Annotated in this window: 53 protein-coding genes (2 of these 53 cut by a window edge); 48 read left to right on the top strand and 5 right to left on the bottom strand. The window is 72.1% G+C overall.

Translation table 11 applies throughout. The features are described from left to right. From ACSJD1_RS16350 to ACSJD1_RS16390, 9 genes are all read left to right on the top strand, one after another. A protein-coding gene (locus ACSJD1_RS16350; protein WP_438856345.1) for a thymidylate synthase crosses the window boundary here: on the top strand, window positions 1-252 show its 3' portion. The gene continues 597 nt to the left of window position 1, outside the view; only the last 252 of its 849 coding nucleotides appear in the window; the start codon falls outside the window, past its left edge; it ends in the stop codon at window positions 250-252. Then, window positions 249-776, top strand: a complete 528-nt coding sequence (locus tag ACSJD1_RS16355; protein WP_438856346.1) for a dihydrofolate reductase — start codon at window positions 249-251, stop codon at window positions 774-776. Before ACSJD1_RS16350 ends, ACSJD1_RS16355 begins: the two co-directional genes overlap by 4 nt. A gap of 215 nt (window positions 777-991) precedes the next feature. Further along, entirely contained in the window at window positions 992-1,894 is a 903-nt protein-coding gene (locus tag ACSJD1_RS16360) for an endonuclease domain-containing protein (RefSeq protein ID WP_438856347.1), read from the top strand. Between the two features lie 137 nt (window positions 1,895-2,031). Beyond that, complete coding sequence (gene dapA, locus ACSJD1_RS16365; protein WP_438856348.1) at window positions 2,032-3,006, top strand: 4-hydroxy-tetrahydrodipicolinate synthase; 975 nt, start codon at window positions 2,032-2,034, stop codon at window positions 3,004-3,006. 126 nt (window positions 3,007-3,132) lie between these two features. Continuing rightward, window positions 3,133-4,809 (top strand): ribonuclease J, encoded by a 1,677-nt coding sequence (locus ACSJD1_RS16370; protein WP_438856349.1) that lies wholly within the window; start codon window positions 3,133-3,135, stop codon window positions 4,807-4,809. Between the two features lie 86 nt (window positions 4,810-4,895). Then, complete coding sequence (locus ACSJD1_RS16375) at window positions 4,896-5,387, top strand: GNAT family N-acetyltransferase (protein WP_438856350.1); 492 nt, start codon at window positions 4,896-4,898, stop codon at window positions 5,385-5,387. Between the two features lie 97 nt (window positions 5,388-5,484). Then, window positions 5,485-8,394 (top strand): FtsK/SpoIIIE family DNA translocase, encoded by a 2,910-nt coding sequence (locus ACSJD1_RS16380; RefSeq protein WP_438856351.1) that lies wholly within the window; start codon window positions 5,485-5,487, stop codon window positions 8,392-8,394. 20 nt (window positions 8,395-8,414) lie between these two features. Further along, window positions 8,415-9,017, top strand: a complete 603-nt coding sequence (gene pgsA, locus ACSJD1_RS16385; RefSeq protein ID WP_438856352.1) for a CDP-diacylglycerol--glycerol-3-phosphate 3-phosphatidyltransferase — start codon at window positions 8,415-8,417, stop codon at window positions 9,015-9,017. Window positions 9,018-9,054: 37 nt separating this feature from the next. Next, complete coding sequence (locus ACSJD1_RS16390) at window positions 9,055-9,573, top strand: CinA family protein (RefSeq protein WP_438856404.1); 519 nt, start codon at window positions 9,055-9,057, stop codon at window positions 9,571-9,573. A gap of 22 nt (window positions 9,574-9,595) precedes the next feature. On the opposite strand, the gene ACSJD1_RS16395 is transcribed toward ACSJD1_RS16390, so the two are convergent. Together ACSJD1_RS16395 and ACSJD1_RS16400 are read right to left on the bottom strand one after the other, a co-directional pair. Beyond that, window positions 9,596-10,285 (bottom strand): response regulator, encoded by a 690-nt coding sequence (locus ACSJD1_RS16395; RefSeq protein ID WP_438856353.1) that lies wholly within the window; start codon window positions 10,283-10,285, stop codon window positions 9,596-9,598. After that, complete coding sequence (locus tag ACSJD1_RS16400) at window positions 10,282-11,949, bottom strand: ATP-binding protein (protein ID WP_438856354.1); 1,668 nt, start codon at window positions 11,947-11,949, stop codon at window positions 10,282-10,284. The genes ACSJD1_RS16395 and ACSJD1_RS16400 overlap by 4 nt, the downstream gene beginning before the upstream one ends. 188 nt (window positions 11,950-12,137) lie before the next feature. Here ACSJD1_RS16400 and ACSJD1_RS16405 point away from each other — a divergent pair, with 188 nt between their 5' ends. From ACSJD1_RS16405 to dapF, 10 genes are all read left to right on the top strand, one after another. Then, window positions 12,138-13,205 (top strand): Bug family tripartite tricarboxylate transporter substrate binding protein, encoded by a 1,068-nt coding sequence (locus tag ACSJD1_RS16405; RefSeq protein WP_438856355.1) that lies wholly within the window; start codon window positions 12,138-12,140, stop codon window positions 13,203-13,205. Beyond that, a complete protein-coding gene (locus ACSJD1_RS16410; RefSeq protein WP_438856356.1) occupies window positions 13,202-13,795 on the top strand; it encodes a tripartite tricarboxylate transporter TctB family protein in 594 nt (197 codons plus the stop codon). Before ACSJD1_RS16405 ends, ACSJD1_RS16410 begins: the two co-directional genes overlap by 4 nt. Beyond that, the gene (locus ACSJD1_RS16415) at window positions 13,788-15,377 is read left to right on the top strand and encodes a tripartite tricarboxylate transporter permease (RefSeq protein WP_438856357.1); all 1,590 of its coding nucleotides are present in this window, start codon (window positions 13,788-13,790) and stop codon (window positions 15,375-15,377) included. The genes ACSJD1_RS16410 and ACSJD1_RS16415 overlap by 8 nt, the downstream gene beginning before the upstream one ends. 146 nt (window positions 15,378-15,523) lie before the next feature. Further along, a complete protein-coding gene (locus ACSJD1_RS16420) occupies window positions 15,524-15,838 on the top strand; it encodes a helix-turn-helix domain-containing protein (RefSeq protein ID WP_438856358.1) in 315 nt (104 codons plus the stop codon). Between the two features lie 62 nt (window positions 15,839-15,900). Continuing rightward, window positions 15,901-16,137, top strand: coding sequence for a DUF3046 domain-containing protein (locus ACSJD1_RS16425; RefSeq protein WP_438856359.1), 237 nt, complete (start codon window positions 15,901-15,903; stop codon window positions 16,135-16,137). A 279-nt stretch (window positions 16,138-16,416) separates the two neighbouring features. Beyond that, window positions 16,417-17,484 (top strand): recombinase RecA, encoded by a 1,068-nt coding sequence (gene recA / locus ACSJD1_RS16430; RefSeq protein WP_438856360.1) that lies wholly within the window; start codon window positions 16,417-16,419, stop codon window positions 17,482-17,484. 13 nt (window positions 17,485-17,497) lie between these two features. Then, window positions 17,498-18,268: a regulatory protein RecX gene (locus ACSJD1_RS16435; protein WP_438856361.1), complete on the top strand. Its 771-nt coding sequence runs from the start codon at window positions 17,498-17,500 to the stop codon at window positions 18,266-18,268. 22 nt (window positions 18,269-18,290) lie between these two features. Further along, window positions 18,291-19,898, top strand: coding sequence for a tRNA (N6-isopentenyl adenosine(37)-C2)-methylthiotransferase MiaB (gene miaB / locus ACSJD1_RS16440; RefSeq protein WP_438856362.1), 1,608 nt, complete (start codon window positions 18,291-18,293; stop codon window positions 19,896-19,898). A 1-nt stretch (window position 19,899) separates the two neighbouring features. After that, window positions 19,900-20,820 (top strand): tRNA (adenosine(37)-N6)-dimethylallyltransferase MiaA, encoded by a 921-nt coding sequence (gene miaA / locus ACSJD1_RS16445; RefSeq protein ID WP_438856363.1) that lies wholly within the window; start codon window positions 19,900-19,902, stop codon window positions 20,818-20,820. Window positions 20,821-20,848: 28 nt separating this feature from the next. Next, window positions 20,849-21,730 (top strand): diaminopimelate epimerase, encoded by an 882-nt coding sequence (dapF, locus tag ACSJD1_RS16450; protein WP_438856364.1) that lies wholly within the window; start codon window positions 20,849-20,851, stop codon window positions 21,728-21,730. Between the two features lie 28 nt (window positions 21,731-21,758). Here dapF and ACSJD1_RS16455 read toward each other — a convergent pair whose 3' ends face one another. Next, window positions 21,759-22,370, bottom strand: a complete 612-nt coding sequence (locus ACSJD1_RS16455) for a class I SAM-dependent methyltransferase (protein WP_438856365.1) — start codon at window positions 22,368-22,370, stop codon at window positions 21,759-21,761. Between the two features lie 43 nt (window positions 22,371-22,413). Here ACSJD1_RS16455 and hflX point away from each other — a divergent pair, with 43 nt between their 5' ends. The 3 genes from hflX (at window position 22,414) to metE (ending at window position 27,561) form a co-directional block, all read left to right on the top strand. Further along, entirely contained in the window at window positions 22,414-23,940 is a 1,527-nt protein-coding gene (gene hflX / locus ACSJD1_RS16460; protein ID WP_438856366.1) for a GTPase HflX, read from the top strand. 292 nt (window positions 23,941-24,232) lie between these two features. Continuing rightward, window positions 24,233-25,225 (top strand): methylenetetrahydrofolate reductase, encoded by a 993-nt coding sequence (locus ACSJD1_RS16465; protein WP_438856367.1) that lies wholly within the window; start codon window positions 24,233-24,235, stop codon window positions 25,223-25,225. Further along, entirely contained in the window at window positions 25,222-27,561 is a 2,340-nt protein-coding gene (gene metE / locus ACSJD1_RS16470) for a 5-methyltetrahydropteroyltriglutamate--homocysteine S-methyltransferase (RefSeq protein ID WP_438856368.1), read from the top strand. The genes ACSJD1_RS16465 and metE overlap by 4 nt, the downstream gene beginning before the upstream one ends. Before the next feature lie 187 nt (window positions 27,562-27,748). Here metE and lexA read toward each other — a convergent pair whose 3' ends face one another. After that, complete coding sequence (gene lexA / locus ACSJD1_RS16475; RefSeq protein ID WP_438856405.1) at window positions 27,749-28,423, bottom strand: transcriptional repressor LexA; 675 nt, start codon at window positions 28,421-28,423, stop codon at window positions 27,749-27,751. 271 nt (window positions 28,424-28,694) lie between these two features. Here lexA and ACSJD1_RS16480 point away from each other — a divergent pair, with 271 nt between their 5' ends. The 11 genes from ACSJD1_RS16480 (at window position 28,695) to ACSJD1_RS16530 (ending at window position 42,327) form a co-directional block, all read left to right on the top strand. Next, window positions 28,695-29,075, top strand: coding sequence for a LysM peptidoglycan-binding domain-containing protein (locus ACSJD1_RS16480; RefSeq protein ID WP_438856369.1), 381 nt, complete (start codon window positions 28,695-28,697; stop codon window positions 29,073-29,075). A gap of 219 nt (window positions 29,076-29,294) precedes the next feature. After that, entirely contained in the window at window positions 29,295-29,675 is a 381-nt protein-coding gene (locus ACSJD1_RS16485) for a hypothetical protein (protein WP_438856370.1), read from the top strand. A 229-nt stretch (window positions 29,676-29,904) separates the two neighbouring features. Continuing rightward, a complete protein-coding gene (locus ACSJD1_RS16490; RefSeq protein WP_438856371.1) occupies window positions 29,905-31,212 on the top strand; it encodes a Fic family protein in 1,308 nt (435 codons plus the stop codon). 35 nt (window positions 31,213-31,247) lie between these two features. Further along, window positions 31,248-32,342 (top strand): histidinol-phosphate transaminase, encoded by a 1,095-nt coding sequence (locus ACSJD1_RS16495; RefSeq protein WP_438856372.1) that lies wholly within the window; start codon window positions 31,248-31,250, stop codon window positions 32,340-32,342. A 44-nt stretch (window positions 32,343-32,386) separates the two neighbouring features. Further along, complete coding sequence (gene hisB, locus ACSJD1_RS16500; RefSeq protein WP_438856373.1) at window positions 32,387-33,001, top strand: imidazoleglycerol-phosphate dehydratase HisB; 615 nt, start codon at window positions 32,387-32,389, stop codon at window positions 32,999-33,001. Further along, the gene (hisH, locus tag ACSJD1_RS16505; RefSeq protein WP_438856374.1) at window positions 32,953-33,636 is read left to right on the top strand and encodes an imidazole glycerol phosphate synthase subunit HisH; all 684 of its coding nucleotides are present in this window, start codon (window positions 32,953-32,955) and stop codon (window positions 33,634-33,636) included. Before hisB ends, hisH begins: the two co-directional genes overlap by 49 nt. A gap of 113 nt (window positions 33,637-33,749) precedes the next feature. After that, the gene (gene priA / locus ACSJD1_RS16510; RefSeq protein WP_438856375.1) at window positions 33,750-34,496 is read left to right on the top strand and encodes a bifunctional 1-(5-phosphoribosyl)-5-((5-phosphoribosylamino)methylideneamino)imidazole-4-carboxamide isomerase/phosphoribosylanthranilate isomerase PriA; all 747 of its coding nucleotides are present in this window, start codon (window positions 33,750-33,752) and stop codon (window positions 34,494-34,496) included. Beyond that, entirely contained in the window at window positions 34,480-35,295 is an 816-nt protein-coding gene (locus ACSJD1_RS16515) for an SseB family protein (protein WP_438856376.1), read from the top strand. Before priA ends, ACSJD1_RS16515 begins: the two co-directional genes overlap by 17 nt. 116 nt (window positions 35,296-35,411) lie before the next feature. Further along, the gene (locus tag ACSJD1_RS16520) at window positions 35,412-36,842 is read left to right on the top strand and encodes a pyridoxal phosphate-dependent decarboxylase family protein (protein WP_438856377.1); all 1,431 of its coding nucleotides are present in this window, start codon (window positions 35,412-35,414) and stop codon (window positions 36,840-36,842) included. 60 nt (window positions 36,843-36,902) lie between these two features. Beyond that, window positions 36,903-41,549, top strand: a complete 4,647-nt coding sequence (locus tag ACSJD1_RS16525; RefSeq protein ID WP_438856378.1) for an ATP-dependent helicase — start codon at window positions 36,903-36,905, stop codon at window positions 41,547-41,549. Window position 41,550: 1 nt separating this feature from the next. Beyond that, on the top strand, window positions 41,551-42,327 hold the full coding sequence (locus ACSJD1_RS16530) for a DNA-formamidopyrimidine glycosylase family protein (RefSeq protein WP_438856379.1): 777 nt from the start codon (window positions 41,551-41,553) through the stop codon (window positions 42,325-42,327). Between the two features lie 40 nt (window positions 42,328-42,367). Here the strand turns inward: ACSJD1_RS16530 and ACSJD1_RS16535 are convergent, their stop codons facing one another. Then, window positions 42,368-42,775 (bottom strand): DUF1844 domain-containing protein, encoded by a 408-nt coding sequence (locus tag ACSJD1_RS16535; RefSeq protein ID WP_438856380.1) that lies wholly within the window; start codon window positions 42,773-42,775, stop codon window positions 42,368-42,370. A 267-nt stretch (window positions 42,776-43,042) separates the two neighbouring features. Here ACSJD1_RS16535 and infC point away from each other — a divergent pair, with 267 nt between their 5' ends. From infC to ACSJD1_RS16610, 15 genes are all read left to right on the top strand, one after another. After that, window positions 43,043-43,660: a translation initiation factor IF-3 gene (gene infC, locus ACSJD1_RS16540; RefSeq protein ID WP_438856406.1), complete on the top strand. Its 618-nt coding sequence runs from the start codon at window positions 43,043-43,045 to the stop codon at window positions 43,658-43,660. 56 nt (window positions 43,661-43,716) lie between these two features. Next, the gene (gene rpmI, locus ACSJD1_RS16545; RefSeq protein WP_067949205.1) at window positions 43,717-43,911 is read left to right on the top strand and encodes a 50S ribosomal protein L35; all 195 of its coding nucleotides are present in this window, start codon (window positions 43,717-43,719) and stop codon (window positions 43,909-43,911) included. A gap of 32 nt (window positions 43,912-43,943) precedes the next feature. Then, complete coding sequence (gene rplT, locus ACSJD1_RS16550; protein ID WP_129234085.1) at window positions 43,944-44,330, top strand: 50S ribosomal protein L20; 387 nt, start codon at window positions 43,944-43,946, stop codon at window positions 44,328-44,330. Window positions 44,331-44,527: 197 nt separating this feature from the next. Then, window positions 44,528-45,328, top strand: coding sequence for a TrmH family RNA methyltransferase (locus ACSJD1_RS16555; protein WP_438856381.1), 801 nt, complete (start codon window positions 44,528-44,530; stop codon window positions 45,326-45,328). Between the two features lie 69 nt (window positions 45,329-45,397). Continuing rightward, window positions 45,398-46,183, top strand: coding sequence for an amino acid ABC transporter ATP-binding protein (locus tag ACSJD1_RS16560; RefSeq protein WP_438856382.1), 786 nt, complete (start codon window positions 45,398-45,400; stop codon window positions 46,181-46,183). A 55-nt stretch (window positions 46,184-46,238) separates the two neighbouring features. Next, complete coding sequence (locus ACSJD1_RS16565; RefSeq protein ID WP_438856383.1) at window positions 46,239-47,114, top strand: glutamate ABC transporter substrate-binding protein; 876 nt, start codon at window positions 46,239-46,241, stop codon at window positions 47,112-47,114. Between the two features lie 82 nt (window positions 47,115-47,196). Then, window positions 47,197-47,844, top strand: a complete 648-nt coding sequence (locus ACSJD1_RS16570; RefSeq protein WP_438856384.1) for an amino acid ABC transporter permease — start codon at window positions 47,197-47,199, stop codon at window positions 47,842-47,844. Then, entirely contained in the window at window positions 47,841-48,755 is a 915-nt protein-coding gene (locus ACSJD1_RS16575; RefSeq protein ID WP_438856385.1) for an amino acid ABC transporter permease, read from the top strand. The genes ACSJD1_RS16570 and ACSJD1_RS16575 overlap by 4 nt, the downstream gene beginning before the upstream one ends. Before the next feature lie 61 nt (window positions 48,756-48,816). After that, a complete protein-coding gene (pheS, locus tag ACSJD1_RS16580; protein WP_438856386.1) occupies window positions 48,817-49,857 on the top strand; it encodes a phenylalanine--tRNA ligase subunit alpha in 1,041 nt (346 codons plus the stop codon). 3 nt (window positions 49,858-49,860) lie between these two features. Further along, a complete protein-coding gene (pheT, locus tag ACSJD1_RS16585) occupies window positions 49,861-52,386 on the top strand; it encodes a phenylalanine--tRNA ligase subunit beta (RefSeq protein WP_438856387.1) in 2,526 nt (841 codons plus the stop codon). Window positions 52,387-52,536: 150 nt separating this feature from the next. Further along, complete coding sequence (locus tag ACSJD1_RS16590) at window positions 52,537-52,950, top strand: DUF1801 domain-containing protein (protein ID WP_438856388.1); 414 nt, start codon at window positions 52,537-52,539, stop codon at window positions 52,948-52,950. A gap of 253 nt (window positions 52,951-53,203) precedes the next feature. After that, window positions 53,204-54,247 (top strand): N-acetyl-gamma-glutamyl-phosphate reductase, encoded by a 1,044-nt coding sequence (gene argC, locus ACSJD1_RS16595; RefSeq protein ID WP_438856389.1) that lies wholly within the window; start codon window positions 53,204-53,206, stop codon window positions 54,245-54,247. After that, window positions 54,244-55,401 (top strand): bifunctional glutamate N-acetyltransferase/amino-acid acetyltransferase ArgJ, encoded by a 1,158-nt coding sequence (argJ, locus tag ACSJD1_RS16600; protein WP_438856390.1) that lies wholly within the window; start codon window positions 54,244-54,246, stop codon window positions 55,399-55,401. The genes argC and argJ overlap by 4 nt, the downstream gene beginning before the upstream one ends. Before the next feature lie 16 nt (window positions 55,402-55,417). Continuing rightward, complete coding sequence (gene argB, locus ACSJD1_RS16605; RefSeq protein ID WP_438856407.1) at window positions 55,418-56,368, top strand: acetylglutamate kinase; 951 nt, start codon at window positions 55,418-55,420, stop codon at window positions 56,366-56,368. After that, a protein-coding gene (locus ACSJD1_RS16610; RefSeq protein ID WP_438856391.1) for an acetylornithine transaminase crosses the window boundary here: on the top strand, window positions 56,355-57,267 show its 5' portion. It continues 305 nt past the right edge of the window; the window shows 913 of its 1,218 coding nt (coding positions 1-913); it begins with the start codon at window positions 56,355-56,357; its stop codon lies beyond the right edge, outside the window. The genes argB and ACSJD1_RS16610 overlap by 14 nt, the downstream gene beginning before the upstream one ends.

Genomic DNA, 57,267 nt, shown 5'->3' on the forward strand with positions numbered 1-57,267 from the left:
GCGCTGCTCACGCACATGATCGCCCAGCAGGCCGGACTCGAGGTCGGCGACTTCGTGTGGACGGGCGGCGACTGCCACATCTACGACAACCACGTCGAGCAGGTGACCGAGCAGCTCTCCCGCGAGCCCTTCGCGTACCCGACCCTTCGCATCGGCCGTCGTCCCGCGTCGATCGACGACTACCGCTTCGAGGACTTCGAGGTCGTCGGCTACGAGCACCACCCCGCGATCCGCGCGGCCGTCGCCGTATGAGCGACGCGTTCGACGACGCTGCGGCCCCGCGGGTCGGCCTGATCTGGGCCGAGGCGCATGGGGGAGTGATCGGAGCCGCCGGCGACATGCCGTGGCACGTCCCGGAGGACCTCGCGCACTTCAAGCGGACCACGCACGGCGCTCCAGTCGTGATGGGTCGCCGCACCTGGGACTCGCTGCCGCCGCGGTTCCGCCCGCTGCCGGGGCGGGCGAACATCGTCGTCACCCGGCAGGCCGACTGGCACGCCGACGGCGCGGTGCGCGCGGCCTCCGTCGACGAGGCGCTCGGGCTCGCGGCATCCGACGCCGACGATCGCATCTGGGTGATCGGCGGGGCCGAGCTCTTCGCGCGCACCATCGACCTCGCCGACCGCCTCGTCGTCACCGAACTCGACCTCGACGTCGACGGCGACACCTTCGCGCCCGACCGGTCGGGGTGGCGGGTCGTCGCCGCCGATCCGGCCGACGGATGGCACGACTCGCGCTCCGGCACCCGCCACCGCTTCCTCACGCTCGAGCGCTGACCCTGGCGCGCCGCGCGCTCGCCCGCCGGCCATCCGCGCGGTTCACCGTGAAGGAGATTTCCCGCGACATGCTGCATCGAAGCGGCGCGTCCTCGGGAATCCCCTTCGGCGAGTACGGCTCGACCCATCCTCCACAGCCGCCGGTCGAGTGCTGGATCGCGTCGCGCCGCCGGCTCCACGCGCCCGGAGGACGCGTGAGGTCCAGGCTCGGGGTCGTGATCGAGTCCCACGTGCTGCACCGCGCATGCGCCGATCTCGGCGATGTCGCCCATGTTCGCGACGTTCTGCAGTCCGCCGACGCCACGCGGCGCGACCTCGATCGCGCCGTGGGTGCCGGCATGCTCGTCAGGCTCAGGCCGGGCTGGGTGGCCGTCCCGGAGGTCGAATCCTCGATCGCGACTGCCGTGCGGCACGGAGGCGCGCTCGGCTGCGTCTCGCGCCTCCAGCTCGAGGGGCTCTGGCTGCTACGCGATCATCCGCGAATGCATGTCGCCATGCGTCCGAACGGCCGGGCACGGTCGCATCCGGAATGCGCGTGCGTCGCGCATTGGAACGATGCTCCGCAGCGGGCCGGGCGGGTTTCGCTCGTCACGGCCCTGTCCCAGGCGCTCGGTTGCCTCGGGATCGAGGAGTTCTTCATCGCGCTCGAGTCCGCGATGCGCAAGCGGCGCATCACACGGGGTGGGCTCGCCTCACTCCGGTCGCCGCTCCCGCTCGATCGGCGTTGGCTGGCGGACTTCGCGCGGTGGAACGCCGACAGCGGGCTCGAGTCGCTCCTGCGTCTGAGACTCAGGGGCCTCGGGATCGACCTGGCGTCGCAGGTCGCCGTTCCGGGGGTCGGCACGGTCGACTTCGTGCTCGGCGATCGGCTCATCCTGGAGGTGGACGGGAAGGAGAACCACGACGGATCCGCGAAGCGCCACAAGGATCTCGTGCGCGACGCCGTCGCGGCCTCTCACGGCTTCGATACGCTCCGGTTCGACTACGCGATGGTGGTGCATGAGTGGGAGCTCGTCGAAGCCGCGATCCTCTCGAGGCTCGATCGCAGCCTGCATCTCATCCGCCACCGCCCGCCGGGCACCCCGCTCGTGCTGCAGGGTGAAGGAGATCGGCCGTGACTCGCCGTCCGCGTCCCGCGCGTCGAGCGAATCCTCCTTCGAGATGCACATGAACCGACGAGGCGCCTGAGCGGAGGCGACGGAGCATGCGTGACATGGGCCACCCCGGCGAGGCGCGAGCCGATAGCCTGTAAGGCGTGACTGCAGAGAACCCCTTCGGCCAGGTGCTCGTCGCGCTCGTCACGCCGATGACGGCGGACGGCGAGGTCGATTGGCCGGCGGTGGAGAAGCACATCGACGACGTCATCACCGCCGGGGCCGACGGCATCGTGGTCACGGGCACCACGGGCGAGACGTCGACGCTCACCGACCCCGAGAAGATCCGCCTCGTCGAGGTCGGCAAGGACGTCGCGGCGGGGCGCGCGAAGATCATCACGGGCGGCGGGTCGAACGAGACCGCCCACGCGATCGAGCTGTACAAGCACAGCGAGCAGGCCGGCGCCGACGGCATCATGATCGTCACGCCGTACTACAACAAGCCGACGCAGGCGGGCATCCTGACGCACTTCCGGCTCGTGGCCGACGCCACCGACCTGCCCGTCATCCTCTACGACATCCCGGGCCGCACGGGCGTGCCGATCAAGTACGAGACGATCCTGCGGCTCGCCAAGCACCCGAACATCCTCGCCATCAAGGACGCGAAGGGCGATTTCAGCGAGGTCAGCCGGGTGCTGAACCAGACCGACCTGATGTACTTCTCGGGCGACGACGCGAACGTGCTGCCGCACCTCTCGATCGGCGCGACGGGACTCATCGGCGTGACGGCGAACATCGCCCCCGCCCCGTACCGCACGATCGTCGACGCCGTGAACCGCGGCGACCTCAAGGCCGCGACCGCCGAGCACCAGCGGCTCGAGCCGCTCGTGCGGGCCGTCATGACGCACGTGCCAGGCACGGTCGCCGCGAAGTACATCCTGCACGGCCTCGGCCGCATCGGCAGTCCGCGCGTGCGCCTGCCGCTCGTCGGACCCGAGGAGTGGGAGGCCGCGCTCATCGAGGACGAGATCGACCTCGTGAAGGGCATCCCCGGCGTCGACTTCCGCAACTTCCGCCCCGACCGCAACGCCGCCGCCGGCGGCGCGCTGCCCAAGGTGGCCGGCACCACGCGCTGACTGGGGACGGATGCCGCGGGCCCGCGCGCTGCGCACCGACGAGGCATCCGACGGGCAACCCCCGACCGAGACATCCGCGACCACGAGGGTCGCACCGAACTGAACACCGCAACGTGAGGAGGGCACATGCCCGACGAGATCATCGACCCCGAGCCGCTCGAACCGGGAACGCTCCGCGTCATCCCCGTCGGCGGCCTCGGCGAGGTCGGCCGCAACATGACGCTCTTCGAGATCGACGGCAAGCTGCTGATCGTCGACTGCGGCGTGCTCTTCCCCGAGGAGCACCAGCCGGGCGTCGACCTGATCCTGCCCGACTTCGGCTTCCTTCGGGAGCGCCTCGACGACGTGGTCGCCGTCGTGCTCACGCATGGGCACGAGGACCACATCGGCGCCGTGCCGTACCTGCTGAAGCTGCGCGCCGACATCCCGCTCGTGGGCTCGCAGCTCACGCTCGCGCTCGTCGAGGCGAAGCTCAAGGAGCACCGCATCGCGCCGTACAGCCTCACCGTGAAGGAGGGGCAGACGGAGAAGCTCGGTCCGTTCGCCCTCGAGTTCGTCGCCGTGAACCACTCGATCCCCGACGCGCTGGCGGTCGCCATCCGCACCGATGCCGGCACCGTGCTCGCGACGGGCGACTTCAAGATGGACCAGCTCCCGCTCGACGGCCGCCTCACGGACCTCCGCGAGTTCGCGCGCCTCGGCCAGGAGGGCGTCGACCTCTTCCTCGTCGATTCGACGAACGCCGACGTGCCCGGCTTCACGCCGCTCGAGCGCGCCATCGGCCCGGTGCTCGACGAGGTCATCGCGCGCTCGCCGCGGCGGGTCATCGTGGCGAGCTTCTCGAGCCACGTGCACCGGGTCCAGCAGGTGCTGCACGCCGCGCACCAGAACGGGCGCCGCGTGGCACTCCTCGGTCGCAGCATGGTCCGCAACATGACCATCGCGGCCGACCTCGGCTACCTCGACGTCCCCGAGGGCGTGCTGGTGGACTTCAAGAAGGCCGGCGACATCCCCGACGACAAGATCGTGTACATGTCGACGGGTTCGCAGGGCGAACCGATGGCGGTGCTGAGCCGCATGGCCAACCGCGACCACCAGATCGAGATCGGCGAGGGCGACACGGTGATCCTCGCCTCGAGCCTGATCCCGGGCAACGAGAACGCGGTGTACCGCGTGATCGACGGGCTCACGAAGCTCGGCGCGAACGTCGTGCACAAGGGCAACGCGAAGGTCCACGTCTCCGGCCACGCGGCCGCCGGCGAGCTGCTCTACTGCTACAACATCCTGCAGCCGCGCAACGTCCTGCCGGTGCACGGCGAGTACCGCCACCTCGTGGCGAACGCGCGACTCGCGCAGGACACGGGCATTCCGGCCGACCGGACCTTCATCGCCGAGAACGGCACCGTGCTCGACCTGCGCGACGGCGAGGTCCGCATCGCCGGGCAGCTCGACCTCGGCTTCGTCTACGTCGACGGCTCGACCGTCGGCGAGATCACCGACGCCGACCTGAAGGACCGCCGGATCCTCGGCGAGGAGGGCTTCATCTCGATCATCGTCGTGGTCGACGCCTCGACGGGGCGCGTCATCGTCGGCCCCGAGATCCACGCGCGCGGCTTCGCCGAGGACGACGCGGTGTTCGAGGACGTCAAGCCGAAGATCGTGGCGGCCCTCGCCGATGCGGCGCACCACGGCGTGCGCGACCCGCACGCGCTCCAGCAGACCGTGCGCCGCACGGTCGGCGGCTGGGTGAACCGCCGCCTGCGCCGGCGCCCCATGCTCGTGCCGCTCGTCATCGAGGCGTAGGCCGCCCGAGGCCGGCCCGGCGACGGATGCCGCGGCATCCGTCGCCGGGAAACATCGCCGTAACAGGCGGCGCGTACGCTCCGGTCATGGCGGCCTTCACCATCAGGTCCGCGCTCCCCGCGGACGGCGGCTTCCTCGCCGACATGGTCGTCGAGGCGGCGAACTGGCGAGCGGGTGCGGTGCGCCCGCGCCCCGTGATCCTGGCCGATGCCACGCACGCCGCCTACGTCTCGGGGTGGCAGCGACCCGCCGACCGCGGCGTCGTGGCCGTCGACCCCGAGGGCCGTCCGGTCGGGGCCGCCTGGTACCGGCTGTTCGGTGCCGACCGACCGTCGATGGGGTTCGTCGCGACCGGCGTGCCGGAGCTCATCATCGGCGTCAAGCCGCTGTGGCGGGCGCAGGGTCTCGGGCGTGCGCTGCTGCGCGCGCTCACCGAGGACGCCCGCGCGGGCGGATACGCCCGGCTGGCCCTCTCGGTCGAGCACGGGAACTTCGCGCACGACCTGTACCGGTCGGAGGGCTTCTCGGTGATCGCATCGGCCCGGGGGCGCGACACGATGGTGCGTCGCCTGCGCTGACGCACGGCGGCGACCGGCCGTGGTCCGCCGCTCCGACTGCGCCGACACTCGATCGGCCTGCCGGGCCGCGTCGGCGGGGGGCCGTAACGTTGAGCGCATGGCTACGAGCACCAGGTCGAACGGTCGCGCCTCCGGCGCGTCCGGGCGCTCGTCGACCCGCAACGCGCCGACCAAGAAGCTCCCGGCGCAGCGGTCGTCGACGCGCGCGGCGCGCAGCGCACCCCAGAAGTCCGACGGTCCCGGGGTCCTCGTGCGCGCGTGGATGGGACTCGCCCACCTGACCGGCGGCGCGGCCCGTGCGCTCGGCCCCGAGACCCTCGCGAAGGAGGAGCGCCGCGACGGACTGCCCTTCTTCCTCGTCCTCCTCGCCGTGTCGGGTGCCATCGTCGAGTGGTTCTTCATCAACGACCCCGTCGCTCAGACCCTCGATGCCTACACGTTCGGCGGGCTGTTCGGTCGCGTGGCCTTCGCGCTTCCCGTCGTGATGCTCATGTTCGCCGTGTGGCTCTTCCGTCACCCGAGCTCGGTGCACGACAACACGCGCATCGGCATCGGGCTCGGCATGCTGCTCATCACCGTGTCGGGACTCTGCCACCTGTTCGGCGGGCAGCCGTCGCCGAGCGAGGGCATGCCCGTGCTCGCCGGCGCGGGCGGCATCCTCGGCTGGATGCTCGCGGAGCCCCTCATCCTCCTCATCACCGAGGTCGGTGCGGGCATCGTGCTGGTCCTCTTCGTGCTCCTGTCCCTCCTGATCCTGACCAAGACGCCGCCGAATAGGATCCCGCAACGGTTCCGCGAGCTGTACGCGTGGCTGTTCGGCGCGCCCGACGGCGGTGCGGACGACGCGCAGGCCGCGGCTGCCGCGGCGAAGGCCGAACCCAAGTCCAAGCGTCGTTCCAAGGCCGACCGGTCCGAGCAGGTCGAGCTCGACGGCATCGACGACGATGCGCCGTCCGGCGGGATGCTGCCGTGGTGGCGTCGCAATGCGTCCAACCGCGAGGAGGACCCCGAGTTCGCCGACGCGGGCGCCGACGGCATCACCGAGGTCTTCGGCGAGGGCTCGGCCGCCGGCAGCTTCGAGACGCCGCTCGAGGGCGTGCGCCCCGCCGATCCGTACGGCGCAGGCGTCATCGACGACCTCGAGCGCGCGGAGTCCGCGCTGCAGCGGTTCACGGGCGAGGTCGCCGCGAGCGGGACGGGACTCCGAGGCGACGATGCCGGGGCTACCGAGGTCATCGCCCCTGCCGGGGCGGCGGTCGGACCCGCCGCCGGGGGAGCGGCCGGCGACGCACCCGCGACGGCCGACCCAGCGGCATCCGTCCACGAGGCGGGCGAGGAGCTGCCCGATCGGCCCTACCACCTGCCCTCCTCGTCCACGCTCGCGGCGGGTGCGCCCGCGAAGACCCGTTCCGCGGTGAACGACGAGGTCGTCCGTCAGATCACCGGCGTGCTCGAGCAGTTCGGCGTCGACGCGAAGGTCACGGGCTTCTCGCGTGGCCCGACCGTGACGCAGTACGAGATCGAACTCGGGCCGGGTGTCAAGGTCGAACGCGTGACCGCGCTGTCGAAGAACCTCTCGTACGCCGTCGCGTCGAACGAGGTCCGCATCCTCTCGCCGATCCCCGGCAAGTCGGCGATCGGCGTCGAGATCCCGAACGCCGACCGTGAGACGGTCACGCTCGGCGACGTGCTCCGTTCGGGCGCCGCGGTGAATGCCAAGCACCCGATGACGATCGGCGTCGGCAAGGACGTCGGCGGCGGCTACGTCGTGGCGAACCTCGCGAAGATGCCCCACCTGCTCGTCGCGGGCTCGACGGGTTCCGGCAAGTCGAGCTTCGTGAACTCGATGATCACGAGCCTCCTGATGCGCGCCAAGCCCGCCGAGGTCCGGATGGTGCTCATCGACCCGAAGCGCGTCGAGCTCGCACCGTACGCGGGCGTGCCCCACCTCATCACGCCGATCATCACGAACCCGAAGAAGGCGGCCGAAGCGCTGCAGTGGGTCGTGAAGGAGATGGACATGCGGTACGACGACCTGGCGTCGTTCGGGTTCCGCCACATCGACGACTTCAACGCGGCGGTGGTCAACGACGAGATCAAGCTGCCCGCCGGCAGCGAGCGGAAGCTCAAGCCGTATCCGTACCTGCTCGTCGTCGTCGACGAGCTCGCCGATCTCATGATGGTCGCCCCGCGTGACGTCGAGGACTCCATCGTGCGCATCACGCAGCTCGCACGCGCGTCGGGCATCCACCTCGTGCTCGCCACCCAGCGCCCGTCGGTCGACGTCGTCACGGGTCTCATCAAGGCGAACGTGCCGTCGCGGCTCGCGTTCGCGGTCACGAGCGTCACGGACTCGCGCGTGATCCTCGACCAGCCCGGCGCCGACAAGCTCATCGGCCAGGGCGACGCGCTGTTCCTGCCGATGGGCGCGTCGAAGCCGATCCGCGTGCAGGGGGCCTGGGTCACCGAGACCGAGATCGACCGCGTAGTGAAGCACGTGACCCGGCAGGCCCGCCCCGAGTACCGGAAGGACGTCGAGGCGGCCGTCGAGAAGAAGGAGATCGACTCCGACATCGGCGACGACCTCGAACTGCTGCTCGCGGCCGCCGAGCTCGTGGTCTCCACGCAGTTCGGCTCGACGTCGATGCTGCAGCGCAAGCTCAGGGTCGGCTTCGCCAAGGCCGGCCGCCTCATGGACCTCCTCGAGTCGCGCGAGATCGTCGGCCCGTCCGAGGGCTCCAAGGCGCGCGACGTGCTCGTGACGCCCGAGCAGCTGCCCGGCGTGCTCGCGAAGCTGCGCGGCGAGGAGCCCGCGGCGCCTGCTGCACCAGCGGCCTCCGCGCCGGTCGCGCCCGCCCCGGCGGCCCCGGCGGCCTCGGCGCCGCCCGGATCCGCCGACGACGTCGACGATCGCTACGACGACCCCGTCGGCCGCATCCCCGAGGGCCTCGAGGAGGTCGAGGCCGACGGCGACGAGGACGCCTGGGGCCTCACCGGTCGCGACTGACCGACGGCTAGGCTGAGGCCATGACCGATGCCGTCAGCCGTGATCGCAGCTCGAACTGGAACCTGCCGAACGCGATCACGATCGTCCGGATCGTGTTGGCGCCGATCTTCTTCTGGCTGCTGCTCGCCGACGCGGGCGCCGACGGCCCGATGCGCTGGTGGGCGGCCGTGATCTTCATCGTGGCGATCTCGACCGACTGGGTCGACGGGCACCTCGCCCGCTCGCGCGGGCTCGTCACCGACCTCGGGAAGATCCTCGATCCGATCGCCGACAAGCTGCTCACGAGCGGTGCGCTCGTCTGCCTGTCGATCCTCGGCGAACTGTGGTGGTGGGTGACGATCCTCATCGTCGTCCGCGAGGTCGGCATCACGGTCTGGCGTCTCGTCGAGTTGCGACGGGGCACGGTCGTGCCGGCGTCCTCGGGCGGCAAGGCGAAGACGTTCGCGCAGGCGATCGCCATCTCGCTGTTCCTGACGCCGCTCTGGACGATCGTCGGCGACTGGATCCTCTGGGTGAACTGGGCGGCCATGGCGGTCGCGCTGGTGCTCACCGTCTGGTCGGGCCTGCTCTACGTGCGCGACGCGATCCGCCTCGCGCGCGAGCACCGCGCCGAGTCGGCGTGAGCGCCCGGCCCGGGGCGCCACGGTGAGCGACGAGCGGATGCCGCGGCCGGTCGATGCGACGACCGAGCAGGCCGCCGAACTCATCGGCGAGCTCACGCGACGCGGACTGCGCATCGCGGTGGCGGAGTCGCTCACGGGCGGCCTCGTGATCGCCGAGCTCACCCGCATCCCGGGCGCCTCGCTCGCGGTGAACGGCGGCATCGTCGCCTACGACACCGACGTGAAGCGATCGCTGCTCGGCGTGCCCGCCGACCTGCTCGACGCCGAGGGGGCCGTGCATCCCGAGGTCGCGCGGCGGATGGCCTCCGGCGTGCGGAGCGCGCTGGCGGTCGACGACCGCCCGGCCGACCTCGGCCTCGCGACCACGGGCGTCGCCGGACCCGACCCGCAGGACGGGAAGGCGGTCGGCACGGTCTACCTCGGCGTCGCGACGGCCGAGCGGACCGAGGCGATCGCGCTCGAACTCGGCGGTGCGGGCGGGCGCGACGCGATCCGCGCGGCGACCGTGCGGGCCGCGATCGACGCCGCGCTCGCCCGCGTGCGCGAGCCCGGCTGACCCGCATCCTCGCAGCACGGCATCAGCTCGGCGACATCCGGTACCGGTGCTCCGGGCGGCCGGCGCTGCCGTACCGCGGCGCGACCTCGGCGGCGCCGCTCGCCACGAGGTGCTCGAGGTAGCGTCGCGCGCTGACGCGCGACATCCCGAGCGACTCCGCGATCTCGGCGGCGGAGGCGTCGGTGCGGCATGCCGCGAGCCCCGTGGCAACCCGGTCGAGGCTGACCTGCGAGAGGCCCTTCGGCAGGGCGACCCGGCGCATCGTGCTCGTCGCCGCGCCGAGGATGCGGTCGACGCCGTGCTGGTCGAGCGCGCCCGCGGGAGCCGCACGGTCGGCGGCGATGCCGCGGCGGACGTCGTCGAGTCGCTCGACCAGCGTCGCACCGGAGAATGGCTTGACGAGGTAGTGCCGCACGCCGAGGAGCCGTGCCTGTCGCACGGTGTCGAGGTCGCGCGCCGCAGTCACCGCGATCACCTCGACCTCGTCGCCCGCTGCGCGCAGGCGACGCAGCAGGTCGAGACCGCCGAGGTCGGGCAGGTAGACGTCGAGGAGCACGAGCTGGGGGCGGTGCCGCTCGATCGCCTCGAGGGCGGCCGCACCGGTGTGCGCCTCGGCGACGACCGAGAAGCCGGGCTGCGCGTCGACGAACGCGCGGTTGACCTGGGCGACCGCGAAGTCGTCGTCGACGATGACGACACGGAGCTCGCTCATCGTCGCGCTTCCGTGGCGGTCGGAGAGGCGTCCGGCACGGTCGACCGCCCCGCCGACGTCGACGAGGGCGTCGCCGCGGCGCCCCACGGCAGTCGCACGACGAATCGCGCGCCGCCGGCGGGTGACGTGTCGACGGCCACGTCGCCACCGGCCCGCTCCGTGACCCGCTGGACGATCGTTAGCCCGATGCCGCGCCGTGCCTTGCCGGGGGCCGGCGCCTTGCCGCTGACGTCGGGCTCGAAGATCGAGGCGCGCCGCTCGGGTGGCACGCCCGGGCCGTCGTCGTCCACGCGGACCACGACCGTTCCCGGCTCGATGTCGTCTCGGATCGACAGTTCGATGCGTCCGCCCAGCACGCACGCCTCGATCGCGTTGTCGACGAGGTTGCCGAGAACCGTCGCGAGGTCGGTGCGCTCGCGCGCGTCGATGGTCGCGTCGAGGTGGGACTCGTCGTCGACGTCGAAGGCCAGCCCGAGCTCGCCCGCGCGCGAGCGCTTCGCGAGCACGAGCGCGGCGGTCTCGACGTCGGCGATGCCGTCATGGTCGCCGAGCGTCGAGAGCGCGCCGCCGCTGCCGACGCGCTGGATGAACGCGATGGCCGCGTCGACGTGGCCGAGCTCGAGCAGCCCGCTGACGACGTGGAGCTTGTTGGAGAACTCGTGCGACTGCGCGCGCAGGCCCTCGGCCAGTCCCTGCGCCCCCTCGAGCTCGCGAAGCGTGGTCTCGAGCTCGGTGCGGTCGCGGAGGATCGCGATCGAGCCGACCTCCCGGCCGTCGACGCCGACCCGGTCGCCGTGCACCAAGAGGACCCGCTCGCCCGAGAGCACGGGCGCCTCGCGGTCCTCGCCCGAGGCGATGAAGCTCGCGAGGTCGCGGTCGAGCACCTCCTCGATGGGCATGCCCAGCACCTGGTCGGGCGCCGCGACGTCGAGCAGGCGCGCGGCGGCGTCGTTCATCAGCACGATGCGACCGCGGTCGTCGACGGCGACGATGCCCTCGCGGATGCCGTGGAGCATCGCCTCGCGCGTCTCGAGCATGGCGCGGATCTCGTCGGGCTCGAGTCCGTAGATGCGGCGGCGGATGACGCGTCCGATCCAGGCCGATCCGACCACGCCGACGAGCGCCGCCACGGCGAGCGCACCCAGGAGGCCGCCGAGCCCTGCGAGGAAGTCGGCGCGAAGCTCGGACTCGAGGATGCCGACCGACACCTGGCCCATGACGTCGCCGTCGTCGTCGAAGATCGGCACCTTGACCCGCCACGATTCGCCGAGCGTCCCGGTCTGCGTGCCGACGTAGACCTCGCCCGACAGGGGGATCGCCGGGTCCGTGGACACGCGCTCCCCGATGCGGTCGGGATTCGGGTGGGAGTAGCGGATGCCGTCCTCGTTCGCGACGACGACGTACGTGACGTGCGAGGCATTGCGGATCACCTCGGCGACCGGCTGGATCGTCGCCGACGGGTCCGGATCGTCGAACGCGCCGCGGATGACGGGCAGCCCGGCGACCGACTGGGCCACCGCGATCATCCGGTCCTGGTAGCCCTCGCGCAGCTGCCGCTCCTGGATGAGCATCGCGGTCACGCCGGTGCCGACCACGGTCGTGAGCACGATCGCGACCTGCAGCAGCAGCAGCTGCATGCCCAGCGTCATCCTCGACCGGCTCATCCGTCCAGTGTGCCGCACGCGCACACGGCCATCGACGCCGGGGCGCTGACCAATACGACCGAATCGACCGCAACGACCAGTACGACCCGTACGACCGCAACGTTCCGCCCGGTCGCGCCGCCGCCCTACCGTCATCGGCACCGACGATCGTCGGCCCGGCGACGGCGTCGGGCACTCAAGGAGGAGCATTGCGATCACACAGCCGGCCGACCCCCTCGGCCACCTCTCACCGGATCCGTACCGCTGGGGCGCGCGCGGCGCTCACGGGCCTCGGCCTGACCGCACTGGTCGGGCTCGCCGGATGCAGCGCGAGCACCGCTGCCGCGGGCGGTGACGGGGCGGATGCCGCGGCATCCGTCGACTCGGTCAACCTCATCGCCCCGGCGGACCCGGGCGGCGGCTGGGACCAGACGGCCCGCGCCTTGGCGCAGGTCCTGACCGAGGAGGACCTCGTCGGCTCGGCGCCGGTCCAGAACATCGGCGGCGCGGGCGGCACGGTCGGCCTCGCGGCGCTCGCCAACGAGAAGGACCCGGCGACGCTCATGGTCACGGGACTCGTGATGGTCGGCGCGGTCGAGACGAACGCGTCGCCCGTGCGGATCGAGGACATGACGCCGATCGCGAAGCTCACCGAGGAGGCGCTCGTCCTCGTCGTGCCTGCGGCCTCACCGTACGAGACCGCCGACGAGCTCGTCGACGCGATCGTGGACGAGGGCGCGGCGATCTCCGTGACCGGCGGGTCCGCGGGCGGGGCCGACCACATCCTCGCGGGCATGCTCCTCACCGAGGCGGGCGTCGACCCGGCCGACATCCCGACGACGCTCAACTACATCCCGAACTCCGGCGGCGGCGAGGCGGTGACGATGCTGCTCGGCAACACGGTGCAGGCCGGCATCTCGGGCGTCGGCGAGTTCGCCGAGCAGATCGCGGCGGGGGAACTCCGCGCACTCGCGGTCTCGTCGGCCGAACCGGTCGACCTGCTGCCCGACACCCCGACGCTCGTCGAGGAGGGCTACGACGTGACCCTCACGAACTGGCGCGGGCTCATCGCACCGGGCGGTCTCGACGAGGCCGACGTCGAGGCGCTCCAGGCGCTCGTGACCGACCTGCACGACTCCGACGCGTGGACCGCCACGCTCGAGGAGAAGGGCTGGGCCGACGCGTTCCTCACCGGCGACGAGTTCACGCAGTTCCTCGACGGGAACATCGCCGAGGTGACGCAGACGCTCCAGACGATCGGCCTGGTCGCCCCGTGACCGAGTCCACCCCGGTTCCCCTCGGCGCCGTCGCGCCGGGGGGAACCCCCGATCCCGCCCGGGCTCGCCCCGGTCGTACCGGGCGCGCCGGCCGAGGGCTCGCGGGGGAGTACGCGTTCGCCGCCGTGAGCGCCGCACTCGGCGCCTACGCCATCGTCGGCGCCGGGTTCATCCGGGTGCCGCCGGGCTCGGCGAGCGTGCTCGGGCCCCGGGCCTTCCCGTACGCCGTCGGGGTCCTGCTCCTCGTGGCATCCGTCGCCGTCATCGTGCAGGTGGCTCGCGGGCGCCGCGGCGTGCCCGACGACGGCGAGGACGTCGACCCGGACGCCCCGACCGACTGGCTCACCGTCGCGAAGCTCGTCGCGATCTTCCTGTCGCAGCTCCTGCTCATCGAATGGGCGGGCTGGCCGATCGCCGTCGCGGTGGTGTTCGGCGGCGCGGCGATCGTGCTCGGCGCGACGCGCTGGTGGACGGCGCTCCTCGTCGGGCTCGGCCTCGGACTCGCCACGCAACTCGTCTTCGGCACCTGGCTCGGGCTGTCCCTGCCCGCAGGTCCGCTCCTCGACTGGATTCCGATCTTCCATGGATAACCTCACCGCACTGCTGGAGGGCTTCGCCACCGCGCTGCAGCCCCAGTACCTCCTCATCGCGCTCTTCGGCGTGTTCATCGGCACGGCCGTCGGCGTCCTGCCCGGCATCGGTCCGGCCATGACGGTCGCCCTGCTGCTGCCCCTCACGTACACGCTCGATCCGACCGGCGCGCTCATCCTGTTCGCGGGCATCTACTACGGCGGCATGTACGGCGGGTCGACGACCTCGATCCTGCTGAACACGCCCGGCGAGTCGGCCTCGATCGTCACGGCGCTCGAGGGCAACCGGATGGCGAAGGCCGGCCGGGGCGCGGCGGCCCTCGCGACGGCGGCGATCGGGTCCTTCGTCGCCGGCACCATCGCGACCGTCCTGCTGACCTTCCTCGCCCCGGGCATCGCGAAGCTCGCCGTCCAGCTCGGCCCGGCCGACTACTTCGCCCTCATCGTCGTCGCCTTCCTCACCGTCGGCGCGCTGCTCGGGTCGAGCATCCCGCGGGGCCTGGTCTCGCTCGGACTCGGCCTGCTGCTCGGACTCGTGGGCACCGAGGTGCTCTCGGGGCAGCAGCGCTACACGCTCGGCGTTCCCAGCCTCGCCGACGGCATCGACGTGGTGCTCATCGCGGTCGGCCTCTTCGCCCTCGGCGAGACGCTCTACGTCGCGTCGCGCCTCAGCCACGGTCCGGTCCGGATCATCCCGGTGGACCGCGGATGGCGCAGCTGGCTGACGCGCGACGACCTCCGCCGCTCGTGGAAGCCCTGGCTGCGTGGTACGGCGATCGGCTTCCCGATCGGCACCATCCCGGCGGGCGGGGCGGATGTCGCGACCTTCCTGTCGTACGCCACAGAGCGCCGGCTGGCGAAGGGGCCGGCCCGCGCCCAGTTCGGTCGCGGCGCGATCGAGGGCGTGGCCGGGCCCGAGTCGGCGAACAACGCGGCCGCGGCGGGCGTCCTGGTTCCCCTGCTCACCCTCGGCCTGCCGACCACGGCGACCGCCGCGATCATCATCTCGGCGTTCCAGTCGTACGGCATCCGACCCGGGCCGCTGCTCTTCGAGACCCAGTCCGGGCTCGTGTGGGCGCTCATCGCGAGCCTCTACATCGGCAACGTGCTGCTGCTGGTGCTCAACCTGCCGCTCGTGGGCATGTGGGTGAAGGTGCTGCGGATCCCGCGGCCGTACCTCTATGCGGGCATCCTCGCGTTCGCCGGGCTCGGCGCGTACGCACTGCACTTCAACGTGTTCGACACGCTCACGCTGCTGGTCGTCGGCATCGTCGGCTTCCTGATGCGCCGCTACGGGTACCCGGTCGCGCCGATGGTCGTCGGCGGCATCCTCGGTCCGATGGCCGAGGAGCAGCTGCGCAAGTCGATGGCGATCAGCCAGGGCGACCTCGCGTACCTCGTGCACAGCCCGTTCGCGATCGCCGCCTACGCGACGCTCGCGGCGATCGTCGTGACGGGCGTCTGGCTGAAACGGCGGAAGGCACGGCTCGAGGCGTCGCCGGCGCTCGTGCCGACGGGCGCGATCGCTGCGGTCGACGCAGTCGATGCCCCCGCCGACGCGGCCGGGCGCGACCGGGAATAGTCCACGTGAACACCCTGTTACAGGTGTCGGGTTCAGAGCAAAACACCAGTGACCACGGGTACGCTCGGTGAACGGGAAGAGGCGCTAGACTGACCTCCCCGCACCGGCCCCGGTCGGGGTCGCATGGTGAGACGAGGGAGGTTCCGATGGTTCTGGTTCGACAGGAGATCGGCGACGTGCTGAGGGACTTCCGCCTGCAGAAGGGCCGGACCCTCCGCCAGGTCGCCAGCAAGGCGAGCGTCGCGCTCGGCTACCTCAGCGAGGTGGAGCGCGGCCAGAAGGAGGCCTCGAGCGAGATCCTCGCGTCCGTCGCAGACGCGCTCGACACTCCCATCTCCGTGATCATGCACGAGGTCGGCGACCGCATCGCGGTGCTCGAGGGGCTCAACGCCCCGGCGGTGCCCGACAGCCTCCCCGACGAGCTGGTGGCGGAGTTCGACGCGGACATGATGGTCCGCTGATCCACAGATCCACTCGAACGGCCGGTCCTCGTGACCGGCCGTTCGCACGTTCCGGAGGCGAAGTGAAGCGAAGCGAGTTCGGGTTGGCGGTCGAGCAGGAGTTCGGACCCGGCTACGGGGACGTCGTCGTGAACGACCTCGTGCTCGTCGAGCTCGGCAATCGCACCGCGCGCGAGGCGCTCGCCGCGGGCCTCGCGCCGCGCGACGTGTGGTTCGCGTTGTGCGCGGCGACGGATGTCCCGGAGGAGCGCCGCCACGGCGTCGGCCGCCCCGAGCCGGGGGAGCGGCCGGCTCGATAGGGCGGCGCACTCCGTCGACCCACCTGCCCGAAGACGCGTTCGACACGCCGGCGCGCGCATCGAACATCCGTTCGGATGCTGCGTTAGGCTCCTCAACAGCAGGAGGGATGACGCGTCCATCCACAGCCGGGGCCTTCGGGCGACGGATGTCGGTGGCCGGCCATACGGTCGGAGGCGTCGGAACACACCGCAAACGCCTTGTCGCGAGACGTGCCGGGTCACGGCCTGGCACGCGGAACGACAGCCTAGAGGCAGCCGCCACCATCACAAGGAGCACCGATGCCATCACCCGCAGACCGCGAGAAGGCCCTCGAGACCGCACTCGCCCAGATCGACCGCCAGTTCGGCAAGGGGTCGGTGATGCGCCTCGGTAGCGAAGAGCGCGCGCCGGTCGAGATCATCCCCACCGGTTCCATCGCACTCGACGTCGCGCTCGGCGTCGGCGGGCTGCCGCGCGGGCGCATCATCGAGATCTACGGCCCCGAGTCGTCGGGCAAGACGACGCTCACGCTCCACGCGATCGCCAACGTGCAGCGTGCGGGCGGCATCGCCGCCTTCATCGACGCCGAGCACGCGCTCGACCCCGACTACGCGAAGAAGCTCGGCGTCGACATCGACTCGCTGCTCGTCTCGCAGCCCGACACGGGTGAGCAGGCGCTCGAGATCGCCGACATGCTGATCCGTTCGGGTTCGATCGACCTCGTCGTCATCGACTCCGTGGCCGCGCTCGTGCCGCGTGCCGAGATCGAGGGTGAGATGGGCGATTCGCACGTGGGTCTGCAGGCCCGACTCATGTCGCAGGCGCTGCGCAAGCTCACCGGTGGCCTCAACCAGACCAAGACGACGGCCATCTTCATCAACCAGCTCCGCGAGAAGATCGGCGTGTTCTTCGGCAGCCCCGAGACCACGGCGGGCGGCAAGGCGCTGAAGTTCTACGCGTCGGTGCGGCTCGACATCCGTCGCATCGAGACGCTGAAGGACGGGTCCGATGCGGTCGGCAACCGCACGCGCGTGAAGGTCGTGAAGAACAAGATGGCCCCGCCCTTCAAGCAGGCCGAGTTCGACATCCTCTACGGCGTGGGCATCTCCCGCGAGGGCAGCCTCATCGACTACGGCGTCGACCAGGGCATCGTGAAGAAGTCCGGCGCCTGGTACACGTACGACGGCGACCAGCTCGGCCAGGGCAAGGAGAACGCCCGCAACTTCCTCCTCCAGAACCCCGACATCGCCGCCGACATCGAGAAGAAGATCCTCTCGAAGCTCGGCATCGGGCAGGCCGGCGGTGCACCGGCCGCCGCGGCGCCGTCCAACGTCGAGTCGATCGCGACGAAGCGCAAGGGCGCCTGAGTCGGCGGTACCGATGACCGATCAGCGGAACGAGCGACTCGCCCCGGTCACGTACCTGCCGTGGGTGGCACCGTCGGAGGAATCCGACGGCGCCACCCGCGGTGGGGAGGGCATCGCGTCGGATGCGGCGGAGTCGTCGTCGGCGCCCGTCATCCAGCGCCATCGCGACCGCGCGCGGCCAGGGACGGCGCGGTCGGAGGCCGCGCCGTCGGATGGCGCGCGACCGTTCTCGCAGCGGCGCAGCGCGGGCTTCCGCGGCCCCGCCGCCGGGCGCGTCCCGTTGCCGGAATCGGATGAGCCCGAGACCGGCCCGGAACGCGACGATCGCATCGACCGGCTCATCGTCTCCCGGCTGCGTCGCTCGTCGCTGTCCGTGTCCGAGGTCCGCGCGACGCTCGTCGAGCACGGCCTCGACGAGGTCGAGGTCGAGGAGTGGATCGAGCGCTACGCCCGGCTCGGGTACCTCGACGACCGTCGGCTCGCCGAGCAGCTGGTGCACAGCCACGGCGTGCGTCGCGGCCGGGGGAGCGGCGCACTCCTGCACGAGCTCGGTCGCCGGGGAATCGACGACGAGCTCGCACGCGAAGCGGTCGACACGCTCGATCCCGACGTCGAGTTCGAGCACGCGCTCCTGATCGCCGAGCGCCGCGCACGTCAGCTGGCCGGACTCGATCGGCACGTCGCCGAGCGTCGCCTGTCGGCATTCCTCATGCGGCGCGGGTACGGGAGCGAGCTCGTACGCCGGGCGGTGGCCGCCGCGCTCGACGGCGACGACGCCGAGTGACGGATCGTAGACTGGTGCGATCATGAGCACCATTCACGAGGCGATGCCCGCGGCCGCGGAGCCCGTCGCCGCCGAGACGGCCGCGCCCCGCACGTACGAGGTCCGCACCTTCGGGTGCCAGATGAACGTGCACGACTCCGAGCGCCTCAGCGGCTCGCTCGAGGCGGCCGGCTACGTCCCGGCCGACGGCGCCGAGCCCGACATCGTCGTGATCAACACGTGCGCCGTCCGCGAGAACGCCGACAACAAGCTCTACGGCAACCTCGGCCACCTCGCCGGCGTGAAGCGCCGCCACGCGGGCATGCAGATCGCGGTCGGCGGCTGCCTCGCCCAGAAGGACAAGAACGTCATCCTCGAGAAGGCGCCGTGGGTCGACGTCGTGTTCGGCACGCACAACATGGGGTCGTTGCCGAGCCTGCTCGAGCGTGCGCGACACAACGACGAGGCGCAGCTCGAGATCCTGGACTCGCTCGAGGTGTTCCCCTCGACGCTGCCGACCAAGCGCGACTCGACCCACTCCGGCTGGGTGTCGATCTCGGTCGGCTGCAACAACACGTGCACGTTCTGCATCGTGCCGGCGCTCCGCGGCAAGGAGAAGGACCGCCGGCCGGGCGACATCCTCGCCGAGGTCCAGGCGCTCGTCGACGACGGCGCCGTCGAGGTGACCCTCCTCGGGCAGAACGTCAACTCCTACGGCGTCGAGTTCGGCGACCGTCAGGCGTTCGGCAAGCTCCTGCGTGCCGCCGGCGGCATCGACGGTCTCGAGCGCGTCCGCTTCACGAGCCCGCACCCGGCCGCGTTCACCGACGACGTGATCGACGCGATGGCCGAGACGCCGAACGTCATGCCCCAGCTGCACATGCCGTTGCAGTCGGGTTCCGACCGCATCCTGAAGGCCATGCGGCGGTCGTACCGGTCCGAGAAGTTCCTCGGCATCCTCGACCGCGTCCGCGTGAAGATCCCGAACGCTGCGATCTCGACCGACATCATCGTCGGATTCCCGGGCGAGACCGAGGAGGACTTCCAGGAGACGCTCCGCGTCGTCGCGGCCGCCCGCTTCGCGTCCGCGTTCACCTTCCAGTACTCCATCCGCCCGGGTACCCCTGCGTCCACCATGGAGCAGCAGGTGCCCAAGGAGGTGGTGCAGGAGCGCTACGAGCGACTCATCGCCCTCCAGGAGCGCATCTCGTGGGAGGAGAACCAGAAGCTCGTCGGTACCGCCGTCGAGGTGCTCGTCTCCACGGGCGAGGGCAAGAAGGACGCCGAGACGCACCGCCTGAGCGGTCGCGCCGAAGACAGCCGCCTCGTCCACTTCGAGGTGCCCGCCGGCTCCGACCTGCCCCGACCCGGCGATGTGGTCTCCGTCGAGATCACGCAGGCCGCGCCGTTCCACCTGCTCGCCGACTCGATCGACGGTGCACCGCTGCGCATCCGTCGCACGCGGGCCGGCGACGCCTGGGATCGTGCGCAGGCCGAGAGCTGCGGCGTGCCGGCCGCGTCCGGCACGACGGCATCGGCCGGCGGACGCGTCTCGCTCGGCCTGCCCTCGCTGCGCGTCGGCGGCGAACCGCTCACGAGCCCGGGCGTCGGCACCATGCCGATCTACGACCCCGCCGACGGCCAGCGCTGACGTGACGCTGATCGCGGTCGTCGGCGCCACGGGCACCGGCAAGTCGCGCTTCGCGCTCGACCTCGCGCACGCGATCTCCGGGCGCGGCGGCATCGCCGAGGTCGTCAACGCCGACGCCATGCAGCTGTACCGCGGCATGGACATCGGCACCGCCAAGCTCCCGCTCGACGAACGCGAGGGCGTGCCGCACCACCTCCTCGACGTGCTCGACGTCACCGACGAGGCATCCGTGGCCGCCTACCAGGCCGAGGCCCGGGCCGTCGTCGACGACATCGCGGCTCGCGGCGGTGTCGCCCTCCTCACGGGAGGCTCCGGGCTCTACGTCTCGAGCGTCATCCACGACCTGCGCTTCCCCGGCACGGACGCCGCGATCCGGGCGCGCCTCGAAGCCGAGCTCGAGGAGGTCGGGCCGGGTCTCATGCACCGCCGCCTGCGCGACCTCGACGCCGAGACCGCCGCGAGCGTGGACCCGCAGAACGGTCGGCGGATCGTCCGCGCCCTCGAGGTCATCGAACTCACCGGCGAACCGAAGGCCGCTCGGCTGCCCGATGAGCCCGTGCCGTGGCGCCCGCACCGGATCGTGCACCTGCGCGCCGACCGCGCCGACCTCGTCGCGCGGCTCGATGCCCGCGCCGCCGGCATGTGGGCGAGCGGGCTCATCGACGAGGTGCGCGGCCTCATTCCGCTCGGCCTCGAGCGTGGCGTGACCGCGCGCAAGGCGATCGGCTACGCCCAGGCGCTGGCGCAACTCCAGGGGCGGATGGCCGAGGCCGACGCGATCGCGGAGACGCAGGCGCTGACCCGGACCTACGCCCGACGGCAGGTCGGTTGGTTCAAGCGGTACTCCGCGGCATCCGTCGTCGATGCCGGCGACCCGGCCGCGTTCGCCGCCGAGGTGGCACGGCAGGCGAGCGGCGTCTGAGGCGTTCCGCGCTCCCTAGACTGGTGCGATGGCGTTCGATCTGCGCTTCACCAAGGGCCAGGGCACGGGCAACGACTTCGTGCTGTACAGCGATCCCGAGGGCGAGCACGAGCTCTCGCCCACGCAGATCGCGGCCGTCTGCGATCGGCGGTTCGGCGTCGGCGCCGACGGCGTGATCCGGGCCGTCCGCTCGGAGCGTCTGGCCGACGGTGCCGGCGCGCTCGCGGAGGACCCGCAGGCGACGTGGTTCATGGACTACTGGAACGCCGACGGCAGCCTGTCGGAGATGTGCGGCAACGGCATCCGGGTGTACGTGCGCTACCTCATCGACCAGGGGCACATCGCACCCGATGGCGACGAGTGGATCGCGATCGGTACTCGCGCGGGCGTGCGCCGGGTGCGCGTCACCGGAGCGGGCTTCGAGGCCGACCTCGGTGCCTGGAGACTCGATGGCGGCGAACCGCTGGTGCGCGCGAAGAACCTGCCCGTCGCCCGCCCGGGTCTCGGCATCGACGTCGGCAACCCCCACGTCGTGGTGGCCCTCGCCGACGACGACGAGTTGGACGGCCTCGACCTGGCCTACCTGCCGATGCTCGACCCGCAGCCGCAGGCCGGGGCGAACGTCGAGTTCGTCGTGCCGGCCGAGCCGCTCGTCGAGAACGGGCGGGGGCGGATCCGCATGCGCGTGCACGAGCGCGGGTCGGGGGAGACGCTCTCGTGCGGTACGGGCGCGGTCGCGGCGGCGCTCGCCGTGCGGTACTGGGCGGGAGAGCAGGCACCGGACACGTGGGTCGTGCAGGTGCCCGGCGGAGCGCTCGGCGTGCGCATGGAGTCGCAGCCCGACGGAGAGCACGTGCTGCTCTCCGGTCCGGGCGAGCTCGTCTTCGACGGGGTGCTCGCCCTGGCCTGACGGGTTCAGGCGTCCTGGCCTGACGGGTTCAGGCGTCGCGCGTCACCGTCAGGACGCGGAATCCCTTCGACGTGCCCGCCCGCTCCACCGTCCATCCGCCGGCGAACTGCTCGTCGAGCCAGCGCTGCAGCGAGTCGGCGCCGAGGTTCTTCTGCACGACGAGCCACGCGCTCGCGCCCACCTCGAGCCGGGGAAGCCAGCGAAGGAGCAGGGCATGCAATTCGGCCTTGCCGATGCGGATCGGCGGATTCGACCAGATCACGCCGAACCGCACGTCATCGGGAACATCGTCGGGCATCGCGGCGTTGACGTTCTCGAGGCCGAGTCGCTGCGCATTGCGGCGGACGAGATCGAGCGCACGCTCGTTCACGTCGACCGCCCACACCGTCGCCGCGGGGGACCCGAGTCCGAGGGTGAGCGCGATCGGACCCCATCCGGCGCCCAGGTCGAGCAGGTGACCCTCGGCGGGGGCGGCGGGGACCTCGTCGAGCAGCACCCGCGTGCCGAGGTCGACGTGGTCCGGACTGAAGACGCCGCCCGCGGTCTGCACCTCGACCTCGCGGCCGGCGAGCCGCACCGGAACGGTCCGGAGCGCCGCGCGATCGGCGGGCTTGGACGAGAAGTAGTGCTCCTGCGGCATACGGGGAAACCTATCGCAGGCGAACGGAAGTAGGCTGGACAGGATGAACGACGCGGCACCCGAGACCCACGACGACGCGGTCGAGCGCGTGCTGCGCAGCGCCGACACCAGGGCGGGCGTGTCCCGCTTCGGGGCGTCCGACGCCTCGTCGATCCAGCGCGCCGGCCTCGCGGACGGCGCCGATGACGGCTTCGACGGCGAGCAGTACGACCGCGAGGCACGCGCCGCGCTGCGTCGCGTGGGCGGCCTCTCGACCGAACTCGAGGACGTCACCGAGGTCGAGTACCGGCAGTTGCGACTCGAGAACGTCGTGCTCATCGGCGTGTACCCGCAGGGCTCGCTGGAGGACGCCGAGAACTCGCTCCGCGAACTCGCGGCACTCGCCGAGACGGCGGGCGCCCGTGTGCTCGACGGCGTGCTGCAGCGGCGCCCGCACCCCGACCCCAGCACGTACCTCGGCCGCGGCAAGACCGAGGAACTCCGGCACGTCGTCGCCGCGCTCGGCGCGGACACCGTCGTCGCCGACACCGAGCTCGCGCCGAGCCAGCGTCGCGCGCTCGAGGACGCGGTCAAGGTGAAGGTCATCGACCGCACCGCCGTGATCCTCGACATCTTCAGCCAGCACGCGAAGAGCCGCGAGGGCAAGGCGCAGGTCGAACTCGCTCAGCTCGAGTACCTGCTCCCGCGACTGCGCGGCTGGGGCGAGTCGATGTCGCGCCAGGCCGGTGGCCAGGTCGGCGGCGCCGGCGCGGGCATGGGCTCCCGTGGTCCCGGTGAGACGAAGATCGAGCTGGATCGTCGTCGTATCCACACGCGCATGGCGAAGCTCCGCCGTCAGATCGCCGGCATGAAGCCCGCTCGCGACGCCAAGCGCGCGAACCGCAAGCGCAACGCCGTGCCGTCGGTCGCGATCGCGGGCTACACGAACGCGGGCAAGTCGAGCCTGCTGAACCGCATCACGGGCGCGGGCGTGCTGGTCGAGAACGCGCTCTTCGCCACGCTCGATGCGACCGTGCGCCGCAACACCACGGCCGACGGCCGGGTCTACACGATCGCCGACACCGTCGGGTTCGTCCGGAACCTCCCGCACCAGCTCGTCGAGGCATTCCGATCGACGCTCGAGGAGGTCGGCGACGCCGACCTGATCGTGCACGTCGTCGACGCCGCGCACCCCGACCCCGCCCAGCAGATCGCGACCGTGCGCGACGTCATCGGCGAAGTGGGCGCGCGCGACATCCCCGAGCTGGTCGTCTTCAACAAGGCCGACCTCGTCACCCCGGAGGACCGCCTCGTCCTGCAGGGCCTCGAGCCGAACGCGGTGTTCGCCTCCGCGCGCACGGGCGAGGGCGTCGCCGAGGTGCTCGCCGCGATCGGGCGCATGCTGCCCGACCCGGCCGTCGAGGTCGACCTGCTCGTGCCGTACGACCGAGGTGACGTCATCTCGGCGCTGCACGAGGGCGGGCGCGTGCTCTCGACCGACTACGTCGAGGACGGCACGCGCATCCGCGCGCTCGCATCGCCCGAGCAGGCCGCGCAGCTCGAGGAGTTCCGCGCGGCGGCGCTCGCGTAAGGGCCGCCGCGCGACCGGCGCCGCAGCGCCGCACCGGCCTGCGTCACCCGGCGCCGCACCGCCGCACGGCGCCCGGCGGAACGCCACCGAGTCACTCGTCGTAACACCGGGAGCGGATGCCCCCGACCCGGCGTATCGTCGCACCTGATCGTGGCGAGCGGCCGGATGCCGCCCGCCTGGAGCGACCGCCGAGCCCGGCATCCGCCCGCGAGACCCACCTGCCGTTCCGGCCGGTCGGGCGCGGCGTGCCGTGCATCCGACCTCCCCGGAACTGCTCGCCACCTGGAGCGACATGACCGGAACCGAGCCCGACGGCGCCGCCGCCCGGCCGCGCGTGCCGATCTCGTTCGAGCTGTTCCCGCCGCGCACCGACGCCGCGGCGATCGCGCTCGGCCGCACCATCGACCGCCTCGCCGAGGCCGACCCCGCGTTCATCTCCGTGACGTTCGGCGCCGGCGGGTCGAGCCGCGACCGCTCGCTCACGGTGCTCCGGTACATGCTCGAGCACACGCGCGTCGAGCCGATGGCGCACCTGACGTGCGTCGGCTCGAGCCACGCGGAGGCGAACCGCCTCGTGCGCGAGTTCCTCGACGCGGGCGTCACCAGCTTCCTGGCGCTCCGCGGCGACCCGCCCGCGGGAGCGGTCGACGCCGAGGACGCGATCGGCGACCTGCACAGCGCCGCCGAACTCGTGCAGCTGATCCACCGGGTGCAGGAGGAGCGCGAGCCCTTCGGGCAGTCGCGCATCCCGGGGATGCCGGGGGTCACCGCCATCCGGGAGCGCCCCCGCCCGGAGCGCGTCGCCGTCGCGGCCTTTCCGACCGGCCACCCGCGTTCGCGCGGGTCGAACCAGGACGTCGACGTGCTGCTCGCGAAGGAGGTCGCGGGCGCCAACCTCGCGATCACGCAGCTCTTCTGGCACGCCGACGACTACCTGACGTTCGTGCAGCGCGCCCGCGCGGGCGGCGTGACCATCCCGATCCTGCCGGGCATCATGCCCGTGACGACGCCCGCCCGGCTCGCGCGTCTCGAGCAGCTCACGGGCGTCCCGGCGCCGGCCGAACTCGCGATCGACCTCGAGATCGAGCCCGATGCCGAGGCGCAGTTCGAGCTCGGCGTGGCGTACGCCGCGAACCTGGCCGCCGACGTGCTCGCGGGCGACGCCCCCGGGCTCCACCTGTACACCTTCAACCGCCACGAGGCCGTGCTCGCCGTGCTCGACCGGCTCGGCCTCGCCACCGCCCCCGCCCATGCGGGCACCGAGAGGAACACGAGAGAACGATGACCGCACCCGCCTTCCCCACCGGAACGATCCTCGGCTACCCGCGCATCGGGCGCCGCAGGGAGCTCAAGCACGCCGTCGAGGCGTTCTGGGCCGGCCGGATCGACGCCGCCGAGCTCGAGCGCACCGCGGCCGGCCTCCGCGCGGCGACGCGCGAGCGACTCGCCGAGCTCGGACTCGAACGCGCCGGCTCGGCGATTCCCGAGTCGTTCTCGTACTACGACCAGGTGCTCGATGCCGCCGTCGCGGTGGGCGCGGTTCCGGCGCGCTTCGAGCGCCTGCTCGACGCCGACGGCCGACTCGACCTCGCGGGGTACTTCACGGTCGCCCGCGGCGAGGGTGCCGACGCGCCGCTCGAGATGACCAAGTGGTTCGACTCGAACTACCACTACCTCGTGCCCGAGATCGGTGCCGACACCGCGTTCGCGCCGCACGCCGACGCGCTGGTCGCCCAGGTCCGCGAGGCGCGCGAGGCCGGCTTCGTGACGCGCCCCGTGCTCGTCGGCCCGGTCACGTTCCTGCTGCTGGCGAAGCCGGCGGATGGCGCGCCCGAGGGCTTCCGTCCGCTCGACCGCCTCGCCGACCTGATGTCGGTCTATCGCGCCCTCCTCGCCGAGCTCGCCGCAGCCGGCGTCGAATGGGTGCAGCTCGACGAGCCCGGCCTCGTCAGCGAGAGCCTCGACGAGCCGCGCGAGCGCGTGCTCGAGGCCGTCGCGGAGGCGTACGAGGAGCTGGGAGCGGCGGAGGCCCGCCCGGCGATCCTCGTCGCCGCGCCCTACGGCGACCTGGCCGACGCGCTGCCGGCGCTCGCGGCGACCCCGGTCGAGGCGATCGGGCTCGACCTCGTCCGCGGCGACCTGCCCGGGCAGCTCGACCCCGTGACCGAGGAGGCGCTCGCCGCGAAGACGCTCGTCGCGGGCGTCGTCGACGGCCACAACATCTGGCGCGGCGACCTCGCGCACGCGTTCGCCCGCGCCGAGGCGGTCCGTTCGCTCTCTGGTTCGGTCGCCGTGTCGACGTCGACGTCGCTCCTGCACGTCCCGCACGACGTCGACGAGGAGACCGCGCTCGATGCGCGCCTCGTGAGCTGGCTCGCCTTCGCCGACCAGAAGGTCGCACAGGTCGCGACGCTCGCGCGCGGCCTCGCCGAGGGGCGCGAGGCCATCGCGGCCGATCTCGACGCGGCATCCGCCGCCCTCGCCGACCGGGCCGCGGCGCCGGGCGTTCGCGTGCCCGCCGTGCGCGAGCGCCTCGCCGCGCTCGACGCGAGCGCGTTCGCGCGTGCCGCGTACGACGACCGCGTCGCCGCGCAGGAGGACCTCGCGCTGCCGGCGCTGCCCACCACGACCATCGGGTCGTTCCCGCAGACCGCCGACATCCGCCGCGCCCGCGCTCGGCTCGTCAAGGGCGAGCTGACGGATGCCGCGTACCGCGAGCTCATGCGCGAGGAGATCGCCCGGGTCATCCGCCTGCAGGAGGACCTCGGCCTCGACGTCCTCGTGCACGGCGAGCCCGAGCGCAACGACATGGTGCAGTACTTCGCCGAGCTGCTCGACGGCTTCGCGGTGACGCAGCACGGCTGGGTGCAGTCGTACGGTTCGCGCTGCACGCGTCCGTCGATCCTCTGGGGCGACGTCTCGCGCCCGGCACCGATGACGGTCGAGTGGTCGACCTTCGCGCAGTCGCTCTCGGAGAAGCCCGTCAAGGGCATGCTCACGGGCCCGGTCACGATCCTCGCGTGGTCGTTCGTGCGTGATGACCAGCCGCTCGGCGACACCGCCCGGCAGGTCGCGCTCGCGCTCCGCGACGAGATCGGCGACCTCGAGGGGGCGGGCATCCGCGTCATCCAGGTCGACGAGCCCGCGCTCCGCGAGCTCCTTCCGCTGAAGCTCGCGGACCAGCCGGCGTACCTCGACTGGTCGGTCGGCTCGTTCCGGCTCGCCACGGGCGGCGCTGCGCCGGCCACGCAGGTGCACACGCACCTCTGCTACTCGGAGTTCGGCGTCGTGATCGACGCGATCCGCGAGCTCGACGCCGACGTGACCTCGATCGAGGCGGCGCGCAGCCGCATGGAGGTCGTCGGCGACCTCGCCGCGAGCGGCTTCGACCACGGCGTGGGCCCGGGCGTCTACGACATCCACTCGCCGCGCGTGCCCAGCGTCGAGGAGGTGCGCTCGCTCCTCGAGCGCGCGGTCGACGGCGTGCCAGCCGGACGGCTCTGGGTGAACCCCGACTGCGGCCTGAAGACCCGCGGCTACGACGAGACGGTCGCGTCGCTGGCGAACATCGTGGAGGCGACGCGCTCGGTGCGCGAGGACGTGGCCGTGGCGACGGCCTGACGCCAGGATCGAGGGGCGGGTGGCGCGGGGGGGGCCCCCCGCCACCCCCCCCCCCCGGGGGGGGGGGGGGCCGGGGCCCCCGGCCGCCCCCCCGCTGGGGGGGGCGGCGGCCGGGGGCCCCCCCCCCGCCCCCCGCCCCTCGTCGTCGGTGGCGCTGCCGGTGGAGGTGCCGAGCGGGTGAACCGGCCTAGACGGTGCGCAGGACCGCGACGACCTTGCCGAGCACCTCGGACTCGTCGCCGAGGATCGGCTCGAACGCCGAGTTGCGGGGGAGCAGCCACGTGTGGCCGTCGCGCTGGCGGAAGACCTTGACGGTCGCCTCGCCGTCGAGCATGGCCGCGACGATCTCGCCGTTCTCAGCCGTGCGCTGCGAACGCACGACGACCCAGTCGCCGTCGCAGATCGCGGCGTCGATCATCGAGTCGCCGACGACCTTCAGGATGAACAGCTCGCCCTTGCCGACCAGCTGGCGCGGGAGGGGGAAGACCTCCTCGATCTGCTGCTCGGCGGTGATCGGGACGCCGGCGGCGATGCGGCCGACGAGCGGCACCATGGCCGCGTCGCCGACCGGGGCGGGCTCGGCGGCCGGGCTGCGCTCGGTCCCGGGCACGTCGATGAGGATCTCGAGTGCGCGGGGGCGATTCGGGTCGCGCCGCAGGTAGCCGGCGAGCTCGAGCTGGTTCAGCTGGTGCGTGACGCTCGAGAGCGAGGAGAGGCCGACGGCGTCGCCGATCTCGCGCATGCTCGGTGGGTAGCCCCGATCGGCGACCGAGCCTCGGATGACCTCGAGGATCGCGAGCTGCTTCGGGCTCAGCGTCTTGCGCCGACGCGACCGGCCGCTCGCGCCGCGTGCCTGGTCGATGTCGATGCTCACGTGCCTCGCCTCTCGTCGGGACCGCGTCGGCCCGGATGTCGGTGGTCGATGTTCGACTGTCGTCGGACATTCGAAACTGTATCCGCCTCGCACGCACGCGACAAACATCCGTTCGAGTGTGTCGCGGAATCGGGCCCGGAAATCCCACCCTCCGGTGCTTGCAGCGTCGAACGTTCGAAGATATATTCGGAACACAGCTTCGCATCCGGCCCTCCCGGCCGAGGGTCGGATGCGGGGCTGGAGCCCCGGGAGGTGCGGAATGAGTGCAGTGGTGATCGGACCCGTCGGCGCAGCGCCGGCCATGCCCGACTTCGTGGGGCCCGCCGCGCGCACGCGACTCCGATTGACGCGTCGTGGCCGCGTCGTGCTGACGGCCCTCGCCACCGTGCCGATCGTCGCGGGTGTGCTGGTCGGAACGCTCTCCTCGGGAGGCGCCATCGCGGGCATCGATGACGGCCGCGCCACCACCACGTTCGAGACCGTGGTCGTCGGTGCGGGCGACTCGTTGTGGGGCATCGCCGAGTCGATCGCGCCGCACGCCGACCCCCGCGAGGTCATCTACGAGATCATGCGGCTGAATGGCCTGCGCGACGCCGTGGTGCAGCCGGGCCAGGAGCTCGTGCTTCCCGCGGTCGACTGAGAGCGCGTCTGAGCCTCGCGGCATCGTGGCCGGGCTCGACGAAATGCTCGTGATCGACTCGTCGCGCGCGAGCGTGCCCGCGGCCCGCTGCGGGCGGGGTTGCTGCAACGACGAGGCCAACCCGAACCGACCGGCGCCTGATCTGAGCGCGCGCGCCGAAGGGCCCGGTGGTCGACCGGGAATGGTGCGCGGATCAACGTCCGCGGTACTGTCGGGGCCGTGATCATCGCGATCTTTCGTCGCCGCCTGCGCGACGGCGCGACCTTCGACGACTTCATCAGCGCGTGGGAGGCCGACAAGGGCTTCGGCGTCCCGGCTCGCGTGTTCAACGCCGTCTCCGTCGACGACTCCCGCGAGATCCTCTCGGTCGGTTTCGTCGACATCGCCGCCGACGACCTCGAGGCGGACGTCGCGAAGGTCAGCCTCCAGGAGGCGGTACGGCACTCTCGAATCGACGAGGTGATCGAGAGCACAGTGCTGCACGCCTACTACGACCTCCGCACCGAGCACGACTTCACTTCGGATCCGCGTACCGTCGAGATCGGTTCGCTGACGAGCATGCTGTCCGCACTCGCGCCGAAGTCATCGGCCGGCGACTGATCAGCGGACGGTCCCACTCCGCCGGAACCGACAACGACCGGCGGTCGCGTCGCGGTCGCCATTCGGGGGTGTCGTCACGATCGGCGGGTGTGAAGCCCGTCGCACCCGCACAAACTGACGACAACCGCCGCCGCATGCCACGAGGCAGGGGAGCCCGGATCCGCAATATCACCTTTAAGTGGCATAAAGTAAAGATTACTCGACCTCCGTCGACGTTAGGAGCTGGCCCATGGCCCACTACGTCGATCTGCTCTGGAACCCACACGACGCTTCGCACCTCGGGCGGAGGGACCGTGCTCCGGGCCGATACGAGGCCTTCGTCCCCGATGAACTCGGGGAAGACCTTCCTCCGATCGGGCGGGAGGCGCACCAGGCCGCGGAGGACTCGCTGGCCGTGCTCGCTCGCGCCGATGAGCGCATCGGCGACCGCGGGGGATACCTGAACCACCTGCTGATCCGTTCCGAGAGCATCTCTTCGTCCTGGATCGAGGGGAACCGCATCAGCCCGAAGAAGCTCGCCATCGCCGAGCTCCTCGACCACCGTGCAACCGGCGGGGTCGACGCCCGCGTGGCGCTCGACGTCGTGGCGAATGTCCGAGCCACCGAAGAGGCGATCGCCGAGCTGGGCGACCGCGAGCGCGCCCCCGAGGTTACGACCGCCGATATCGAGCGCCTGCAGCACCTCATCGAGCCCCGCCTCGAACCGGGGCTGCGCACCGAGCAGAACTGGGTCGGCGGGCCGGGCTGGAGTCCGCTCCGTGCAGACTTCGTTCCGCCCCCCGAGACCGAGGTCCGCCGCCTCGTCGACGACCTCGCGCGCTTCGTCACGGCGACCTCTGGCAATCCCGTCGTGCGCGCGGCGATCGCGCATGCGCAGTTCGAGACGATCCACCCCTTCATCGACGGCAACGGCCGCACGGGCAGGGCACTGATCCACACCGTGCTCCGCCGAGCCGACGCACTCCGCAACACCCTCATCCCCATCAGCACGGTGTTCGCCGGCGACAAGGATCGCTACATCGCGGGCCTCACCGCATACCGCCGGATCCCGTCGCGGCTCGACGAGTGGATCATCGGCTTCGCCGAAGCCGCCGAGCTGGCAGCGGGCAACGCCGTCAGGTTCGCCGCGGACCTCGCCGCCCTCGACGACGAGGTGCGCGAGGACCTGGTCCGATTCCGCGCGTCACAGGGCATCACGCCCGCCACGCCGCGGAGCGATGCCGTGGTGCTGAAGATCCTCGACGGGCTGGCCAACGACCCGGTCCTGACCATCGAGAAGGTCGCCGCGCAGCACGCCGTGTCGACGGCGGCCGCCCATCGCGCGCTCACCCAGCTCGCCGATGCCGGCATCCTCGGTCGCACGAAGGACCAGAAGGGGAAGCTGATCTGCTGGACCGCCGACCGGCACCTGGCCCTGGTGAGCCTGAACGAACGCAGCAACCGCGTCGGAGCAGGGGACACCGGACACGTCCGACCTGGGTTCGCTCCGCCGGCGCCCGCGGTCGGCCGGGTCGGCGTGCTGCGCCGCAGGGGCTGACCGCCCGCTCCATGCCCCGCCGATAGCATTGATCGGTGACGAGTCTCGACGACCTGCCCATCCGCGACGACCTTCGCGGGAAGTCCCCGTACGGCGCCCCGCAGAAGCACGTGCCGGTCGCACTGAACGTCAACGAGAACACGCATCCGATCCCCGAGGATGTCGCGCACGACATCGTCGCCCGCGTGGCCGCGGCGATCATCGGCCTGAACCGGTACCCGGACCGCGAGTTCACGCAGCTGCGGGCGGCACTGGCCGACTACCTCGGCCACGGGCTCGTGCCCGAGCAGCTCTGGGCTGCGAACGGTTCCAACGAGGTGCTGCAGCACATCCTCCAGGCCTTCGGCGGCCCCGGCCGGACGGCGCTCGGCTTCGGCCCGACGTACTCGATGTACGGCCTGCTCTCGTCGGGCACGGGCACGGAGTGGATCGCCGCCGAACGCGACGCCGACTTCGAGCTCTCGCCCGAGACCGCGGTCGCCGCCATCGAACGACACGATCCTGACATCGTGCTGCTGTGCTCGCCCAACAACCCGACGGGAACGCCGCTGGCGCTCGAGACCATCGCCGCAGTCGCCGATGCCGCACGGGGCGTCGTCGTCGTCGACGAGGCCTACCAGGAGTTCGCCGACCCGGGCACCCCGAGCGCCCTGACGCTGCTCGACGGGCGGCCCCGGCTCCTCGTCTCGCGCACCATGAGCAAGGCGTTCGCCTTCGCCGGCGCGCGCGTCGGGTACCTCGCAGCGGATCCCGCCGTCGTCGACGCGTTGCGGCTCGTGCGGCTCCCGTACCACCTGTCCGCGCTCACGCAGGCTGCGGCGCTCGGCGCGCTCGCGCACTCCGGTGAGATGCTCGCGATGGTCGACGAGATCCGCGCCCAGCGCGACCGCATCACGCGGGAGCTCGCCGCGCTCGGCTTCCGGCCGTACCGGAGCGGGTCGAACTTCGTGCTCTTCGGCGGCGTCGACGACCCGCACGCGATCTTCGAGGCGCTGCTCGAGCGGGGCATCCTGATCCGCGAGATCGGTCTGCCGGGATGCCTGCGGGTGACCGCGGGCACCGAGGCCGAGACGACCGCCTTCCTCGAGGCGATGGCCTCGTTCGCGCCGTCGGACGCCGCGAACGCCTGATCCAGCCCGGAATCCCTCCCGACCTCCCCGAATAGGATGACCCCATGAGCACCGACCGCCCCGCGCGCACCGCGCGCGTGCAGCGCGAGACCAGCGAGTCGAGCATCGACCTCTCCATCGACCTCGACGGCACCGGCACGAGCGACATCGAGACGAGCGTGCCGTTCTACGACCACCTGCTCACGGCCTTCGCGAAGCACTCGCTCACCGACCTCACCGTTCGCGCGAAGGGCGACATCGAGATCGACGTGCACCACACCGTCGAAGACGTCGGGATCGTGCTCGGCACCGCGATCCGCCAGGCGCTCGGCGACAAGCGCGGCATCTCACGGTACGGCGACGCGCTCGTCCCGCTCGACGAGGCGCTCGCGCAGGCCGTGGTCGACATCTCCGGTCGGCCGTACCTCGTCCACACGGGCGAGCCCGCCGGATTCGAGTTCCACCTGATCGGCGGCCACTTCACCGGTTCGATGGTGCGGCACGTGTTCGAGGCCATCGCCTTCAACGCGGCGCTCACCGTGCACGTGAACGTGCTCGGCGGACGGGATCCCCACCACATCGCCGAGGCCGAGTTCAAGGCGTTCGCGCGGGCGTTCCGTCAGGCGAAGGCATGGGACCCGCTCGTGGCCGGCATCCCGTCGACCAAGGGCGCCCTGTGACCGCCACGCGGCGCATCGCCGTCCTCGACTACGGCTCCGGCAACGTCCACTCGGCCGTGAAGGCGCTCGAGCGCGCCGGCGCCGAGGTCGACCTCACGGCCGACCGCCGGGCGGTCATGGAGGCCGACGGCCTCGTCGTGCCGGGCGTCGGCGCGTTCGCGGCCGTCATGGACGGACTGCGCTCCGTGCGCGGCGACGAGCTCATCGACCGACGCCTCGCGGGCGGTCGGCCCGTGCTCGGCATCTGCGTCGGCATGCAGGTCATGTTCGAGCACGGTGTCGAGCGCGGCGTCGACACCGAGGGCCTCGGCGAGTGGCCGGGCGTCGTGACCGAGCTGCCGAGCGACGTCCTCCCGCACATGGGCTGGAACACCGTCCGACCCGACAAGGGATCGGTGCTGTTCGAGGGCCTCGAAGACGAGCGCTTCTACTTCGTGCACTCCTACGGGGCCCAGGCGTGGAACCTCGACGTCATCCCGCCCTTCCCGCAGCCGAAGCTGACCTGGTCCGAGCACGGTGGGCCCTTCCTCGCCGCCGTCGAGAACGGCCCGCTGTCGGCGACCCAGTTCCACCCGGAGAAGTCGTCGGATGCCGGCATCCGCCTGCTCTCCAACTGGATCGCCTCGCTCGGCTGAGCCCGGGCGAGACCCTGCGAGACCTTCGATGCGTCACGGCGTTCCGGCCCGGACTAGGATGCTGTGACTGTGCCGAGGCCGCGCGTTCCGCGGCATCCGATTCGAGGACAGTGATGAGTGAGTTCAGCAAGACCCCCCGCCTGGTGCTGCTTCCGGCCGTCGACGTGGCGGGAGGCAAGGCGGTTCGCCTGACGCAGGGCGAGGCGGGAACCGAGACGAACTACGGCGACCCGGTCGACGCGGCCGCCGACTGGGCCGACCAGGGCGCGGAGTGGATCCACCTCGTGGACCTCGACGCCGCCTTCGGGCGCGGGTCCAACGCCGGGATCCTGAAGAAGGTGATCCGCCAGGTCCGTGGCGTCAACGTCGAGCTCTCGGGCGGCATCCGCGACGACCGGTCGCTCGAGAACGCCCTCGAGATCGGCGCGAAGCGCATCAACCTCGGCACGGCCGCCCTCGAGAACCCCGAGTGGGCGGCATCCGTCATCGCGCAGTACGGCGAGGCGGTCGCGATCGGACTCGACGTGCGCGGCACGACGCTCGCCGCCCGAGGCTGGACCAAGGACGGCGGCGACCTCTGGCAGGTCATGGACCGCCTCGAGGACGCCGGTGCGGCCCGGTACGTCGTGACCGACGTCACGAAGGACGGCACGCTGCAGGGGCCGAACATCGACCTGCTCGCCCGGATCATGGAGCGCACCCGCCGCCCCGTCATCGCGTCGGGCGGGGTGTCGAGCCTCGACGACATCGCGGCGCTGCGCCAGCTCGTGCCGCAGGGCCTCGAGGGCGCCATCATCGGCAAGGCCCTCTACGCGGGCGCGTTCACGCTGCCCGAGGCGCTGGATGTCGCATCCCACTGACCCCGCAGCGGACTCCGCCGGGCGCCCGTGGGCGGGCCGATCGTTCCAGTCGAACCCGCATGCGTCCGACGACGGGCGGATGCCGGACGGCCTCGGCACGGCACTCGCGCGCTTCCGCTCCGGTGACGGCGGGCAGGCCGACGTCGTCGCCGCATTCGGCGCCGCTCGCCTGCTGATCCCGCTGCTCGCCGAACTCGGCGACGGCGGCACCGAGGTCGGCGCGCACGGGCACGCCGTCGACAAGAGCCAGGAGCTGTCGATCGTGACCGTCGGGGGGCCGGACGGACGACGGGTGCTTCCCGTGTTCGGCTCGGTCGAGGCGATGGCCAGGTGGAACCCGACCGCACGGCCCGTGCCCGCCGACGGCGTGCGCGTGGCGCTCGCCGCCGCCGACGACGGCACCGAACTGGTCGTGCTCGACCCCGGTTCGGCGACGGAGTTCGTACTGCGCCGTCCCGCGGTGTGGGCGGTCGCGCAGCAGCAGCCGTGGCATCCGCCCGCCGAGTCGGCGATGGTGCGCGACGCGTTCGAACGCTCGATCGGGGGCGAACTCGCGGTGCTCGGCGTCGAGCTCGTCGCCGGTGATCCGGATGCGCGGCTGCGCGGACCGGAACTCGTCGTCCGGCTGCGCCTCGTGGCCGGCCTCACACGGACCGAGCTCGACGCGACGACCGCGCGCCTCGCCCGGCGGTGGGCGGCCGACGACGCCATCGCCACGGGGGTCGATTCGCTGGCGGTGAAACTCGTGTCTGGCGAGGCGCCCGGCACGAGCCGCGAAGGCGACGCCACCGGCGCCTGACATCTCGCGCCCGACGCGATTCGACCCGTGCGTGCCGGGGTCGGAGCGTTGACCCTGCCCGCGTCGGGGAGCAGGATCGGGACTGCGCGATGATGCGCGGGAATCCAGGTGGAATGATGTCCGACGCACCCTCACCGACGACGGCGACACCCGACCTTCGACCGCTCGACGACGACCTGCTCGCCCTCGCCCATCGCCGCGCTGCCGAGTGGCTCGGCACGCTTCCCGAGCGGCCCATCCCGCCGCGTGCGGGAATCGAGGAGGTGATGGACGCGCTCGGGCGCGACCTGCCCGAACGCGGCGAGGCCGCCGACGCCGTCATCGACCGGCTCGCGAATCGCGCGGAGCCGGGCCTCATCGCCATCGGGTCGCCGAGGTTCTTCGGCTGGGTGATCGGCGGCACGCAGCCGGTCGCGCTCGCGGCGGACTGGCTGGTCTCGGCCTGGGACCAGAACTCGGGGCTCAGGACCATCACACCCGGAGCGGTCGCCGCCGAGGAGATCGCGTCATCCTGGCTGCTCGACCTGCTCGGCCTGCCTTCCGGGAGCGACGTGGGCTTCGCCACCGGTGCGACGACGGCGCAGTTCGCGTGCCTCGCCGCGGCGCGCGACGAGGTGCTCCGCCGGGTCGGCTGGGACGTCGAGGAGCAGGGGATGAGCGGCTCTCCGCGCATCCGGTGGATCGCGGGAGAAGAGCGTCACGGCACGATGGACCTCGCCGCGCGTTACCTCGGGCTGGGCTCGCCGACGGCGGTCGCATCCGATGACCAGGGCCGTATCCGGTCCGACGCGCTCGCCGAGGAGCTCGCTCGCGGAGAGGGCCCGGCCATCGTGGCGCTGCAGGCGGGGAACATCCACTCGGGCGCCTTCGACCCGTTCGCCGAGGCGTGCCGCATCGCCCACGAGGCGGGTGCCTGGGTGCACGTCGACGGCGCGTTCGGGCTGTGGGCCGCGGCATCCCCGCGCCTCAGGCACCTGACGGTCGGCCTCGCCGACGCCGATAGCTGGTCGACCGACGCGCACAAGACCTTGAGCGTGCCCTACGACTGCGGCATCGCGATGGTGCGCGACCCGGCGGCACTGCGCCGCGCGCTCAGCATGCACGCGAGCTACCTCCAGGCCACCGACGTCGGCGCCGATCCGCACGAGAAGGTCGCGGAGCTGTCGCGCAGGGCGCGGGGGGTCCCGACCTGGGCGGTGCTGCGGCACCTCGGACGCGAGGGCGTCGCGGCGCTCATCGACCGGCTCGCCGGGTCGGCGAGGATCATCGCCGACGGGCTGGCCGAGCTGCCCGGAGTGGAGGTGCTGAACGAGGTCGTGTTCACCCAGGTCTGCATCGCGCTCGAGGACGACACCGCGACCGAGGCGCTGAGCACCGCGCTCTGGGACGACGGCGAGGTGCTCGCGATGACCTCGCGCTGGCACGACCGGGCGGTCGTGCGCTTCTCCGTGAGCAACTGGGGCACGGATGCCGCGCAGGCGCGCCGCACGGTCGCGGCCGTCGGGCGCGTGCTCGGCGAGCAGCGTGCGGGCGAGTCGCACGGCTGAGCAACCGCGGCAGGTCACGATCGCGGCGACGGTGTCGGCGGCATCCGCTTGAATGGAGGGATGACCGGGGCGCTCGACTCCTTCGCGCCCGCGACGCGGGCCTGGTTCACCGAGTCCTTCCACGAGCCGACGCCCGTGCAGGAGGCGGCGTGGCGTGCGATCGCCGGGGGCGAGCACGCGCTCGTCGTCGCGCCCACGGGCTCGGGCAAGACGCTCGCCGCCTTCCTGTCGGCGATCGACCGCCTCCACCACGAGGGTCCGTCCGTCGACGCGGCGACGGGCGAGGTGGCGGATGGCGTGGCGCGCGCCACGCGCGTCGTCTACCTCTCGCCGCTGAAGGCCCTGGGCGTCGACGTCGAGCGGAACCTCCGCGCCCCGCTCGTCGGCATCGCCCGCACGGCCACGGCCCTCGGTGTCGACGTGCCCGAGGTCACGGTGGGCGTCCGGTCGGGCGACACCTCGCCGACCGACCGCCGCGCGCTCGTGAAGCGCCCGCCGGACATCCTCATCACGACGCCCGAGTCGCTCTTCCTCATGCTCACCTCGCAGGCACGCGAGACCCTCGCAGGGGTCGAGACGGTCATCGTCGACGAGATCCACGCGCTCGCCGGCACCAAGCGCGGCGCGCACCTCGCGCTCTCCCTCGAGCGGCTCGACGAACTCGTCGCGCGCCCCGTGCAGCGCATCGGCCTGTCGGCGACCGTGCGGCCGCATGAGGAGGTCGCGCGGTTCCTCGCCGGCACTCGTCCGGTCTCGATCGTGGCCCCGCCCTCGGGCAAGCGGTTCGACCTGCGGGTCACCGTCCCGGTCGACGACCTCGGCGACCTGTCGGGCGAGGCGGGCGGGTCGGTGTGGCCCCACGTCGAGGAGGCGATCCTCGATCAGGTGCTCGCCCACCGATCGACCATCGTGTTCGCCAACTCCCGCCGACTCGCCGAGCGGCTGACGGCGCGGCTCAACGAGCTCTGGGCGGAGCGCACCGCGCCCGACGAGGCCGACGAGGAGACCGACGCCGGTGCCCCTGCGCCGGAGGTCGCGGCCGTCGGCGCCGCCGTGGAGGCGCCGGCCGAGGCCTCCATCGTCGCGCGCAGCACGCCGTTCGCGGCCGCCGGGCGCCGTCCGCCCGCCGAGCTGCCCGGCGCATCGGGCATCACCGCGGGCGCCGAGCCGATCATCGCCCGGTCGCACCACGGCTCGGTCAGCAAGGAGGAGCGCGCGCTCGTCGAGGCCGACCTCAAGGCCGGGCGCCTGAAGTGCGTCGTCGCGACCTCGAGCCTCGAACTCGGCATCGACATGGGCGCAGTCGACCTCGTCATGCAGGTCGAGTCGCCGCCGTCGGTCGCGAGCGGCCTGCAGCGCATCGGCCGTGCCGGCCACCAGGTCGGCGAGGTCTCGAAGGGCGTCCTGTTCCCCAAGCACCGCGCCGACCTGCTGCACTCCGCGGTCGTCGCCGAGCGCATGGTCGAGGGCGCGATCGAACCCATGCGCATCCCGGCGAACCCGCTCGACGTGCTCGCGCAGCAGACCGTCGCGGCCGCCGCTATCGACGAGTGGGAGGTCGAGCACTGGTTCGACGTCGTCCGGCGCGCGGCGCCCTTCGGGTCGCTGCCGCGCTCCGCGTTCGACGCCACGCTCGACCTGCTCGCGGGCCGCTATCCGTCCGACCGGTTCGGGGAGCTTCGGCCCCGCATCGTGTGGGACCGCGATGCCGGCACCATCACCGGTCGGCGGGGTGCGCAGCGGCTCGCCGTCACGAGCGGCGGCACGATCCCCGACCGCGGCCTCTTCGGCGTGTTCATGATCGGAGACGCCGGTCCGGGCCGGCGGGTGGGCGAGCTCGACGAGGAGATGGTCTACGAGTCGCGCGTGGGCGACGTCTTCGCACTCGGTGCGACGAGCTGGCGCATCCAGGAGATCACGCACGACCGCGTGCTCGTCTCGCCCGCCTTCGGCGAGCCCGGCCGGCTGCCGTTCTGGAAGGGCGACGGGATCGGGCGGCCTGCCGAACTCGGCGCCGCGATCGGGGCCTTCATCGGCGAGCTCGCGGCCGCCGACGAGCCCGCCGCGCTCGACCGCACCACCGCCGCCGGGCTCGACGAGCGCGCCGGCGCGAACCTCGTGCGCTTCATCGCCGACCAGCGTGAGGCGACGCGCGTCGTGCCCGACGCCGAGCACCTCGTCGTCGAGCGGTTCCGCGACGAACTGGGCGACTGGCGGATCGTGCTGCACTCGCCGTACGGCATGCGCGTGCACGCCCCGTGGGCGCTCGCGGTCGACGCGCGCGTGATGGAGCGCCTCGGCGTCGAGGCGCGCGCGGTCGCGAGCGACGACGGCATCGTGCTGCGGATCCCCGATACGGCCGACGAGCCGCCCGGCAGCGAGCTCTTCGAGTTCGACCCGGAAGAGCTCGCCCAGCTCGCGACCGAGCGGGTCGGCGACTCGGCGCTCTTCGCCTCCCGCTTCCGCGAGTGCGCCGCCCGCGCCCTGCTCCTGCCGCGGCAGAATCCGGGGCGGCGCTCGCCGCTCTGGCAGCAACGGCAGAAGGCGTCGCAGCTGCTCGAGGTCGCACGCGACTACCCCGACTTCCCGATCGTGCTCGAGGCCGTGCGCGAGTGCCTGCAGGACGTCTACGACCTGCCGGCGCTCACGGCGCTCGCCGAGCGCATCCGCGCTCGCCGGGTCCGGTTCGTCGACGTGGCGACCGAGACCGCGAGCCCGTTCGCCGCGAGCCTCCTGTTCGGCTACGTCGGCGCGTTCATGTACGAGGGCGATGCGCCGCTCGCCGAACGCCGCGCGGCCGCGCTCTCGCTCGACCCCGGCCTCCTGGCGGAGCTCCTCGGCACCGTCGAGTTGCGAGAGCTCCTCGACCCGGCGGTCGTCGAGGAGACGGAGCGGATGCTGCAGCGCCGCCACCCCGATCGGCTGGCGAAAGGCGAGGAGGGCGTCGCCGACCTGCTTCGCGAGCTCGGGCCGCTCACCGACGCCGAGATCTCGGAGCGGGTCGACGAGGCGACGGATGCCGCGGCGTCCGTCGTCGCGCTGCTGGCCGCGCGCCGCGGCGCCCGCGTGCGGTTCGCGGGCACCGAGTGGGTCGCCGCGGTGGAGGACCTCAGCCGCCTGAGGGACGCGCTCGGCGTGCCGATCCCGCCGGGACTGCCGGACGCGTTCGGCGAGGCGGTGCGCGACCCGCTCGGCGATCTCGTGAGCCGCTACGCCCGCACCCACGGCCCGTTCACGACCGTCGCCGTCGCCGAGCGTTTCGGCATCGGCGGCGCCGTCGCGCATACCGCCCTGGCACGTCTGGCGGGGGAGCGGAGGCTCGTCGAGGGCGCGTTCCTGCCGCACGGCAGCGGTGCCGAGTGGTGCGACGCCGAGGTCCTGCGCCGGCTGCGTCGCCGGTCGCTCGCCGCGTTGCGAGAGGAGGTCGAGCCGGTCGCAGCCCGCGAGTTCGGACGGTTCCTGCCCGACTGGCAGCACGTCGGCGGGCGACTCCGCGGGGTGGACGGCGTCGCGGCGGTGGTCGAGCAGCTCGAGGGCGTGCGGATCCCCGCGTCGGCGTGGGAGTCGCTCGTGCTCCCGGCGCGCGTCGGCGACTACCGTCCCGAGTTCCTCGACGAACTCACCTCGAGCGGCGAGGTGCTCTGGGTCGGGCAGGGGGCGCTCGCGGGCGACGACGGCTGGGTCGGCCTGCACCTCGCCGACACGGCCAAGCTCACCATGCCCGCGCCCGTCGACCAGCCCCTCGACGCGATCGAGACCGAACTGCTCGCCGTGCTCGGCGGGGGCGGCGCCTACTTCTACCGCCAGCTCGTCGAAGCCGTGGGCGCGACCGAGGACGCGCCGGTCCTCGACGCACTGTGGCGCCTCGCGTGGGCCGGGCTCGTGACGAACGACACGTTCGCGCCGGTGCGCGGACTCCTCACCGGCGGAGGCGCGCACAAGACCCGCGCGTCGACGCCCCGAGCGCGCATCCGCGGGCGGACCGTGTCGCGCCGGGTGCTCGCCCAGGCGGCGGCCGCGGCGGAGGGCGCCCGCTCGCCGCGATCGGCGCCCCCGCGAGCGGCCGGCCGCTGGTCGGTGCTCCCCGTGCCGAGCGACGCCGCCACCCCGCGCGCGCACGCGCTCGGCGAGACGCTCCTCGAGCGCTACGGCGTCGTCACGCGCGGCTCGGTCGTCGCCGAGGACCACCTCGGCGGCTTCGCACTCGCCTACCGCACGCTCGCGGGCTTCGAGGAGACCGGTCGCGTGCGGCGCGGCTACTTCGTCGACGGCCAGGGCGGCGCGCAGTTCGCCACGAGCGCCGCAGTGGACCGACTCCGGCAGGCCCCGCAGGGCGGCGCGTTCGCGCTCGCCGCCACGGACCCGGCGAACCCGTTCGGCGCGGCGCTCGACTGGCCCGACCCGGTCGTCGAACTCACCCACCGACCGGCGCGCAAGGCGGGCGCCGTCGTGGCGATCGTCGACGGCGAGGTCGCGTTCTACCTCGAGCGCGGCGGACGCACCGCGCTCGTCTTCACCGACGACGACGCGGCGCTCGTGCAGGGCGCGACCGCACTCGCCGACGCGCTCGCACGGGCCCGCGGCGCGCGTTTCCGGGTCGAGACCGTGAACGGCGCCGGCGTGTTCGGCTCGGAACTCGACGCCCCGCTCCGCGCCGCCGGCTTCCGCGAGACCCCGCAGGGCCTCCGCTTCGAGGCGCGGGGCTGAGATGCCCGAGGGCGACACCGTCTTCCGCGCCGCACGTCGGCTCGACGACGCGCTCGCGGGGCGCACCGTGGTCCGAAGCGACATCCGGGTGCCGGCCTACGCCACGGTCGACCTCGCCGGCGAGACCATCCACTCGGTCGCCAGCCGCGGCAAGCACCTGCTCATGCGCATCGGCGACGTCGTGCTGCACACCCACCTGAAGATGGAGGGGGAGTGGCGCATCATCCCGCCCGGCCGACGGTGGCCGCGACCCGCGTATCGCGCCCGCGCCATCATCGAGACCGCGGATGCCACGGCCGTCGGCTTCGACCTCGGGCTGGTCGAGGTCTTCCCGGCGAGCGAGGCGGGCGAGCGGCTCGCCTACCTCGGCCCCGACCTGCTCGGGCCCGACTGGGACGCCGCAGAGGCCGAGCGCCGGCTCGCCGCTGAGCCGGACGTGGCGGCGGTCGTCGCGCTCGCCGACCAGCGGAACCTCGCCGGGCTCGGCAACGTCCTCGTCAACGAGGTGTGCTTCCTCCGCGGCATCCGCCCCGACCGCCCGATCGGCGAGGTCGACCTCGCATCGACCATCGACCTCGCACGCCGGGTCATCCACGCCAACCGCGACCGACTCGAGCGGACGACGACGGGCGACACGCGACCCGGGCGGCGGCTCTGGGTCTACGGGCGCGCGGGGGAGCCGTGCCGGCGATGCGGCACGCGCATCGAGCACGGCCGGTTCGGCCGCAACGACGTGGAGCTGCGGGAGACGTACTGGTGCCCGCACTGCCAGCGATGAGCCGCGACCGGCTCGAGAGCGACGTGCCTCCCGGTCGCGCCTAGGAGACCGGCCCCGTCCACTTCTCGCCCGGGCCCTTGCCGAGCTCGTCGGGGATCGTCGACGCCTCGCGGAACGCCAGCTGCAGCGAGCGCAGCCCGTCGCGGAGCGATCGCGCGTGCATGTCGCTGATCTCGGGAGCCCCCGCGGTGATGAGGCCGGCGAGCGCGTTGATGAGCTTGCGAGCCTCGTCGAGGTCGGTCTGCGACTCCGGGTCGTCGGCGAGGCCCACCTTCACCGCCGCGGCGCTCATGAGGTGCACGGCCGCCGTCGTGATGACCTCGACCGCGGGCACCTCGGCGATGTCGCGCGTGGCGTCGGCGACCGCCTGCTCGGTGCCGGCCTGCGTGTCGGCCTCGGGGTGGTCGTGCTCGGGCGCACGCGTGTACTCGGGCGAAGTGTCGCTCACCGGGGGATTCCTCTGCTAGACTACTGCGGGCTCCGGGGCCAGTCCCCGGTACGAAAGTGGAGAGACTCCCACCCGCGCATACCGCTTCATCAAGGTTACCGGGTCGTTCGCACTCCCCTTCCCCGCTCCGGCGGGGGAGGAGCAAGGGTGCCGCATGAGCCCGCGGTGAGAATCCGCGGGGCGTCATCGCGTGGATTTCCGCTCTCGTCTTCGGGCGGCATCCGTCTCCCGAAGGGCTGGAAACCAGTTCGAGTAGAGGAGACTCGCATCAGCGATCCGCGTACCAATGACCGTATCCGCGTTCCCGAGGTCCGCCTCGTGGGCCCTGGCGGAGAGCAGGTCGGCGTCGTGAAGATCGAGGTGGCACTGCGGCTCGCGCAGGAGGCCGACCTCGATCTCGTCGAGGTCGCGCCGAACTCCCGTCCGCCGGTCGTCAAGATCATGGACTACGGCAAGTACAAGTACGAGGCTGCGCAGAAGGCGAAGGAAGCCCGGCGCAACCAGGCGAACACGATCCTCAAGGAGGTTCGGTTCCGCCTCAAGATCGACAAGCACGACTACGAGACCAAGATGAAGCGCGCCGTCGGCTTCCTGAAGGCCGGCGACAAGGTCAAGGCCATGATCCTGTTCCGCGGTCGCGAGCAGTCGCGACCCGAGATGGGCGTGCGCCTCCTGCAGCGCTTCGCCGAAGACGTGGCGGAGTTCGGCACGGTCGAGCACAACCCCACGATCGACGGCCGCAACATGGTCATGGTCATCGCGCCCCTCAAGAACAAGTCCGAGGCCAAGGCCGAGGCGAATGCACAGCGTGCTGCGGCGAAGCAGCGCCCGGCGGCGGACGCCGCGGGCGACGAGTCGCAGACGGCCCCGGCCGACGAGGCCTAGGCCAGCACAGACGTCCGCCACCCCGGTGGCGGCAGAACCAAGGAGAGAGACGAGAGATGCCGAAGCAGAAGACCCACTCCGGGTCCAAGAAGCGCTTCAAGGTCACCGGCAGCGGCAAGATCAAGAAGCAGCAGGCCGGTATGCGCCACAACCTCGAGGGCAAGTCCTCGGTGCGCACCCGCCGCCTCAACCAGGACAAGGTCGCCTCGGCGCCCGACACCAAGGTCATCAAGAAGCTGCTCGGTCGCTGAGCGACGAGACCCGGTAAGGAAGAGACACAGTCATGGCAAGAGTCAAGCGCGCAGTCAACGCGCACAAGAAGCGTCGGGTCATCCTCGAGCGCGCCGAGGGCTACCGCGGTCAGCGGTCGCGCCTCTACCGCAAGGCGAAGGAGCAGGTCACCCACTCGCTCGTCTACTCGTACAACGACCGCCGCAAGAAGAAGGGCGACTTCCGTCGCCTCTGGATCCAGCGGATCAACGCCGCTGCGCGCCAGAACGGCATCACGTACAACCGCCTCATCCAGGGCCTCGGCCTCGCCGGCATCGAGGTCGACCGTCGCATCCTCGCCGACCTCGCGGTCAACGAGCCGGCGACCTTCGCGGGCCTCGTCGAGGCCGCCAAGAAGGCGCTCCCGAGCGACGTGAACGCTCCGAAGAACGCGGCCTAGTCTCCGCTTCGGCCCGAACGGCCCGGCGCCCCCGTGGTGCCGGGCCGTTCGTCGTCCACCGACGGGCGGACACCGCATCGTGCGACGGCCCGCCGGGGTCGTCGCGTGAACCCCGGTCGTCGTGCGGCCCACCCGTCGCCACGGCGCGACCGGCGCGTGAACGGCGGCGCAGCGGCATCCGTCGGTAGGCTTGACGCGTGCTGGAGAACCCGAGGTCGCCGCGAGTGCGGGCCGTCGCCAAGCTCGCGAAGAAGCCCGCGCGCGTCGAGACGGGCATGTTCCTCCTGGAGGGTCCGCAGGCCGTCGCCGAGGCGCTCACCTTCCGGCCCCAGCTCGTGGTCGAGCTCTACGCGACCCCGACCGCCCTCGAGCGCTACTCCGACATCGGCGACACGGCGATCGACGCGGGCGTCGACGTCGAGTACGTGACGGAAGAGGTCCTGAACGCGATGGCCGACACGGTCACGCCGCAGGGCTTCGTCGCGGTCTGCCACCAGTTCCCGACCGCGGTGAAGGACGTCTTCGCGGCGCATCCGAAGCTCGTCGCGATCCTCGAGGAGGTGCGCGACCCCGGCAACGCCGGTACCATCGTGCGGGCGGCCGACGCGGCCGGCGCCGATGCGGTCGTGTTCACGGGTCGCGCGGTCGACCTCTACAACCCGAAGGTCGTGCGCTCCTCGACGGGATCGATCTTCCACCTGCCGGTCGCCGTGGGCGCCGAGCTCGAGGACGTGCTCGCCCGGGCCCGCGAGGCGGGTCTCTCGATCCTCGCCGCCGACGTCAAGGGCGACGACCTCCTCGACGCGCGCCGCGACGGCGTGCTCGCGGAACCGACGGCGTGGCTCTTCGGCAACGAGGCGCACGGCCTTCCCGACGAGAAGCTCGCGCTCGCCGATCGTGTCGTCACGGTGCCGATCTACGGGCACGCCGAGTCGATGAACCTCGCGACCGCGGCATCGGTCTGCCTGTACGAGAGCGCGTTCGCGCAGCGAAGCTGAGGTAACGGAACGGTAACCCACCGTCCGGACGGTGGCCGCGATGCCGTCGCGCGCCCTAGTTTGGGGGATATGCCGGCCGACACCGCTCCTCCGACGTCGAACATCTCGGTCCGTCGGGGCGAACCCCTCGTCGTGATCGACCACGTCGACAAGTACTTCGGCGACCTCCACGTCCTGAACGACATCAACACGGTCGTCAACCGAGGCGAGGTCGTCGTCGTCATCGGGCCCTCCGGTTCCGGCAAGTCGACGCTGTGCCGGGCCATCAACCGGCTCGAGACGATCGACTCCGGCGCCATCACCATCGACGGCGAGGTCCTGCCGGAAGAGGGGGCGGCGCTCGCGAAGCTCCGCGCCGATGTCGGCATGGTCTTCCAGTCCTTCAACCTCTTCGCGCACAAGACGGTGCTCGAGAACGTGACGATCGCGCCCATCAGGGTCAAGCGGATGTCGCGCAAGGACGCGGAGGCCAAGGCCATGGAGCTCCTCGAGCGGGTGGGCGTGGCCAACCAGGCCAAGAAGATGCCCGCCCAGCTCTCCGGCGGCCAGCAGCAGCGCGTCGCGATCGCGCGGTCGCTCGCCATGAACCCGAAGCTCATCCTCATGGACGAGCCCACGAGCGCGCTCGACCCCGAGATGATCAACGAGGTGCTCGACGTGATGGTCGGCCTCGCCGAGCAGGGCATGACGATGATCGTCGTCACCCATGAGATGGGCTTCGCCCGCAAGGCTGCGGATCGCGTGCTCTTCATGGCGGACGGCGCGATCGTCGAGGAGGCGACCCCGGCCGAGTTCTTCGACCACCCCAAGACCGATCGCGCGAAGGACTTCCTGTCGAAGATCCTCGCGCACTAGACCTCCGCTGCCACGAGCGGCGGAGACCCGAACGAGACGAGAGATGAGGCACGACATGAGACGCAGCAGAATCGCCCTGGTCGCCGCTGCGGCCGCGACCGCACTCCTGTTCGCCGGCTGCGCCGGCGACGCCGGCGCCCCCGGCGACGACGGCGCGGAGCCGAGCGTCGAGGAGGCGCCCGAGTTCGAGGAGGGCACGACGATGGCCAAGCTCGCCGAGGCGGGCACGGTCACGGTCGGCACGAAGTTCGACCAGCCGCTCTTCGGCCTGGTCGGCCCCGACGGGGTTCCGGTCGGCTTCGACGTCGAGATCGCGAAGATCATCGCCGGCGAGCTCGGCATCGCGCCGGAGGACATCGAGTGGGTCGAGACGGTCTCGGCCAACCGCGAGCCGTTCATCGAGAACGGCCAGGTCGACTTCGTCGTCGCCACCTACACGATCAACGACGAGCGCAAGAAGGTCGTCGACTTCGCAGGGCCCTACTTCGAGGCCGGCCAGTCGATCCTCGTCCTCGCCGACAACGAGGACATCACGAGCGAGGACGACCTCGTCGGGCAGCCGGTCTGCTCGGTCACGGGCTCGACCCCGGCAGCCAACCTCAAGGAGCTCGGCGCCGAGGTCATCGAGACCGACACCTACAGCAACTGCCTCGAGCCGCTCCGGAGCGGCCAGGCCGTCGCGGTCTCGACCGACAATGTGATCCTCGCGGGCCTGGTCGACCAGAACCCGGGTGAGTTCAAGGTCGTCGGCGAGCCCTTCACGCAGGAGCCGTACGGCATCGGCGTGATGCTCGGCGACGACGACTTCCGCTCGTGGATCAACGACGTCCTCGAGCAGTCCTACGAGGACGGCTCGTACGAGGCCGCGTGGGATGCCACCGCCGGAACCGTGCTCGAGTTCCGCGACCCGCCGGCCGTCGACCGGTACTGATCCGACTGCGAGGTCCGGGTGCCGATCGGCACCCGGACCTCCCCGGGTCGGTTCGCCGGCCGCACACAGAGGAAGGAAGCGCGTGGACGCGGTCTTCGACAACTTCCCGCTCTACCTGCAGGGCTTCGGCACGACCGTGCTCCTGCTGGTGGTCTCGGGAATCGCCGCACTCGTCATCGGCACGCTGATCGCCGCCATGCGCATCTCCCCGGTGCCGTCGCTGCGCTGGTTCGCGACGGTCTACACCGAGCTCGTCAGGAACACGCCGCTGACGCTCGTGCTGTTCTTCTGCGCGTTCGTGCTGCCGCAGCTCGGATCGCGGCTCGACTACGTCACCGCGGCGTCCATCGGCCTCTCGGTCTACACCTCGCCGTTCGTCGCCGAGGCCCTGCGCTCCGGCGTGAACGGCGTGCCCGTCGGCCAGGCCGAGGCGGCTCGGAGCGTCGGATTCGGGTTCTCGCAGACCGTGGGCCTGATCGTCCTGCCGCAGGCCTTCCGGATGACCATCCCCCCGCTCATCAACGTCTTCATCGCCCTGACGAAGAACACGTCGGTGGCCGGCGGGTTCTTCGTGGTCGAGCTGTTCGCGGTCGGTCGCACCGTCGCCAACGCGCGTGGCGACCAGGTCATCCCGGTGCTCCTCGGGGTCGCGACCTTCTACCTGCTCATCACCGTGCCGCTGGGCCTCCTGGCGGCCAGGCTCGAACGACGTTGGGTGGTGCAGCGATGACGAACGTGCTCTTCGACGCCCCGGGTCCGGTCGCCCGGCGCAACTCGCTGATCGCCTCGATCGCGGGTGGCATCGCGATCCTCGGCGGGCTCGCGTGGATCTTCTTCACGCTGAACGCTCCACGCGGCGACCTGCCCGGCTACTTCGACCCGTCGCGGTGGGACATCTTCGCCGACCCGACCGTCTGGCGCTACATCTTCGTCGCCGGAGTCTGGGGCACCCTGCGCGCTGCGCTCACCGCGGCCGTGCTCGCCATCGCCCTCGGCATCGTCTTCTCGCTCCTGCGCAGCGCGCAGACGGCGTGGATCCGCATCCCGACGGCGATCGTGCTCGAGTTCGTGCGCGGAATGCCCGTGCTGCTCATGATGCTCTTCATCCTGCTCGTGCTGAACACCGGCTCGTTCTGGGCCGTCGTCGCCGCGCTCACGCTCTACAACGGAGCCCTGATCGGCGAGGCGCTGCGGGCCGGACTCGCGGCGCTCCCGCGCGGGCAGCGCGAGGCGGGACTCAGTCTCGGCATGCGGCCGATGCAGTCGAAGATGCTGATCGAGTTCCCGCAGGCGTTCCGCCAGATGCTGCCGATCATCATCGCCCAGCTCGTCGTGCTCCTGAAGGACACGTCGCTCGGCTACATCGTCGGGTACGTCGAGCTGCTGCGCGTCAACATGAACCAGCTCGCCAGCTTCTACGGCAACTACTACCTGTTCTCGTTCTTCGTCGTCACGCTCGTGCTCTACCTCGCGATGAACCTGTCGCTGTCGTGGTTCGCGCGGTGGGTGGCGAAGCGCACCGCCAGCCGGACCGGCCAGGCGCCGCCGAACCCGGACGAGGAGAACGAGGAGCTGCTGAAGGGCCTCGCCAAGGCGAACGCCGAGGCGCGACCGCCCGGGCAGGCCGGCGGAGCGCCCTGATCGGGCGTCGCCACCTTCTGCGGGTGAGGGCGGCGGGCCCAGCCCACTAGACTCGTTCTTCGTGTCCGAGCCCCTCCAGATCACCGAACCGGCCGTCGCGGCCGCGGTCGACGCGGCCCTCGCCGCGATCGCCGCAGCGGGCGACTCCGCCGCGCTGAAGGCCGTCCGCGCCGATCACACCGGCGAAAAGTCGGCGCTCGCGCGGCTCAACGCCTCATTGCGCTCCGTCCCCAACGACCAGAAGGCCGCCCTCGGCAAGCTCGTCGGCTCCGCCAGAGGCCGTGTGAACCAGGCGTTCGCGGCCCGCGAGGCCGAGATCCTCGAGGCCGAGGCCGAGGCCCAGCTCACCGCGGAGGCGGTGGACGTCACGGCGCTGCCGTCGCGCTTCACGGCCGGGGCGCGGCATCCGCTCGCCCTGCTGCAGGACCGGGTCTGCGACGTCTTCACCGGCATGGGCTGGGAGATCGCGGAAGGCCCCGAGGTCGAGAGCGAGTGGTTCAACTTCGATGCGCTGAACTTCGACGCCGACCACCCGGCGCGCGCCATGCAGGACACGTTCTTCGTCGATCCGCCCGAGGCTCACCTCGTCATGCGCACGCACACGAGCCCCGTCCAGGTGCGCTCGATGCTCGAGCGCGAGGTGCCGATCTACGTGCTCGCGCCCGGCCGGGTCTACCGCACCGATGAGTTCGACGCGACGCACCTGCCGGTGTTCATGCAGTTCGAGGGCCTCGCCGTCGACAAGGGCCTGACGATGGCGCACCTGCGCGGCACGCTCGACCACTTCGTGAAGTCGATCTTCGGCGATGAGGCGAAGGTGCGCCTGCGCCCCAGCTTCTTCCCGTTCACCGAGCCGTCGGCCGAGCTCGACTTCTGGCACCCGACCTTCAAGGACGGCCCGCGCTGGATCGAGTGGGGTGGCTGCGGCATGGTGCACCCCAACGTGCTGCGCGCGGCGGGCATCGACCCCGAGGTCTACACGGGCTTCGCCTTCGGCATGGGCATCGAGCGCGGCCTCATGCTCCGCAACGACGTGCAGGACATGCGCGACATGGCCGAGGGCGACATCCGCTTCTCCCAGCAGTTCGGAATGGTGGTCTAACGCATGCGAGTGCCTCTCAGCTGGCTCGCCGAGTACGTCGATCTCCCGCCGGGCACGTCCCTCGAGGACGTGCACGCCGCGCTCGTGCGCGTCGGGCTCGAGGAGGAGGACGTGCACACGTTCGACCTCCAGGGCCCGATCGTCGTCGGCGAGGTCCTCGGGTTCGTCGAGGAGCCGCAGACGAACGGCAAGACCATCCGCTGGTGCCAGGTCCGCGTCGCACCCGAGGGCGAGCAGGCCGCCGACGGCGGCGACGCCGTGCACGGCATCGTCTGCGGCGCACGGAACTTCTTCGTCGGCGACAAGGTCGTGGTGACCCTTCCCGGCTCCGTGCTGCCCGGCCCGTTCCCGATCGCGGCGCGCAAGACCTACGGCCACGTGTCGGACGGCATGATCGCGTCGGTCAAGGAGCTCGGCCTCGGCGATGAGCACGACGGCATCCTGCGCCTCTCCACGCTCGGGATCGATGCGCCCGTCGGCACCGACGCCATCGCGCTGCTCGGCCTCGACGACGCCGCGGTGGAGATCAACGTCACGCCCGACCGCGGGTACGCGTTCTCGATCCGCGGCGTGGCGCGCGAGTACGCCCACGCGACCGGCGCGGTGTACCGGGACCCGGCCGCGCAGGTCGCCGCAGCCGATGCCGCTGCCGACGCGTTCCCCGTCTCGGTCCGCGACGAGGCGCCGATCCGCGGCCGCGTCGGCGCGAGCGTGTTCGCGACGCGCATCGTGCGCGGCATCGACCCGACACGGCCCACGCCGGCGTGGATGGTCGCGCGGCTGAAGCTCGCGGGCATCCGCTCGCTGTCGCTGCCGGTCGACATCACGAACTACGTGATGCTCGAGCTCGGCCAGCCGATCCACGGGTACGACCTCGATGCGCTGCAGGGCGGCATCGTCGTGCGGCGCGCGGCGGCGGGGGAGACCCTCGAGACCCTCGACGGCAAGGTGCGCACGCTCCACGCGGAGGACCTCCTGATCACCGACGACCGCGGGCCGATCGGGCTCGCCGGCGTCATGGGCGGCGCGACGACCGAGATCGGCGACGCGACGACGAACGTGCTGATCGAGGCCGCGAACTTCGATCCCGTGTCGATCGCCCGCACCGCCCGCCGGCACAAGCTGCCGAGCGAGGCGTCCAAGCGCTTCGAACGCGGCGTCGACCCGGCGGTCGCCGGCGCGGCCGCTGCACGTGTCGCCCAGCTGCTCGTCGACCTCGCGGGCGGCACCGCCGACGAGACCGGCTCGCTGCTGCACGAGGCACCGGCACGTGAGGCGATCCGCCTGCCCGACGGCTTCGTCACCGGGCTCATCGGCGTCGAGTACACCGCCGACGAGGTGCACGACGCGCTCGCCGAGATCGGCGGCGCCGTGACCCGCGTCGAGGGCGGCTTCGACGTCGTCCCGCCGTCGTGGCGCCCCGACCTCACCGCGAACGTCGACCTGGCGGAGGAGGTCGCGCGCCTGCTCGGCTACGACCGCATCCCATCGGTGCTGCCCGTCGCCCCGCCCGGGCGAGGGCTCACGCGTTCGCAGCGCGTGCGCCGCGGCGTGGCCGACGCGCTCGCGGCGGGAGGCGCCACCGAGGTGCTCGCCTTCCCGTTCGTGTCCGAGGCCGAGAACGCGGTGTACGGGTCGCCCGACGGCTCGCCGGTCGCGGGCGTGAAGCTCGCGAACGCGCTCGACGCGACGGTGCCCTACCTGCGCCGCTCGCTCATCCCGGGCCTCATCGGGGTCGCGCGCCGCAACCTGTCGCGGGGCTTCGCCGACCTCGACGTGTACGAGCTGGGCCTCGTCTTCCTTCCCGAGGCCGGCCGCGCGTACGGCGCGGCCGAGCTGCCCATCGGGTGGGAGCGTCCGTCCGAGGCCGTGCTCGCCGAGCTGAACGACGGCATCCCCGCGCAGCCCCGCCACGTCGGCGTCCTGCTCGCCGGCGACCTCCGTGCCAAGCAGCCCGGTCGGGCGGCCGAACCTGCGGGCATCGCCGACGCACTCGACGCGGTCCGCCGGATCGCGCATGCCGCGGGCGCCGAGGTCGAGTTCGCCCAGGGTTCGCACCAGGCGATGCACCCCGGACGCACCGCGGAGGTCCGCGTCGGCGGGCAGCTCGTCGGCTACGCGGGCGAGCTGCATCCGCGGCTCACCGCCGAGGCCGACCTGCCGCGGGTGGTCGCGGTCGCCGAGGTCGACCTCGACGCGATCATCGAGCTCGCGGGCGACACGATCGAGGCGCGCCCCATCGGGACGCTGCCGGCGGCGACGCAGGACCTCTCGCTGGTGGTCGCCGTCGACGTGCCCGCCGCCTCCGTCGCGGCCGCGGTGCGCGAGGGCGCGGGGGACCTCCTCGAGCACCTGCAGCTCGTCGACGACTACCGTGGCCAGGGCGTGCCCGAGGGCTCCAAGAGCCTCACGTTCGCCCTCCGCTTCCGCGCCGCAGACCGCACGCTCACCGCCGCCGAGGCCAGCGAGGCGAAGCTGGCGGGTTCCGCCCTCGCCGGCGAGCGCTTCGGTGCGGCCATCCGCGAGTAACGGCGCCGTCGCATCCCGGTGTCACGAGGGCGCCCCGCCGGTCATCGGTGCGGGCGCCCTCGTGCATCGCGGTCGGATCGGGCGGCGCCGGCACGGCCGACCCGCGCATCCGGACCTCGCCGCACCGCGCCGGCGGCGGTACCGTTGAGCATGGCCGAAGCGAAGACGGTGCCCACAGGTGCCTCGGTGTCGGAGTTCCTCGACGCGGTCGAGCCCGCCGGGCGACGCGAGGACGGGCTGGTGCTGCGGGAGCTCTTCGATCGCGTGACCGACACCGACGCCGTCATGTGGGGTCCGTCGATCGTCGGCTACGGCCTGCACCACTACCGATACGACTCGGGTCACGAGGGCGACACCGCGGTCGTTGCGTTCTCGCCGCGCAAGGCCTCGATCTCCCTGTACGGGCTGCAGACCCCGGGCGCCGACGAGCTCATCGATCGGCTGGGCAAGGTCAAGGTGGGGGCCGGATGCCTCTGGGTCGGTCGTCTCTCGACCGTCGACCTCTCCGTGCTCGAGGCGCTCGTCGACCGGGCCTGGGTGCGCACGCGCGGCGACGACGTCTGATCGGCGCGGGGCGAGGCGTCCGCCCTCCCCTCGTCGTCACGCGATTTGCACGGTGCCCTCCGGCAGGGCTAGGGTCGCCGCATGTCCACCGCCCGGCCCGCCGAGACCGCACGCGTCGTGCGTGCCGTCGTGCTGCGCGGCCGACGTCGGGGCGAGCGCCGAATCCAGGCGACTCCCGCGGCGGCCTGAGCCTGCCGTCCTGGGCGTCGCCGGAGCCGTCACCCCGATCGTTCAGCCCAATAAGGTGGATTCCATGACGTTTACCGTCGCCGTCTCCGGCGCGTCCGGCTATGCAGGCGGGGAGTTGCTGCGGCTCCTCGCCGACCATCCCGAGTTCGACGTGCGGACCGTGACCGCGCACTCGAACGCGGGCCAGCCCCTCACCGCGGTCCAGCCGCACCTGCGCAGCTACACGCACCTCACGCTCAAGGAGACCTCGGCCGAGACGCTCGCGGGGCACGACGTCGTCTTCCTGGCCCTCCCGCACGGCGCGTCGGGCGCGATCGCGGCCGACCTGCCCGCCGACACCCTCGTGATCGACTGCGGCGCCGACCATCGGCTCGAGGACGCCGGCGACTGGGCGTCGTTCTACGGCGGAGACTTCCACGGGGCCTGGGAGTACGGCGTGCCCGAGCTGCCGCGCCTGTCGGGCACCCAGCGCACGCGCCTCGCCCGTACGCGGCGCATCGCCGCACCCGGCTGCAACGCCTCGACGGTCGCCCTGTCGCTCGCGCCCGGGGTCCGTGCCGGCGTCATCGAGGACGCCGATCTCGTCTCGGTGCTCGCCGTGGGCCCCTCCGGCGCAGGGCGAGCCCTGAAGGCGCACCTGCTCGGCTCCGAGATCCTCGGCTCGGCCAATCCGTATGCCGTCGGCGGCACGCATCGCCACATCCCCGAGATCCAGCAGGCCCTGAGGTGGGCGGGTGCGGCGGCGCCGACGATCTCGTTCACGCCCGTGATCGTCCCGATGTCGCGGGGCATCCTCGCGACCTCGACCGCACGAGTCGTGCCGGGCACCGATCCGGCGACGGTCCGCGCGGCGTGGGAGGACGCGTACGCCGGCGAGCCGTTCGTCCAGGTGCTGCCCGAGGGCCAGTTCCCGCGCACGGCCGACGTGCTCGGCGCCAACACCGCGCTCATCGGCCTCGCCGTCGACGAGGCGGCGGGGCGCGTCGTCGTCGTGACCGCGGTCGACAACCTGGTGAAGGGGACGGCCGGCGCCGCCATCCAATCCGCCAACATCGCCCTCAGCCTCGCCGAGGCGACCGGGCTGCCCGTGAACGGAGTCGCACCGTGAGCGTGACCGCACCCCAGGGATTCGACGCCGCCGGCGTCGCGGCCGGCATCAAGCGCTCCGGCGCCCTCGACCTCGCCGTCGTCGTCAACCGAGGTCCGCTGCAGGCGGGCGCCGCGGTCTTCACCTCGAACCGGGCGAGGGCGAACCCGATCCTCTGGTCCGAGCAGGTCATCCAGGACGGAACGGTCGCCGCCATCGTGCTGAACTCGGGCGGCGCGAACTGCTTCACCGGGCCCGAGGGCTTCCAGGTCACGCATCGCACGGCCGAGGCCGCGGCATCCGCCCTCGGGGTCTCGGCGGGCGACGTGCTCGTGTGCTCGACCGGGCTCATCGGCGACCAGCTCGACGGCGAGGTGCTCGAGGAGGGCGTGCTCTCCGCGACGAACCGGCTCGAGGGCGACGAGGCCGCCGGCGCCGACGCCGCGCGCGCGATCATGACGACCGATTCGAAGCCGAAGACGGTCGAGGTCGTCGTCGACGGATGGCGCATCGGCGGCATGGCGAAGGGCGCGGGCATGCTCGCACCAGGCCTCGCGACGATGCTCGTGGTGCTGACGACCGATGCGGTCGTCGATGCGCCGGGACTCGATGCGGCGCTCCGGCGGTCGACGCGGGTCACGTTCGACCGCCTCGACTCCGACGGCTGCATGTCGACGAACGACCAGGTCACGCTCCTCGCCTCCGGCGCCTCCGGCGTCGAGCCCGATCCCGACACCTTCGCCGAGGCGCTCACGACCGCGTGCCGCGACCTCGCGCTGCAGCTGCAGGCCGACGCCGAAGGGGCCAGCCACGACATCGCGATCGAGGTGCGCGGCGCGGTCACCGAGGACGACGCGGTCGAGGTCGGCCGCTCGATCGCTCGCAACAACCTCTTCAAGGCCGCGATCTTCGGCAACGACCCGAACTGGGGCCGCGTGCTCGCGGCGATCGGCACCACGTCCGCACCCTTCGACCCCTACCTCGTCGACGTGACGATGAACGGCGTCCGGGTGTGCCACGCCGGCCGACCCGATCGGCCGCGCGACGACGTCGACCTGACCCCCCGGGCGACCGAGGTGCTGGTCGAGCTGCACGCGGGCGAGGCATCCGCCACGATCTGGACGAACGACCTCACGCACGACTACGTGCACGAGAACAGCGCGTACTCGAGCTGAGATGAGCGAGGAGCAGATGACCCCCGACGACGACGCGCGCAATGACGCCGCCGCCGCGGCCCGCAAGGCCGGGACCCTCATCGAGGCGCTGCCATGGCTGAAGCGCTTCCACGGCGAGACGATCGTCGTGAAGTTCGGCGGCAACGCGATGGTGAGCCCCGAACTCCAGCGCGCGTTCGCGGAGGACATGGTCTACCTCCGCTATGCCGGCATCCGCCCCGTCGTCGTGCACGGTGGCGGGCCCCAGATCTCGTCGATGCTCGATCGGCTCGGCATCGCGAGCGAGTTCCGCGGCGGCTACCGGGTCACGACCCCCGAGACGATGGACGTCGTCCGGATGGTGTTGTCGGGCCAGGTGAACCGCGAGCTCGTCAGCCTCATCAACGAGCACGGTCCGCTCGCGGCGGGGCTCTCCGGCGAGGACGCGGGGCTGTTCCGCGGACGACGTCGCGGTGCGGTCGTCGACGGCGTCGAGGTCGACCTCGGACTCGTCGGCGACGTCGTCGAGGTCGACCCCGAGGCGGTGATCGCGCAGGTCGACGCCGGCCGGATCCCGGTCGTGTCCTCGATCGCGCCCGACCTCGACCAGCCGGGCCAGTCGCTGAACGTCAACGCCGACTCGGCCGCCGCCTCGCTCGCGGTCGCGCTCGGTGCGGCGAAGCTCGTCATCCTGACGGATGTCGCCGGCCTCTACCGCGACTGGCCGAACCGCGACTCGCTCGTCTCCGAGATCGACGTGCGCGAACTCGACGGGCTCCTTCCGTCGCTCGAGTCGGGCATGATCCCGAAGATGACCGCGTGCCTCGAGGCGGTCGCGGGCGGTGTGCCGAAGGCCGCGATCATCGACGGCCGGGTGCCGCATTCGATCCTGCTCGAGATCTTCACGCGCCAGGGGATCGGCACCGAGGTCGTCCCGGTCGCGGCTCGCGCCCCGGGGAACGGTTCGACGACGGATGCCGCGGGGTGACCTCGTGACCGATGCGAACGACTGGCGCGGGCACTACTCGCGCCGGATGATGAAGACCCTCGGCATGCCGCTCGCGAAGCTGGTGCGCGGCGAGGGTGCGTGGGTGCAGGACGACACGGGAGCCTGGTACCTCGACTTCCTCGCCGGCATCGCGGTGAACTCGCTCGGCCACGCGCACCCGGTCTTCGTCGAGGCCGTCACGCGGCAGGCCGCCCGGCTCGCGCACGTGTCGAACTACTTCGCGACCGACCCGGCCCTCGCGCTCGCCGACCGGCTCACGCGGCTGTCGGGTGCCGGCGACGGGGGACGCGTCTGGTTCGGCAACTCGGGCGCCGAGGCGAACGAGGCGGCGTTCAAGCTGGCGCGCCTGAACAACTCCGGCGGTGCGCGCACGCGCGTGCTCGCCCTGGTCGACGCGTTCCACGGGCGGACCATGGGCTCGCTCGCGCTCACCGGCAAGCCCGCGATGCGCGACGCGTTCGAACCGCTGCCCGGCGGGGTCACCCATCTCCCCTCGACGATCGAGGCACTCGAGTCCGAACTCGACGAGTCGGTCGCGGCGCTGATCCTCGAACCCATCAAGGGCGAGGCGGGGGTGCTCGAACTGCCCGAGGGCTACCTCCGGGCGGCGCGCGAGCTCACCCGACGGCACGGCGCGCTCCTCGTCATCGACGAGGTGCAGACCGGTGCGGGCCGGACGGGCGAGTGGTTCGCCTTCCAGCACGCCGGCATCATGCCCGACGCGATCACGGTCGCGAAGGGCATCGGCGGCGGCATCCCGATCGGCGGGCTCGTGACGTTCGGACACGCCTCCGACCTCTTCTCGCGAGGCCAACACGGCTCGACGTACGGCGGCAACCCGCTCTCGACCGCCGTCGCCGACGCGGTCCTCGCCGAGA

Origin of the sequence: Agromyces excoecariae, from assembly GCF_051715505.1 — a bacterium.
GTDB lineage: Bacteria > Actinomycetota > Actinomycetes > Actinomycetales > Microbacteriaceae > Agromyces.

Excerpts from the sequence above, each read along its gene's own strand:
- ACSJD1_RS16355 (WP_438856346.1), top strand. The coding sequence starts at position 249 with ATGAGCGACGCGTTCGACGACGCTGCGGCCCCGCGGGTCGGCCTGATC.
- ACSJD1_RS16370 (WP_438856349.1), top strand. The coding sequence starts at position 3,133 with ATGCCCGACGAGATCATCGACCCCGAGCCGCTCGAACCGGGAACGCTC.
- ACSJD1_RS16375 (WP_438856350.1), top strand. The coding sequence starts at position 4,896 with ATGGCGGCCTTCACCATCAGGTCCGCGCTCCCCGCGGACGGCGGCTTC.
- ACSJD1_RS16380 (WP_438856351.1), top strand. The coding sequence starts at position 5,485 with ATGGCTACGAGCACCAGGTCGAACGGTCGCGCCTCCGGCGCGTCCGGG.
- pgsA (WP_438856352.1), top strand. The coding sequence starts at position 8,415 with ATGACCGATGCCGTCAGCCGTGATCGCAGCTCGAACTGGAACCTGCCG.
- ACSJD1_RS16390 (WP_438856404.1), top strand. The coding sequence starts at position 9,055 with ATGCCGCGGCCGGTCGATGCGACGACCGAGCAGGCCGCCGAACTCATC.
- ACSJD1_RS16395 (WP_438856353.1), bottom strand. The coding sequence starts at position 10,285 with ATGAGCGAGCTCCGTGTCGTCATCGTCGACGACGACTTCGCGGTCGCC.
- ACSJD1_RS16400 (WP_438856354.1), bottom strand. The coding sequence starts at position 11,949 with ATGAGCCGGTCGAGGATGACGCTGGGCATGCAGCTGCTGCTGCTGCAG.
- ACSJD1_RS16415 (WP_438856357.1), top strand. The coding sequence starts at position 13,788 with ATGGATAACCTCACCGCACTGCTGGAGGGCTTCGCCACCGCGCTGCAG.
- ACSJD1_RS16420 (WP_438856358.1), top strand. The coding sequence starts at position 15,524 with ATGGTTCTGGTTCGACAGGAGATCGGCGACGTGCTGAGGGACTTCCGC.
- recA (WP_438856360.1), top strand. The coding sequence starts at position 16,417 with ATGCCATCACCCGCAGACCGCGAGAAGGCCCTCGAGACCGCACTCGCC.
- ACSJD1_RS16435 (WP_438856361.1), top strand. The coding sequence starts at position 17,498 with ATGACCGATCAGCGGAACGAGCGACTCGCCCCGGTCACGTACCTGCCG.
- miaB (WP_438856362.1), top strand. The coding sequence starts at position 18,291 with ATGAGCACCATTCACGAGGCGATGCCCGCGGCCGCGGAGCCCGTCGCC.
- dapF (WP_438856364.1), top strand. The coding sequence starts at position 20,849 with ATGGCGTTCGATCTGCGCTTCACCAAGGGCCAGGGCACGGGCAACGAC.
- ACSJD1_RS16455 (WP_438856365.1), bottom strand. The coding sequence starts at position 22,370 with ATGCCGCAGGAGCACTACTTCTCGTCCAAGCCCGCCGATCGCGCGGCG.
- hflX (WP_438856366.1), top strand. The coding sequence starts at position 22,414 with ATGAACGACGCGGCACCCGAGACCCACGACGACGCGGTCGAGCGCGTG.
- ACSJD1_RS16465 (WP_438856367.1), top strand. The coding sequence starts at position 24,233 with ATGACCGGAACCGAGCCCGACGGCGCCGCCGCCCGGCCGCGCGTGCCG.
- metE (WP_438856368.1), top strand. The coding sequence starts at position 25,222 with ATGACCGCACCCGCCTTCCCCACCGGAACGATCCTCGGCTACCCGCGC.
- ACSJD1_RS16480 (WP_438856369.1), top strand. The coding sequence starts at position 28,695 with ATGAGTGCAGTGGTGATCGGACCCGTCGGCGCAGCGCCGGCCATGCCC.
- ACSJD1_RS16490 (WP_438856371.1), top strand. The coding sequence starts at position 29,905 with ATGGCCCACTACGTCGATCTGCTCTGGAACCCACACGACGCTTCGCAC.
- hisB (WP_438856373.1), top strand. The coding sequence starts at position 32,387 with ATGAGCACCGACCGCCCCGCGCGCACCGCGCGCGTGCAGCGCGAGACC.
- hisH (WP_438856374.1), top strand. The coding sequence starts at position 32,953 with ATGGGACCCGCTCGTGGCCGGCATCCCGTCGACCAAGGGCGCCCTGTG.
- priA (WP_438856375.1), top strand. The coding sequence starts at position 33,750 with ATGAGTGAGTTCAGCAAGACCCCCCGCCTGGTGCTGCTTCCGGCCGTC.
- ACSJD1_RS16515 (WP_438856376.1), top strand. The coding sequence starts at position 34,480 with ATGTCGCATCCCACTGACCCCGCAGCGGACTCCGCCGGGCGCCCGTGG.
- ACSJD1_RS16520 (WP_438856377.1), top strand. The coding sequence starts at position 35,412 with ATGTCCGACGCACCCTCACCGACGACGGCGACACCCGACCTTCGACCG.
- ACSJD1_RS16525 (WP_438856378.1), top strand. The coding sequence starts at position 36,903 with ATGACCGGGGCGCTCGACTCCTTCGCGCCCGCGACGCGGGCCTGGTTC.
- ACSJD1_RS16530 (WP_438856379.1), top strand. The coding sequence starts at position 41,551 with ATGCCCGAGGGCGACACCGTCTTCCGCGCCGCACGTCGGCTCGACGAC.
- rpmI (WP_067949205.1), top strand. The coding sequence starts at position 43,717 with ATGCCGAAGCAGAAGACCCACTCCGGGTCCAAGAAGCGCTTCAAGGTC.
- rplT (WP_129234085.1), top strand. The coding sequence starts at position 43,944 with ATGGCAAGAGTCAAGCGCGCAGTCAACGCGCACAAGAAGCGTCGGGTC.
- ACSJD1_RS16560 (WP_438856382.1), top strand. The coding sequence starts at position 45,398 with ATGCCGGCCGACACCGCTCCTCCGACGTCGAACATCTCGGTCCGTCGG.
- ACSJD1_RS16565 (WP_438856383.1), top strand. The coding sequence starts at position 46,239 with ATGAGACGCAGCAGAATCGCCCTGGTCGCCGCTGCGGCCGCGACCGCA.
- ACSJD1_RS16575 (WP_438856385.1), top strand. The coding sequence starts at position 47,841 with ATGACGAACGTGCTCTTCGACGCCCCGGGTCCGGTCGCCCGGCGCAAC.
- pheT (WP_438856387.1), top strand. The coding sequence starts at position 49,861 with ATGCGAGTGCCTCTCAGCTGGCTCGCCGAGTACGTCGATCTCCCGCCG.
- ACSJD1_RS16590 (WP_438856388.1), top strand. The coding sequence starts at position 52,537 with ATGGCCGAAGCGAAGACGGTGCCCACAGGTGCCTCGGTGTCGGAGTTC.
- argC (WP_438856389.1), top strand. The coding sequence starts at position 53,204 with ATGACGTTTACCGTCGCCGTCTCCGGCGCGTCCGGCTATGCAGGCGGG.
- argB (WP_438856407.1), top strand. The coding sequence starts at position 55,418 with ATGACCCCCGACGACGACGCGCGCAATGACGCCGCCGCCGCGGCCCGC.